53 protein-coding genes and 3 tRNA genes (2 of these 56 cut by a window edge) are annotated in these 57,671 nt (G+C 52.2%); 34 read left to right on the top strand and 22 right to left on the bottom strand.

What is annotated here, in order from left to right:
- The 4 genes in view from EHV15_RS00525 to EHV15_RS00510 are tightly spaced (at most 17 nt apart) and all read left to right on the top strand, a layout consistent with a single transcriptional unit that may run on beyond the window.
- Nucleotides 1-296 carry the final stretch of a glycosyltransferase family 2 protein gene (locus tag EHV15_RS00525; protein ID WP_246061229.1) on the top strand. Its footprint begins 505 nt before the window's first position, so 296 of the gene's 801 nt are visible here — the last part of the coding sequence; its start codon lies off the left edge, out of view; it ends in the stop codon at nucleotides 294-296.
- A 17-nt stretch (nucleotides 297-313) separates the two neighbouring features.
- Nucleotides 314-1,510, top strand: a complete 1,197-nt coding sequence (locus tag EHV15_RS00520; protein ID WP_128629557.1) for a glycosyltransferase family 2 protein — start codon at nucleotides 314-316, stop codon at nucleotides 1,508-1,510.
- Between the two features lie 12 nt (nucleotides 1,511-1,522).
- Complete coding sequence (locus tag EHV15_RS00515; RefSeq protein ID WP_128629556.1) at nucleotides 1,523-2,320, top strand: glycosyltransferase family 2 protein; 798 nt, start codon at nucleotides 1,523-1,525, stop codon at nucleotides 2,318-2,320.
- Nucleotides 2,321-2,325: 5 nt separating this feature from the next.
- Nucleotides 2,326-3,111, top strand: a complete 786-nt coding sequence (locus EHV15_RS00510; RefSeq protein WP_128629555.1) for a glycosyltransferase family 2 protein — start codon at nucleotides 2,326-2,328, stop codon at nucleotides 3,109-3,111.
- Between the two features lie 65 nt (nucleotides 3,112-3,176).
- On the opposite strand, the gene EHV15_RS00505 is transcribed toward EHV15_RS00510, so the two are convergent.
- Genes EHV15_RS00505 through EHV15_RS00495 form a run of 3 tightly spaced genes read right to left on the bottom strand, consistent with a single transcriptional unit; the run spans nucleotide 3,177 to nucleotide 6,378 of the window.
- Complete coding sequence (locus tag EHV15_RS00505; protein WP_128629554.1) at nucleotides 3,177-4,094, bottom strand: NAD-dependent epimerase/dehydratase family protein; 918 nt, start codon at nucleotides 4,092-4,094, stop codon at nucleotides 3,177-3,179.
- Nucleotides 4,091-5,071 (bottom strand): NAD-dependent epimerase/dehydratase family protein, encoded by a 981-nt coding sequence (locus EHV15_RS00500; protein WP_128629553.1) that lies wholly within the window; start codon nucleotides 5,069-5,071, stop codon nucleotides 4,091-4,093. Before EHV15_RS00500 ends, EHV15_RS00505 begins: the two co-directional genes overlap by 4 nt.
- 29 nt (nucleotides 5,072-5,100) lie before the next feature.
- Nucleotides 5,101-6,378 (bottom strand): nucleotide sugar dehydrogenase, encoded by a 1,278-nt coding sequence (locus EHV15_RS00495; protein ID WP_128629552.1) that lies wholly within the window; start codon nucleotides 6,376-6,378, stop codon nucleotides 5,101-5,103.
- Between the two features lie 230 nt (nucleotides 6,379-6,608).
- Here EHV15_RS00495 and EHV15_RS00490 point away from each other — a divergent pair, with 230 nt between their 5' ends.
- The 6 genes from EHV15_RS00490 to EHV15_RS00465 all read left to right on the top strand — a co-directional run bounded on the left by EHV15_RS00490 (nucleotide 6,609) and on the right by EHV15_RS00465 (nucleotide 13,770).
- The gene (locus EHV15_RS00490) at nucleotides 6,609-7,838 is read left to right on the top strand and encodes a glycosyltransferase family 4 protein (protein WP_128629551.1); all 1,230 of its coding nucleotides are present in this window, start codon (nucleotides 6,609-6,611) and stop codon (nucleotides 7,836-7,838) included.
- A gap of 3 nt (nucleotides 7,839-7,841) precedes the next feature.
- Nucleotides 7,842-9,086 (top strand): hypothetical protein, encoded by a 1,245-nt coding sequence (locus EHV15_RS00485; RefSeq protein ID WP_128629550.1) that lies wholly within the window; start codon nucleotides 7,842-7,844, stop codon nucleotides 9,084-9,086.
- 409 nt (nucleotides 9,087-9,495) lie between these two features.
- Nucleotides 9,496-9,996 (top strand): hypothetical protein, encoded by a 501-nt coding sequence (locus tag EHV15_RS00480; RefSeq protein WP_128629549.1) that lies wholly within the window; start codon nucleotides 9,496-9,498, stop codon nucleotides 9,994-9,996.
- An 81-nt stretch (nucleotides 9,997-10,077) separates the two neighbouring features.
- The gene (locus EHV15_RS00475; protein ID WP_128629548.1) at nucleotides 10,078-11,634 is read left to right on the top strand and encodes a glycosyltransferase; all 1,557 of its coding nucleotides are present in this window, start codon (nucleotides 10,078-10,080) and stop codon (nucleotides 11,632-11,634) included.
- A gap of 13 nt (nucleotides 11,635-11,647) precedes the next feature.
- On the top strand, nucleotides 11,648-12,610 hold the full coding sequence (locus EHV15_RS00470; protein ID WP_128629547.1) for an FG-GAP-like repeat-containing protein: 963 nt from the start codon (nucleotides 11,648-11,650) through the stop codon (nucleotides 12,608-12,610).
- A 23-nt stretch (nucleotides 12,611-12,633) separates the two neighbouring features.
- Entirely contained in the window at nucleotides 12,634-13,770 is a 1,137-nt protein-coding gene (locus EHV15_RS00465) for a YhcN/YlaJ family sporulation lipoprotein (RefSeq protein ID WP_128629546.1), read from the top strand.
- A gap of 577 nt (nucleotides 13,771-14,347) precedes the next feature.
- Here EHV15_RS00465 and nagA read toward each other — a convergent pair.
- From nagA to EHV15_RS00450, 3 genes are read right to left on the bottom strand one after another with little or no spacing between them, the layout of a single operon-like run.
- Nucleotides 14,348-15,529, bottom strand: a complete 1,182-nt coding sequence (nagA, locus tag EHV15_RS00460) for an N-acetylglucosamine-6-phosphate deacetylase (RefSeq protein ID WP_128629545.1) — start codon at nucleotides 15,527-15,529, stop codon at nucleotides 14,348-14,350.
- Entirely contained in the window at nucleotides 15,529-16,257 is a 729-nt protein-coding gene (nagB, locus tag EHV15_RS00455; protein WP_128629544.1) for a glucosamine-6-phosphate deaminase, read from the bottom strand. The genes nagA and nagB overlap by 1 nt, the downstream gene beginning before the upstream one ends.
- Nucleotides 16,251-17,120 carry a MurR/RpiR family transcriptional regulator gene (locus EHV15_RS00450; protein ID WP_128629543.1) on the bottom strand — a complete coding sequence of 290 codons (870 nt, stop codon included), beginning with the start codon at nucleotides 17,118-17,120 and terminating at the stop codon, nucleotides 16,251-16,253. Before EHV15_RS00450 ends, nagB begins: the two co-directional genes overlap by 7 nt.
- A 223-nt stretch (nucleotides 17,121-17,343) precedes the next feature.
- On the opposite strand from EHV15_RS00450, the gene EHV15_RS00445 reads away from it, so the two are divergent.
- Nucleotides 17,344-17,784: a MarR family winged helix-turn-helix transcriptional regulator gene (locus EHV15_RS00445; RefSeq protein ID WP_246061228.1), complete on the top strand. Its 441-nt coding sequence runs from the start codon at nucleotides 17,344-17,346 to the stop codon at nucleotides 17,782-17,784.
- Between the two features lie 289 nt (nucleotides 17,785-18,073).
- Entirely contained in the window at nucleotides 18,074-18,298 is a 225-nt protein-coding gene (locus EHV15_RS00440) for a helix-turn-helix domain-containing protein (RefSeq protein WP_009225122.1), read from the top strand.
- A gap of 105 nt (nucleotides 18,299-18,403) precedes the next feature.
- Here EHV15_RS00440 and EHV15_RS00435 read toward each other — a convergent pair whose 3' ends face one another.
- The 3 genes from EHV15_RS00435 to EHV15_RS00425 form a co-directional block, all read right to left on the bottom strand.
- Complete coding sequence (locus EHV15_RS00435; protein WP_128629542.1) at nucleotides 18,404-19,696, bottom strand: MFS transporter; 1,293 nt, start codon at nucleotides 19,694-19,696, stop codon at nucleotides 18,404-18,406.
- 12 nt (nucleotides 19,697-19,708) lie between these two features.
- Nucleotides 19,709-20,641, bottom strand: coding sequence for an ArsR/SmtB family transcription factor (locus EHV15_RS00430; RefSeq protein WP_128629541.1), 933 nt, complete (start codon nucleotides 20,639-20,641; stop codon nucleotides 19,709-19,711).
- A 167-nt stretch (nucleotides 20,642-20,808) separates the two neighbouring features.
- On the bottom strand, nucleotides 20,809-22,164 hold the full coding sequence (locus EHV15_RS00425) for a dipeptidase (RefSeq protein WP_128629540.1): 1,356 nt from the start codon (nucleotides 22,162-22,164) through the stop codon (nucleotides 20,809-20,811).
- 230 nt (nucleotides 22,165-22,394) lie between these two features.
- Here EHV15_RS00425 and EHV15_RS00420 point away from each other — a divergent pair, with 230 nt between their 5' ends.
- The 3 genes from EHV15_RS00420 (at nucleotide 22,395) to EHV15_RS00410 (ending at nucleotide 25,517) form a co-directional block, all read left to right on the top strand.
- Nucleotides 22,395-23,639 (top strand): foldase protein PrsA, encoded by a 1,245-nt coding sequence (locus EHV15_RS00420; RefSeq protein WP_128629539.1) that lies wholly within the window; start codon nucleotides 22,395-22,397, stop codon nucleotides 23,637-23,639.
- A 124-nt stretch (nucleotides 23,640-23,763) separates the two neighbouring features.
- On the top strand, nucleotides 23,764-24,519 hold the full coding sequence (locus tag EHV15_RS00415) for a class I SAM-dependent methyltransferase (RefSeq protein WP_128629538.1): 756 nt from the start codon (nucleotides 23,764-23,766) through the stop codon (nucleotides 24,517-24,519).
- Entirely contained in the window at nucleotides 24,516-25,517 is a 1,002-nt protein-coding gene (locus EHV15_RS00410) for an MBL fold metallo-hydrolase (RefSeq protein WP_128629537.1), read from the top strand. Before EHV15_RS00415 ends, EHV15_RS00410 begins: the two co-directional genes overlap by 4 nt.
- A gap of 384 nt (nucleotides 25,518-25,901) precedes the next feature.
- Here EHV15_RS00410 and EHV15_RS00405 read toward each other — a convergent pair whose 3' ends face one another.
- The gene (locus EHV15_RS00405) at nucleotides 25,902-26,468 is read right to left on the bottom strand and encodes a phosphatidylglycerophosphatase A family protein (protein ID WP_178075706.1); all 567 of its coding nucleotides are present in this window, start codon (nucleotides 26,466-26,468) and stop codon (nucleotides 25,902-25,904) included.
- A gap of 149 nt (nucleotides 26,469-26,617) precedes the next feature.
- Between EHV15_RS00405 and EHV15_RS00400 the strand changes: the two genes are divergently transcribed.
- The 5 genes from EHV15_RS00400 to EHV15_RS00380 all read left to right on the top strand — a co-directional run bounded on the left by EHV15_RS00400 (nucleotide 26,618) and on the right by EHV15_RS00380 (nucleotide 30,828).
- Entirely contained in the window at nucleotides 26,618-27,691 is a 1,074-nt protein-coding gene (locus tag EHV15_RS00400; RefSeq protein ID WP_128629535.1) for a GerMN domain-containing protein, read from the top strand.
- Between the two features lie 184 nt (nucleotides 27,692-27,875).
- Nucleotides 27,876-28,634 carry a ribonuclease PH gene (gene rph, locus EHV15_RS00395; protein ID WP_128629534.1) on the top strand — a complete coding sequence of 253 codons (759 nt, stop codon included), beginning with the start codon at nucleotides 27,876-27,878 and terminating at the stop codon, nucleotides 28,632-28,634.
- Between the two features lie 3 nt (nucleotides 28,635-28,637).
- The gene (locus EHV15_RS00390; protein ID WP_128629533.1) at nucleotides 28,638-29,258 is read left to right on the top strand and encodes an XTP/dITP diphosphatase; all 621 of its coding nucleotides are present in this window, start codon (nucleotides 28,638-28,640) and stop codon (nucleotides 29,256-29,258) included.
- Nucleotides 29,259-29,541: 283 nt separating this feature from the next.
- Nucleotides 29,542-29,769 carry an exonuclease/endonuclease/phosphatase family protein gene (locus EHV15_RS00385; RefSeq protein ID WP_128629532.1) on the top strand — a complete coding sequence of 76 codons (228 nt, stop codon included), beginning with the start codon at nucleotides 29,542-29,544 and terminating at the stop codon, nucleotides 29,767-29,769.
- A gap of 93 nt (nucleotides 29,770-29,862) precedes the next feature.
- Nucleotides 29,863-30,828 (top strand): LacI family DNA-binding transcriptional regulator, encoded by a 966-nt coding sequence (locus EHV15_RS00380; RefSeq protein WP_128629531.1) that lies wholly within the window; start codon nucleotides 29,863-29,865, stop codon nucleotides 30,826-30,828.
- A gap of 361 nt (nucleotides 30,829-31,189) precedes the next feature.
- Here the strand turns inward: EHV15_RS00380 and asnB are convergent, their stop codons facing one another.
- The gene (asnB, locus tag EHV15_RS00375) at nucleotides 31,190-33,034 is read right to left on the bottom strand and encodes an asparagine synthase (glutamine-hydrolyzing) (RefSeq protein ID WP_128629530.1); all 1,845 of its coding nucleotides are present in this window, start codon (nucleotides 33,032-33,034) and stop codon (nucleotides 31,190-31,192) included.
- Nucleotides 33,035-33,177: 143 nt separating this feature from the next.
- Here asnB and EHV15_RS00370 point away from each other — a divergent pair, with 143 nt between their 5' ends.
- The 3 genes from EHV15_RS00370 (at nucleotide 33,178) to EHV15_RS00360 (ending at nucleotide 34,059) form a co-directional block, all read left to right on the top strand.
- Nucleotides 33,178-33,507 carry a hypothetical protein gene (locus EHV15_RS00370; protein ID WP_342773941.1) on the top strand — a complete coding sequence of 110 codons (330 nt, stop codon included), beginning with the start codon at nucleotides 33,178-33,180 and terminating at the stop codon, nucleotides 33,505-33,507.
- A gap of 26 nt (nucleotides 33,508-33,533) precedes the next feature.
- A complete protein-coding gene (locus EHV15_RS00365) occupies nucleotides 33,534-33,884 on the top strand; it encodes a hypothetical protein (RefSeq protein WP_128629529.1) in 351 nt (116 codons plus the stop codon).
- Nucleotides 33,885-33,985: 101 nt separating this feature from the next.
- A tRNA-Arg gene (locus EHV15_RS00360) sits at nucleotides 33,986-34,059 on the top strand.
- 72 nt (nucleotides 34,060-34,131) lie between these two features.
- Here the strand turns inward: EHV15_RS00360 and EHV15_RS00355 are convergent.
- The 11 genes from EHV15_RS00355 to EHV15_RS00305 all read right to left on the bottom strand — a co-directional run bounded on the left by EHV15_RS00355 (nucleotide 34,132) and on the right by EHV15_RS00305 (nucleotide 46,527).
- Nucleotides 34,132-34,866, bottom strand: a complete 735-nt coding sequence (locus EHV15_RS00355) for an ABC transporter ATP-binding protein (protein ID WP_128635098.1) — start codon at nucleotides 34,864-34,866, stop codon at nucleotides 34,132-34,134.
- Nucleotides 34,867-34,892: 26 nt separating this feature from the next.
- Nucleotides 34,893-35,675, bottom strand: a complete 783-nt coding sequence (locus EHV15_RS00350) for an ABC transporter permease (protein ID WP_246061227.1) — start codon at nucleotides 35,673-35,675, stop codon at nucleotides 34,893-34,895.
- Entirely contained in the window at nucleotides 35,651-36,760 is a 1,110-nt protein-coding gene (locus tag EHV15_RS00345; protein WP_246061226.1) for an ABC transporter substrate-binding protein, read from the bottom strand. Before EHV15_RS00345 ends, EHV15_RS00350 begins: the two co-directional genes overlap by 25 nt.
- Complete coding sequence (locus EHV15_RS00340; protein ID WP_128629528.1) at nucleotides 36,757-37,836, bottom strand: glycoside hydrolase family 53 protein; 1,080 nt, start codon at nucleotides 37,834-37,836, stop codon at nucleotides 36,757-36,759. The genes EHV15_RS00345 and EHV15_RS00340 overlap by 4 nt, the downstream gene beginning before the upstream one ends.
- Before the next feature lie 69 nt (nucleotides 37,837-37,905).
- Nucleotides 37,906-39,195 (bottom strand): galactokinase, encoded by a 1,290-nt coding sequence (locus tag EHV15_RS00335; RefSeq protein ID WP_128629527.1) that lies wholly within the window; start codon nucleotides 39,193-39,195, stop codon nucleotides 37,906-37,908.
- Nucleotides 39,196-39,208: 13 nt separating this feature from the next.
- On the bottom strand, nucleotides 39,209-41,101 hold the full coding sequence (locus tag EHV15_RS00330; RefSeq protein WP_178075705.1) for an alpha-galactosidase: 1,893 nt from the start codon (nucleotides 41,099-41,101) through the stop codon (nucleotides 39,209-39,211).
- 32 nt (nucleotides 41,102-41,133) lie between these two features.
- The gene (locus EHV15_RS00325) at nucleotides 41,134-42,993 is read right to left on the bottom strand and encodes an ABC transporter ATP-binding protein (RefSeq protein ID WP_128629525.1); all 1,860 of its coding nucleotides are present in this window, start codon (nucleotides 42,991-42,993) and stop codon (nucleotides 41,134-41,136) included.
- Nucleotides 42,990-44,774 (bottom strand): ABC transporter ATP-binding protein, encoded by a 1,785-nt coding sequence (locus tag EHV15_RS00320; RefSeq protein ID WP_128629524.1) that lies wholly within the window; start codon nucleotides 44,772-44,774, stop codon nucleotides 42,990-42,992. Before EHV15_RS00320 ends, EHV15_RS00325 begins: the two co-directional genes overlap by 4 nt.
- A 584-nt stretch (nucleotides 44,775-45,358) precedes the next feature.
- Nucleotides 45,359-45,432, bottom strand: a tRNA-Gly gene (locus EHV15_RS00315).
- An 80-nt stretch (nucleotides 45,433-45,512) separates the two neighbouring features.
- Nucleotides 45,513-45,890 (bottom strand): hypothetical protein, encoded by a 378-nt coding sequence (locus EHV15_RS00310; protein WP_128629523.1) that lies wholly within the window; start codon nucleotides 45,888-45,890, stop codon nucleotides 45,513-45,515.
- A 142-nt stretch (nucleotides 45,891-46,032) separates the two neighbouring features.
- On the bottom strand, nucleotides 46,033-46,527 hold the full coding sequence (locus tag EHV15_RS00305; protein ID WP_128629522.1) for a glutathione peroxidase: 495 nt from the start codon (nucleotides 46,525-46,527) through the stop codon (nucleotides 46,033-46,035).
- A 484-nt stretch (nucleotides 46,528-47,011) separates the two neighbouring features.
- Between EHV15_RS00305 and EHV15_RS00300 the strand changes: the two genes are divergently transcribed.
- The 11 genes from EHV15_RS00300 to EHV15_RS00250 form a co-directional block, all read left to right on the top strand.
- Nucleotides 47,012-48,001 (top strand): ABC transporter ATP-binding protein, encoded by a 990-nt coding sequence (locus tag EHV15_RS00300; protein ID WP_128629521.1) that lies wholly within the window; start codon nucleotides 47,012-47,014, stop codon nucleotides 47,999-48,001.
- Nucleotides 47,998-48,978: an ABC transporter ATP-binding protein gene (locus EHV15_RS00295; protein ID WP_128629520.1), complete on the top strand. Its 981-nt coding sequence runs from the start codon at nucleotides 47,998-48,000 to the stop codon at nucleotides 48,976-48,978. Before EHV15_RS00300 ends, EHV15_RS00295 begins: the two co-directional genes overlap by 4 nt.
- 78 nt (nucleotides 48,979-49,056) lie before the next feature.
- Nucleotides 49,057-50,715 carry an ABC transporter substrate-binding protein gene (locus tag EHV15_RS00290; RefSeq protein ID WP_128629519.1) on the top strand — a complete coding sequence of 553 codons (1,659 nt, stop codon included), beginning with the start codon at nucleotides 49,057-49,059 and terminating at the stop codon, nucleotides 50,713-50,715.
- A gap of 40 nt (nucleotides 50,716-50,755) precedes the next feature.
- A complete protein-coding gene (locus EHV15_RS00285) occupies nucleotides 50,756-51,760 on the top strand; it encodes an ABC transporter permease (protein ID WP_128629518.1) in 1,005 nt (334 codons plus the stop codon).
- 12 nt (nucleotides 51,761-51,772) lie between these two features.
- Entirely contained in the window at nucleotides 51,773-52,669 is an 897-nt protein-coding gene (gene nikC / locus EHV15_RS00280; protein WP_128629517.1) for a nickel transporter permease, read from the top strand.
- Between the two features lie 513 nt (nucleotides 52,670-53,182).
- Nucleotides 53,183-54,136 (top strand): L-lactate dehydrogenase, encoded by a 954-nt coding sequence (locus EHV15_RS00275; RefSeq protein ID WP_128629516.1) that lies wholly within the window; start codon nucleotides 53,183-53,185, stop codon nucleotides 54,134-54,136.
- 193 nt (nucleotides 54,137-54,329) lie between these two features.
- Nucleotides 54,330-54,938 (top strand): GNAT family N-acetyltransferase, encoded by a 609-nt coding sequence (locus EHV15_RS00270; RefSeq protein ID WP_178075704.1) that lies wholly within the window; start codon nucleotides 54,330-54,332, stop codon nucleotides 54,936-54,938.
- 76 nt (nucleotides 54,939-55,014) lie between these two features.
- Nucleotides 55,015-55,833, top strand: coding sequence for an alpha/beta fold hydrolase (locus EHV15_RS00265; RefSeq protein WP_128629514.1), 819 nt, complete (start codon nucleotides 55,015-55,017; stop codon nucleotides 55,831-55,833).
- A 67-nt stretch (nucleotides 55,834-55,900) separates the two neighbouring features.
- Nucleotides 55,901-56,323, top strand: coding sequence for a DUF1801 domain-containing protein (locus EHV15_RS00260; protein WP_128629513.1), 423 nt, complete (start codon nucleotides 55,901-55,903; stop codon nucleotides 56,321-56,323).
- Nucleotides 56,324-56,801: 478 nt separating this feature from the next.
- Nucleotides 56,802-56,875 (top strand) — tRNA-Arg (locus EHV15_RS00255).
- 635 nt (nucleotides 56,876-57,510) lie between these two features.
- Nucleotides 57,511-57,671, top strand: the 5' portion of a protein-coding gene (locus EHV15_RS00250; RefSeq protein WP_128629512.1) for a hypothetical protein. 721 nt of this gene lie beyond the right edge of the window; 161 of the gene's 882 nt are visible here — the first part of the coding sequence; it begins with the start codon at nucleotides 57,511-57,513; its stop codon lies off the right edge, out of view.

The following is a 57,671-nucleotide window of genomic DNA, read 5'->3' as shown; positions in this document are numbered from 1 at the left end:
TCGGAGGGTGGCCGACGGACGACCCGTATGACGGTCGGGTAATGGAGGATAAGCAAGTATTGCTGCGGCTCATTGAACGTTACCGGTTCCATTGGGTCGATCAAATGCTGTATATCCACCGCCGGCATCCCAACAACCATACGAATCAGGTCGCCTTATACGCCGAGATGGTGGAATGGTCCATCCGTCAAGCTTTGATACGATGGGGCGGGACATACGAACCCGTGTTTGTTACTTACGGGATTGGGTGGAAAAGGCTGGAACGGTTGATTCCCGTCTCGCCCATAGAAGTATAGAAAGGTGGTTCTAATAAATGAGTACCTTGGTAACGGTCTTGATTCCATTTTATAATCCTGCCGGCTTCCTCAAGGATGCTGTGGAGAGTGTTTTTAAACAAATCGAGCAAGGCTGGAGGCTGATTCTGATCGATGACGCCTCCACGGAAAACTACCTGCCGCAAATCGAAAAATATTTATCGGATCCACGGGTTGATTTAATCCGTTTGCCCCGAAACGCCGGTCAGTCCCAAGCTCTGAATAAAGGCCTGGAACTGGTGAAAACGCCGTATATGATCCAACTGGACAGCGATGACTGGTTTTATCCGCACACGCTAACCGTGCTGCTGAATGCAGCTTCAAAGCTGCCGGAGGACATCGCGGTGGTATCCGGCAATATTCAATATGTTTATGAGGACGCTTCCGGAAACCGGATCAAAACAGCGGTTTACAAAGGCCGCGAGTTTAAGGATATATACGATTTTCTCCTGGCCAATACTTCCGTCTGGCCCCGGTTTTACCGGGTCAGCGCCGTCCGTTCCATCGGCGGGTGGCCGACCGACGATCCGTACGAAGGCAGGGTGATGGAGGATAGACGGATCCTGCTGCGGCTTATGGAAAAATACCGCTTCCATTGGTTGGATCAAATGCTTTATATTCATCGTAAACATAACAAAAACCATACCCATCAAACCGAATTGTACGCGGAAATGACGGAATGGACCACTCGTGACGCTTTGGAACGCCTGGGAGGAAAATACGAGCCGATGTTCGCCAAAAACGCTGCTACCGGATGGAAAACGGTCGAGCGGTTGATTCCCATATCCCCCGTTCCCCCCGTTGCTTCCGAGCCGCAGCCAAGCTCCGCGCCGCCGAAATTGGATTCATCCGTAAAAGCTCCCAAAGCGCCAGCAAAAACTCCTGAATCAACAGCCATAGCTTCTGCATCGCCCGTAAATTCTCCCGCAGCCCAACCGGTTTTGCCAACCCCATCCGCCGCACCTTCGATTCCGCCCGTCCCGGTGCCTCAAATCCAGGAACAACCTGCCGTCCCGGCTCCGCAGCCTGTATTCGCCCGGCCCGTTCGTTCTTTCGAGGCGGAACCTGCGGCCCAATATTCTTATATCTTGGCCGGCCCGGGAACGGGGCCGTATACAGGGCCCGGTACGGCACCATATACAGGTCCCGGCACCGCGCCGGGGACCGGCCCGGGAACAGGGCTGGCTACATTATAGGAGGGATGAGAAATGAGCCTTGTTACCGTTGTTGTACCCACCTACAATAAAGCCGCTTATATCGAGGAAGCGTTGAAATCCATCGAAAATCAGACCTATCGGGATTGGAGGTTGCTGGTTGTCGATGACGGCTCGACCGACAATACGGTCTCTATCGTGAAACGGGTCATGGACCCTTCCCGAACGCAAGTGATTGAACGCAAGCAGAATCAAGGCGTTTGTCATGTACTGAATCAAGCGCTGCAAACGATCCAGACGAAATATTTCATTCAGGTGGACGGCGACGATTGGATCGTCCCCGAAACGATTGAGGTTCTCCTGAACGAAATGGAACGGCAATCGGAGAACGTTGCCCTGGCTTATGCGAATACTTGCCATTGGCACGAGAAGAACGGAGTTCTCCATTATTTCAAAACCATGAAGCATCGGCCGTTTAAAGACCGTTATGATTTTGTGGTTTATAGCTCAATGGTGCAGCCTAGATTTTATAGAACGAGCTGCGTCAAAAACGTCGGCGGTTGGGAGGTCGATGAACTTACGGGCGGCAGAATGCTGGAGGATCGGCGAATGCTGCTTCGCCTGCTGGATCAGTACAATTTTGTCCATGTCGACCGTGACTTGTATCAGTTTCGCTATCATCACAATAATTTGAGTCAATTCCGCAACGCCGCAACGTATAACTTGTTAATCAAAATGTTTACGGACAAAGCGTTGATACGCTGGGGGGACCACTACCGGGCTGAAATGATCGGTCCTCCCCACCTTTGGCAAACCGTCGTCCTCACCCCTACAAACCAAAGAAAGGAGTAGACCTGATGGGAAAAGTGACCGTTGTCATCACATTGTATAATAAAGAACGCTACATTGATCAAGCGATCGGCAGCGTGCTGCAACAAACGTATTCGGACTTGGAACTTCTGATTATTGACGACGCATCCACTGACGGGTCTGTGGCGAAGGCACGGCAATTCAAGGACCCGCGGATCCGAATCGTCTCTCTGGCCGAGAATCTCGGACAATGCCATGTTTTGAACTACGCGCTTACGCTGATAACCTCTCCCTATTTCATGCAGCTTGACGCCGATGACTGGCTGGACAAAGAAACGCTCCGGCGAATGGTAGAAGTGGCTGAGGCGAAACCGGATGCTGCGCTTTTTTACGGCAATCATCTCACTTATTGGCTGGATGACCAGGAACGCGTCGTCAGGAAAGAACCGATTATCCTGGAACAATACCAAAACCGCTATGATTTGATGCTTAAAATGAGCAACGCGATGGTGCCGCGTTTTTACCGGACGGAAGCCGTTCGGGATGTCGGCGGCTGGATGGCGCAGGTATACGGTGACCGGATAGCCGATGATGTCCAAATCGCTTTAAGGCTTGCCCGAAAATACCGTTTGGTCTGGATCAATGAATTCTTATACCATCGGAGGAGAGACACGCAAAACTGGAAAAATTTCGAGCAATCACGGCCGCTCCGGCGCCAATACCGCTATGAATTGTATAACCAAATTTTGCGGGAATGGGGAGACGAATACAAAGCCGATTGGGTGCCGCAACCGGACGGCAGCTATTATTTGCGCGGGTTTATCCGAAAATAGTATATTTGCTATCCAATGAAAAAAGCCGGGCCAAGATATTATCTTAGCCCGGCTTTGTCTGGATTTCAGCTCCGGTTCATCACATACTGGTACGTCTCCTGCAATCCGCGGTACAGGTCGTACGTCGGCTTCCAGCCCAGCGATTCGAACGCCCGGATGTTGCTTAAGCAGCTGTGCCGGATATCGCCGGGCCGTTCGGGCTGGTGCACGGCCAGCAAAGGCTCGCCGTGAATATCCTGCAATATCGTGAGCAGTTCCTTAATCGAGGTGGGCAGGGACGTGCCGATCTGGATGATTTCACTGTCGCCTTGCCGGACGGCGGCAAGGTTGGCTCTGACGACATCCTTCACGTACACGAAATCCCGGGTTTGCTCGCCGTCTCCGAAAATGACGAGCGGCGTCCCTTTTTTGATCCGGTCCATATAGATGGAGATGACGCCGCCCTCGCCTTTCGGCGTTTGCCGCGGCCCGAATACATTGGCGTAACGGAGGATGGTGTAATTCAAGCCGTAAAGCTTGTGGAATACACGCAAATACAATTCGGGCGTGCGTTTGGAAATGCCGTAGAAGGAAATGGGGCGGGCCGGATCCTGCTCGAGAATCAACGCCGTTGTCAGCTCCCCGTAAACGGCGCAGGAGGAGGCGTAAACAACCTTTTTGACGGAGGCTTCACAGCAAGCCTGTAAAATATTTGCCGCTCCCACGATGTTTACGATCGCGTCATAGGCGGGAGCCTTGACGGAGCGCTGGACGTCGACCTGGGCCGCCTCATGGAAGACGATGTCCGGCTTCAGCCGTTTGATCAGCTCGGCGGCCTCCTCGCTTTGGATATCCAGGGTGTGCAAAGCCGCGTTTTTGGGCAAGTAATCCCGGTTTCCCGTCGAAAGGTTGTCGATCACGTGAACGTCGGCGCCCTGCGCAAGCAGAGCTTCGACCAAATGGGACCCGATAAATCCGGCGCCGCCGGTGACGAGCATTTTCATGACAAATTCCCGTCTTTCAGCTGCTCGCGGAACCAATCGATCGACAGCTTCAGCCCTTCGTCCAGGGAAACGGAAGGCTCGTAATTCAAGACGTTCCGGGAGCGGGCCAGATCGGGCATGCGCACGGGCATATCTTCATAGCCGGGACCGTACGCTTTAGCGTATGGCACGTAAACGATCGGTGAGGAAGACCCGCTCAAATCGCGGATTTTATAGGCCAGGTCGCGGATCGTAATCGCGTGTTCGGAGCCGACATTAAACGCCTGTCCATTGGCATGGCTGCCCATTGCGGCGAGCGTGCCCTCCACCGTATCGCGGATATACGTGAAGCAGCGGATTTGCGATCCGTCGTGGTACACCTCAATCGGCTGATTCCGCAGCGCGGCGCGGATGAACCGGGCGACCACGCCGCCGTACTGCGACGACGTCTGTCTCGGCCCGTAAGCGTTGAAGTACCGTACGACGGAGACCCGCAGCCCCCTCTCCGCATAGGCGAAACAGAGATGCTCGTCGATCGCTTTGGCTGTGGCGTAACTCCAGCGGTGGATGGACGGGGCCCCCAATACCCGGTCCGACTCCTCGTTGAACGGGAGTTTGTTGTTTTTGCCGTAGATTTCCGAGGTGGAGGCGAAAACGACCTTAACCCCGTTTTGATGGGCAAGCTCCAAAATATTGCGCGTGCCGTCGATATTGCCTTCGATCACCTTAAGCGGATTTTCCACCGTATTTTTGACCCCGAGCACGGCAGCCAGATGGAATACGACATCGCAGCGCTCCATCAGGCCGCGAAGCAAGTATTTGTCCGTTACCGATCCGTAGATCATCGAATGGCGGTTATTTTCCGTCGCTTCATTCAAAAAATGCAGCTTTCCGGTAGACATATCGTCCAGCGTCCAAACGTAATGTCCCTGCTCAAGCAGCCGCTCCACCAGATGGGATCCGATAAAACCGGCGCCGCCGGTTACTAATATATTCATCGTGGATATACACCTCGTTACCTCTGAATTTAGATTACAATGATATTTTTGCGGGCCTCGATATTTTTGGTGGCGTTCCGGGTGTCGAATACCAAATGGGAGAAAGATGCGAGAGTTTCATAGGAGATTGAAGAGTGGTCCGTTAGGATGAGCACACAGTCGTGCTGCTGAATGATCCGTTTGGTTAAGGAAACGCCGTTCAGGGAACGCCCGCCGATTTCGATCCGGTTGATATAAGGATCGTGGAAATTCACGGTCACGCCCGCTTCCATCAGCTTTTGAATAATCGGGAGCGCCGACGATTCGCGCAGATCGTTCACGTCTTTTTTGTAGGTCACCCCCAGCGCGAATACTTTGCATTCCGCGAGCGGTTTGTTGGCGGACAAGTGCTGGCTTACCTTTTGTACGACATAATCCGGCATCGACTCGTTAACATGGTGGGCCAGCTCGATAAATTTCGAATTTTTCCCGTACTGCTTCGCCTTCCACTGCAAATAAAGCGGGTCGACCGGAATGCAGTGGCCGCCGATTCCCGGCCCGGGATAATAAGGCGTAAATCCGTAAGGTTTCGTGCTGGCCGCCTCAATGGCCTCCCACAGGTTGATGTTCATTTTTTCACACAGGACGGCCAGTTCGTTCATAAAAGAGATGTTGATCAGTCTTTGGCAGTTCTCGAGCAGCTTGGTAAACTCGGCGACACGCGGGGAAGAGACGACGACGACGTGGTCAAAAATGCTTTCGTATACGGCTTTTGCGGTTTTCGTGCATTTTTCGGTAACTCCCCCGAGCACCTTAGGGATCAGATGCAGCTCCTTCTGATCGGGGCCGGGATCGATGCGTTCCGGCGAATAGGCGAGAAATACGGTTTGCCCGACGACGAGCCCCGTCGACTCTATCATCGGCAACAGCTCTTCCTCCGTCGTCCCGGGATAAGTGGAGCTTTCCAAAACGACCAGTTGGCCTTTTCTCAGATAGGGCAAGGCGTTTTTCATGGCACCCTGTACATAGGTCAAATCCGGCTCAAAGTTTCGGTCCAGCGGGGTAGGAACGCACAAAATGACCGCGTCCGCCTTGCTGATGTCGCTGAAAGAATCGCTAACATGGAACCGTCCCCCTGCGAACATGGCTCTTATCTCTTTGGATGTAAAATCGGATAGATAGCTTTGCAGGTTTCTCAATTTGGCAATTTTACTAGCATCCACGTCGATGCCGTAAACGGTATGGCCGTATTGCAGGAACAGAGAAGCTAACGGAAGTCCGACGTACCCGAGGCCGATGACGGCGATGCTGGCTTTTGCCTGATTCATAGGTTTTCACTCCTTTTCTGGTAGATGCTATATCCTACTCAGAGAGCCTTTCATTGGTATAGATAGAAGTACCCGTGATAGAAAAAATGGTAGAATATCCTGCCGGCTCAATAGATTCGTATAGAAGAAAATAAACGTGCTTGTCCTTCGGCAAATTGGTTGAATGTCCCTGACGGCGGATTAGGTGAGTACATAGGATATACAGAGTTCCACAAGGAAGGGCTGGGGACATGAATATTTTGTTAACCACTTATTTTTATTTGCCGCACGTCGGCGGGGTTTCGACGTACGTGGATACGCTGAAGCGCGAGCTGGAGCGGCTCGGCCACCGGGTGGATATTTTTGCCCACCATCCCGATATGCAGCATTACTACATGCCGAACAACGGGCGCACGCTGGTGAAATCGAAAGTGAAAGACCGCATCTATGAGCAGGTGTACGCCTATTACGAGCAGCAGATGCAGCATGTCGATCCGTGGATTCGGTGGCGGGATATCGAAAGGTACTGCTTCGAGGCTGCGGCATCGGTATTCGGGCTGCAAAAATACGACCTGATCCACACCCAGGACATTGTGTCGACCCGGGCGCTGTGGCGCGTCAAAAACAAAACGACGCCGCTTATCGCCACGATCCACGGTTGCTTGGCCACGGAATTCATCTATTCCGGCGAAATCACCGGGAAAGACACGCTGCCTTGGAAATACGCAGCGGCGGAGGAGTTTTACGGAGCGATTTCCAGCGATGCCACGATCGTTCCTACCGACTGGCTCAAAGCGCTCTCCATGTCCGAATTTGCCGTACCCGGCAAGCATTTGCAGGTTATTCCCTATGGAATGGACGTCGAGGCGTTCCAGAAGCGGCTGGCATCCGCTCCCGCAGCTCAGGCGCATTCCGAAAAAAGAATCCTGATCTGCCCGGCCAGACTCGTTCCGGTGAAGGGCCACAAGCATCTGATTGAAGCGCTGGCCCTGCTCAAAGGGGTTCGTGAGGATTGGGAATGCTGGCTGCTGGGCGACGGGCCGCTGGAGAGCGAACTAAGGGAGCAGGTCCGGAGTTTGGGATTGGAAGGGCATGTGCAATTTTGGGGCCCAAGGCAAGACGTTCCGGAGCTGCTGAGCCAAGCCGACGTGTTTGTGCTTCCGAGCCTTCAGGATAATCTCCCCTTTTCCATTATGGAGGCGCAAATCGCCGGGAAAGCCGCGGTCGTATCGGATGCGGGCGGCATTCCGGAAATGGTGAAGCACGGCAAAACCGGGCTTGTGTCGCCGGCCGGCCAGAGCGAGCCGCTGTTCCAAAACCTCCGCAGGGTGCTGGAGAGCGATAGGCTGCGCACCCGGCTTGGGGAGCAAGCCAAACGGTGGGGGCTGGAGCACTGGTCCATCGAGACGATGATGAAGAAAACGTTAAAGGTGTATGAAGCGGTTACGAAACGGCGGTTTGTGAATAGGGAGGGAGCATAAAGCATGGAGGCAAGCATAGCCCCTGCTCCGAGACGGGGAAGGGTTGGGCCGCAGCGGGCCCTTGCGGCGGGGCGAAGCGGTCGGGTAAGGTTGATTGAACTCGGCACGGTCAAACGGATCGCAACTAAAGAGGAAATTCAAGTGGAGAAGACGCGCCGAAAACCTGCGGCGCAGCGGCCCAAACGGAAATCGCTCAGGGCTCGTAAACTTGCGGCTTGGAGAAAAAGAAAGGCTAGACGGAAAAGATGGGCTAGAGGACAGCGGCGGAGAATCCACCGGAAATTAGCGCGTGTTGTCCGCCGGCGGGCAGGCCGCCGCCATGGCACACTAAGGAGCAGGGCGAAACCGGCTGCGGTGCCGAAACAGACGGCGGGGACTCCCTGGCAGACTCCGGCGAAACCTGCGGGAGATCACGAAGGGCCGGCGCCGGCAGGGGGGCGGGCCGCCGGGAATCAGCCCGTCGCCGTTCCGGCAGCCGGGAATATCGTGGCTGCCGGGGCGCCGCTGGCGGAACCTCCCGGTACGTTAAGACATCCTTTTACCGCCCAAGCTCATCGGGACTTGATTCAACTGCCGGAACCTTGGAGAATAGGGGAAGAGCCGGCAGCCGCAGCGGTTGCCGTGGACACGGCCATCTGGCAGGTCCTGCCGCCCGAACCGGAACCGGCGGAACCCGTGGTTGCGGCAGACCCGGCAGGGGCGGCGGTTCCGGAGGAAATGTTCGCCGCGGCCGAAGTTATTCCGGAGCCGGCGATCGAAGTTCCCAGCAACCCTGTTCCCTTAGCTGTGATCGATCCGGTCGAGCCGATCGCCCCGGTAGCTTTTATTGTGAATCCGGTCGAAAATACGGCAGTGCTGGCACCAGTACAGGGACCAATAGAGGCACCAGTACAGGGACCAATAGAGGCACCAGTACAGGGGCAGTTACCAGTGCAGGAGCAGTTACCAGTGCAGGAGCAGGTGCCAGCGCAGACTGCCCCGGCCGCGCCGGAGTTAAACATCGTGCTGGAAGAGACCATGATTCCCGATCCCGCTTTCATTCATATTTTGCAGTCCAGTACCGAGCCTGTTGAATTGGGCAATGAGTGGAGAAGGGTCGAATCGGATGAATCGATCGGCTCGGTTCTTCATCCGGAGACGGTTCAGGCGTTGGCTGCCGAGGTTTCGCCTCCGTCCATCCCCGAGCCTGCGGATGGGGGGAGTGAACCTTCAAATCCAGGCGGCAGCGCCGCGAACGAAGAATCGTAGAAGACTATTATTCTAAAACTATATATTTTCCCCTTGAGGCTGGTTCTTATATATAAGTTGAACTACTGAAAAAAGCGAGTTAGGCAAAAGTGTGAAATGATTCTGAAGAAACTGAAAGCTTTCTGGAAGAAAGCTGCTTCGGAAGCATATGCTTGGTCGCCTTTGTGAGCGGATTTCTACAGCATTCGAATTTAGTTGATCATAGAAATCCGCGAACAACAGCGATCGTAAGAACATTTCACACGGCTGCCCTGATCCGTTCTATCAACAGTTCAACTTATAGACTAATCGAACCGCCTCTTTTTTTGATTCGAACGGATGTCCATACCATTCTATTTTTCCCCGGAATATACTGACTACCGTAGCAAGCAAGATTTTGAAGTAGATTATAGCAGAGGAGTTGAATGTCGTGTTCAGAAGAAACGGAGGCGAAAATGCAAGTCAGATTCTCCAAACGATGCTGGCCAAAATTCCGCCTGTCTATCACGGGATGATTCCTTCCGACCTGTCGGATGAAGAAAAAGTAGCTTATCTCGAAGAACAGGAGAAGCGGGGGATTTTTAGAATGAAGCCGTTTTTTATGTGGCTGAATAAAGCTCCGGGTTCGGGGCTTTTCACCGGTCCGGGAACGGGTCCGGGGACAGGGCCCGGAACCGGGTTGCTGGGGGACAATATCACCCCGTATATTCCAGCCGGCCAGCACAAAGCGTACCAGGAGGAATACGCCGGCGTATATTTCCACGAACTTCCTGAGCCCGTGGTCATTAAGCCGGCCCCCGTGCAAATTCAGCCACCCGTCTATGAGGTAGAAGTGGATAAAGAACTCATTGAAGAGCTGGATGAGGAGATGGACCTCGAAGACCTGTTGGAGGAATACGATGATAACGAGGAAGATAGCCTGCAAAAATAAACGGGAGTCATTTCAAACCACCAGACATGACGTCTAGTGGTTTTTCTTTAAACTACCTCTTATAGAAGGAGGAGGTCTTGCTTGAACATATTGTTGGCCACCTATTGGCCGTTTCCGCATATCGGCGGCGTATCGACCTACTTGAACATCCTTCGTTCCCGGCTCACGGAAGCCGGACATGAGGTGGAAATCCTTGCCCAGCATCCCGGCCTTTCTCATTATTATCTTGTTCGCGGCGGGCTCCGCTTGCGGAAACAAGACTTTCTTCCGCAAGCGGAGGAGGCGGTGAAATCGCGGTTTCGGCGGCGGAAAATTCCGCTAAGCCCGTGGATGCTCTGGAGGGAAAGCGAAAAATACGCTTTTGAACTGGCCTGCCAGGAGATCTCTTTGCAAGACTATGATTTGATTCATACGCAAGATATTATCTCTACCTTTGTATTACGCAGGGCCAAGCCGGGGCGTGTTCCCCTGGTGGCGACGATTCACGGTTGTCTGGCTACCGAATGGGCGGCGAATAACGAGATTCAGGCTCGCTCGCCGCTGGAACAACATTATCTGTCTTTGGAAGAATACTATGGCTCCATGTCCCCGGATGGTTTGATTTTGCCCAGCCGCTGGTTGTCTGGCAAACTATCAACGTTCGGAATTCGGCATCCCCGTGCTTGCATCATTCCTTACGGCTTGAACCAGGAATTGTACCGGGACGGGCAAGGCATACAGCAGATGAACTTAAAGGTGTCTACCTCGGTCCGGCCAAACATGATCATTGCCTGCCCTGCCCGCCTCGTGGCCATTAAAGGGCAAACTTATTTGATCGACGCGATGAAGCTGCTCGTACAGCAGCGCAGCGACGTCGTCTGCTGGCTGATTGGGGACGGAGTGATGCGCCAGGATTTGGAGCGGCAAACGCAGGAGCTTGGTCTTGAGGAGCATGTTATCTTTTGGGGCAAGCGGCATGATGTTCCGGAATTGATTTCCCGCGCTGACATCGTGGTGCTTCCTTCGCTCCAGGATAACTTGCCGTTTACGATCATTGAAGCGCATAGCCTGGGCAAACCGGTTGTCGCTTCCCGAATCGGCGGGATCGAGGAAATGGTCGAGGATGGGATCAACGGGCTGCTGGCGAAACCGGGAAATGCCGTTGATTTATGCGAAAAGCTGCTAAGGCTGGTGGAGGATGACCGGCTCCGGGAAAAGCAGTCTGCCGAAGCGCGGAAGCATGCGTTAACCGTGTGGAACGATATAGCTATGCTCGGGCAAACGCTGGAGGTTTATGCGCAGGCAACCGCCAGCCGGCCGCTGCCGCTGTTAAGGCAGGACTTTGTTTCCAGGTTAAGCGATGATTACCGGACGAATGCGCGCCTGGCGGCCGGCCATATACGGAATTTTTCCATCTTAACCGGAACGGTGGCCGATGCGGAGACCGGGCACACGCTGCCGGACATCCCTGTTCACTTGCTGGATTTGGCCGGCGTCGTTCTTCGGAGTACAGTAAGCGGCACCCACGGACGGTTTGAAATCCGCGATCTTCAGCCGGGAAATTATGAACTTGCGCTGTCTCACCCTCAGGCTGGGGTGATGACGCGCAAAATCACCGTCCTTCAGGCCGAATCAGTACTGATCGATATTTCGCTATAGAGGAGGGAATGATGTGAGCAATCGGCTGCCTTTTTATTTAAGGAAGCGACTCGAGGGTGAACGGGAGCATGACCGCTTTGGCGATGTGGTGCTGGCCGGAGACGTCAACGGGGACGGAATGGACGAATGGATCATTTCCGCGAGCACGGCAACCTATGTTGAGGACGAAGACGGCGTGAATCCGATTCCGCATTATTACTGTGGAAAAGTTTACGTATACTCGCATGATCTGAAGCCGCTTTTCACGCTGCAGGGCGAACGCTACGGCGATTGTTTCGGAGCCGCGGTCGCTTTGGGGGATATCAACGGCGACGGGAACCTGGAAATTATCGTCGGAGCGCCGCGGGCAAGCGCAGGCTCTTTGCTGGAATGCGGAACCGTATCGATTTACTCCGGGCGTACCGGGAACCTGTTGGAAAAGTGGAACGGTGGAGAAGATTACGCGCGTATGGGAGCGGCGCTGGCCGTTATGGATTGGAACCAGGACGGGATCACGGATGTGGCGGCTTCTTCGCATAATTTGGACCCGAACGGGACTGACCGGGATGGACGGGTGACCGTTTTTTCCGGCCGCGATCACTCGATTCTGGAAAGCTGGGAAGGAAAAAACAGGGAAGGCTTAGGCCTTTCTCTCGCTTCCGGAGATTTGGACGGCGACGGCAAGCCGGAGCTTATCGTAAGCGCGCCGCTCTACTCAGACGCCGGCATGACGCATAACGGGCGCGTACTGGTGTTTCGCGGCGGGGCTGCCCCGATGTTCGAATCCAGAGGAAACCGAAGCTATGACGAACACGGACGCAAAGTGGCTGCGTTTGATCTCGACGGGGACGGCATCGCCGATCTGGTCATCGGCTCGCCCAAAGCGGGTGGAGAATTTACCCGCGGCGGGGCGGTTGCGGTATATAATCTGGTTTCAGGTAAGCTGGTGATGGAGAAGGAAGGCTGGTTTGGACTTCAGGAGCTGGGGACCGATTAAAATATTTGATGGGGGATGACTACATGCCTGGAGCCAAAAGTAAAATCGTGAGTTTGTCGTTGTCCGCTGCATTGCTGGCCGGTATGATCGGCATTGCGGGCTGCGGCGACGGCACAGCCAAGAACAATGTACGGACGCAAAGCGTTCGGAACAACACCAATCGGAACTATGATGTCAACTCCCTTACCGATGGGAACCGTCTGTTTTCGCGAAGCGCGGGGAACGGTCAGGATCAACGGATCCGCTCCTTGAGATACAGCCCCGCGCTGAGCAATAAAGTCGCCCAGTTGGGCGATGTGCAGACGGCTCATGTCGTCGTGACGGATCGCGATGCGTATGTGGCTGTTACGCTTCACGGTAACAATAACGCCGTTAGGGGTAACATGGCAGGCCAGACAAACGCTTACGGCATGCGCGCTACCGGCATCGGTGCGGGAACGACGAATGCCGGCGGCCCCTTTGGCGCTGGTTACGGAACTCGCGGCGCTGGGGACAACGGGCTTGCCCGAGGACTGACAGGGCCTAACGCAACCGGAGGTCTTTTCGGCCCCCGCAACAACAACTGGTTCGGCATGGGAACCAATACCACCGGAACCGGGACGACCGGGAATACAACTCCCGGATATGGGACAACCGGATACGGTACTGGAAATGGCACAACCGGAACGGTTCCCGGCACCATGTACAATGGCACCGGCAATATGGGTATGAACAGCGTAAACCGGGGTGGAGGAACGACTGCGATTTACGGTACCGGCCCACGCACCGGCGTTGGAACTTTTAACGGTACGGGTACAGGCCGCTACAATGTGAACGGCACGGTTACCGATAACGTTCCTCAAGACGTCAAGAACCGCATTGCCAATACCGTGAAGCAAACGGCTCCTCATATCCGCAACGTGTATGTTTCCGGGAACCCCGACTTCGTGACCAACATGGGGAACTATGCTACCCAATCGCGCGGAGGCGGGACGCTGAACAATGTCATCGGCGACTTCCAAGCGATGATCAACCGGATTTTTCCGGGACGCACCGGAACGATGACCGGCCCGAACGGATATACACCTACAGGTCCTAACACCGGAGCGGGCACGATGGGAACTCGCGGTGGTCTCCGCACCGGCACCAACGGCGGTTTTTCGGGCGGTACGACCCGTTAAAGGAGAAACCGGCTAATCACAATGCATGCAGCAGCCCCCTTCCTCGCCGAAGGGGGCTTACTAATGCTTATTCGAAGGCGCCATCTTGTGCAACGAATCACAATTTTGAATTGCATAACAAAGCGATTTGAACACAATCTCTGTCAGCGCGGCATGTAGGTCAAACCCATGTTCGACCTGCTTTTAAGTTGGTTTTCGTTATGCGAAAGTGGAGTTATAATATCCTAAATTGAAAAGAACTATATGCTACTCCCATCACGTTGCAATATAAGGAATGGGAAATCCCACGAAGTGCAAAAGTGCAGGCGATTATCGTCGAAATTCCTCGAAACAGGTGGTTCAAATGTAAAAGTGCAGTTCATTTCCGATCAAAAGTTACTTTTTTATGGGTAGCCCTAAATGAGATGTACTTTTGCATTTCAATCGCTCTAAAATGGTGATTTACGGAAAATAGAATGCACTTTTGCAGTTGATCCCATCGGGTTATTCTTTATATTTATTTATTCTCGAACTAATAATATTATTTCCTCCGCAATTGCGAATGGGCTGAAACGTTTATTTTATTTGCAGCTTCTAACTAATCAGCGTTCAGCAGCCGCCCTTTCACCCAGACCTGCTGCAGCTCCAGATCGCCGCTTACCAGCAGCAAATCGGCTTGCTTGCCGGTCTCCACGGACCCAGTCAAATGATCGATCCGGATCAGCTTGGCCGGATTGCCGCTGGCCAGTTCGGAGACCCGCTCCACGGACAAGCCGACTTCCTGCACCAAATAACGGAAGCCGCGGATCATCGTCAGCGTACTGCCGGCCAGCGTACCTTCGCTGTCTTTTAGCGTGCAAACCCGGTCCTTCACGACGACCGGCAGATCGCCGAGCATGTATTCGCCGTCGCCGAGGCCGGCTGCCGACATCGCGTCCGTGATCAGCATCAGGTTGCTGCCGGTTTTAACGCTGGTAAGCAAACGGATTGCCGCAGGGTGTACATGGATGCCGTCGGCGATGATTTCCGCGCTGATGCCAGGCGCGCTGAGTATAGCTCCTACGGTTCCGGGTTTCCGGTGATGGAGCGGCGTCATGGCGTTGAACATATGCACGGAGTGGTTTAATCCGACTTCATATGCGGCCATCATTTCCTCGTAGGTTGCGTCCGTATGTCCGGCGGCGGCCGCGATGCCTTTTTTGCGCAAATAGCGGATCAGCTCATGCGAGCCTTCCCGTTCCGGCGCGAACGTTACCTGTTTGATCAGTCCGGGATACTGCGTATCCCATGCTTCCACCCATTCCCGGTTCGGCGGCACGATGTGTTCCGGATTTTGCGCTCCCGGCCATTTCGGGCTGATAAACGGCCCTTCCAAATGAACGCCAACAAGCTGGGCGTAAGGCATATCGCCCTGCATATAACGATGCACCTCGTCCAGCACGTGTTCGATCACATGCTTCGGCATCGTCATGGTGGTAGCCAGCATCGATGTCGTACCTTGGCTGCAGTGAAGCTTTGTAATCGCATCAAAGCCGCGCTGGCTTGGTGTGGAAAAGTCTTCGAGCATGCCGCCGTGCACGTGAACGTCGATAAAGCCGGGCAGCACGTAATTGCCGCTCGCATCGATCGTTTCGCAGCCGGCCGGGAGCGATAGCGGCGCGCCGGACGCGGAACCGACATAAACGATGAGCCCGTTTTCAACGACAACCGCCCCGTCGTGAATGATTCCGCGAGGCGTTACGACTTCGCCATGGGTCAGGATGAAATTCCGGCCGCTCATTATAACCACTTCCCGGCAGCTTGATCTACGACGACAACAACGTTGGAGTGGGTTTGCAGGAACGAGGCCGGGCATTTTGTCGTAATCGGCCCTTTCAGCGCCCGGGCGATCACTTCCGCTTTATCTTCGCCTTTGGCCATCAGTAAAATTTGCTTGGCATGCAAAATGGAGCCGATCCCCATCGTAATCGCATGCGTCGGCACCTCGTCAATGGAGTTGAAAAACCGCGCATTAGCCAGACGGGTCCGCTCATCGAGCTTTACGATATGCGGCGGTCCCTGCAGCTCCTCGCCCGGCTCATTAAAGCCGATATGACCGTTGTGGCCCAGGCCGAGCAACTGCAAATCGATTTGGCCGGCCTCGTCCAGCAGGCGCGAGTAATCCTCGGCCGCTGTTTGCGGATCGGCTTCCACGCCGGATGGCACATGGGTGTTTTCGGGCAAAATATCGATATGGTTGAACAGTTTCTCATCCATGAACCGGCGGTAGCTTTCCGGATGATCGGCCGGAAGGCCGATGTATTCGTCGAGATTGTAGGTCGCGGCCTGCTTGAAGCTGACGCTGCCCTTCCGGTAAAGCTCGATCAATTTTCCGTAAACACCGACCGGAGTGCTCCCGGTCGCCAGGCCAAGAATCGCCCGCGGATTGGATTGCAGCAGGCTGGTGATGATGCCCGCGCCGGTTTCGTTAAAATGCTCCTCATTGTGCGTTTTGATAATGTTCAGCATAAGTTTTGCCCTCCCTGAGTTTTGCGGTAAATTTGCACGTTTTGATACGAACTTTCCAGCTTGGGAATGTAGTCTTCAAACTCCAGGCTGACCATTCCCGTAAATAAAATATCGATGACATGCAGCTGGGCGATCCGCGATGCCATGTCGCCCCGGCGCATACCTTCCTCCAAGGAGGAAGAAAATAACGCGATATCCGCCAAAGTCGCCAGACGGTTTTGGCCGTATTGCGTCAAGGACAGGGTAACCGCGCCGCTGTCCTTGGCGCAGCGCAGCGCATCGATCGTCTCCGGCGTTTCCCCGGAATAGGAAATCGCCAGGGCGACATCGCCCGCCCCCAGTGAGGAAGCGGAGGTGATCTGCATATGGGAATCGGCGAAAGCGGTGCAGTTTTTGCCGATGCGGATCAGTTTTTGATAAAAGTCCTGAGCCACCACCGACGAGGTGGCCACGCCGTACAAATCGATGCGTTTGGCGCCGCACAGCGCCTTTACCGCTTGGGCCAGCTGGTTCATGTCCAGCAAGCGGGTGGTGTCGGTAATGGAGGCGAGGTGGTTCGCTTCCATGGCTTCGACGATTTTTTGCAGATCGTTGCCGGCAATGATGTCCTGATATTGCGTGTCCGCCGGTTTATGCGCCAGCTCGCCGGCCAGCTTCATTTTAAAATCGGGGAACCCTTTAAAATGAAACGTTTTGCAAAAACGCGTGACGGTCGAAGGGCTGACTCCGCACGTATTGGCTAATTCCGTTATGCCCAAATGGAGAACAGCCGCGGGCGATTCCAAAATATATTCCCCGAGTTTGCGCTCCTGCGTCGGCAGCGTGTCCAAATGGCCGGAGAGTGCGTGCAGGATTGGTGTCAAAATGACCTCCCCCTCATCTTATAGAGCTCATATTATCGTTGTGAAAATTATTTTTATATAATATACAAATATCATGAAAATTATTTTGATTCCATCATAATGGATTTTTCCCCGGTTTTCAAGGCCGTCCGCTATCGAAAGCTAGAGAGTTTCCTTGAATTTTGCCTGGCCGCATAATACACTTACAATAGGTTGGACCCTGTGGGGGTGAGGAAAGATACCTGTGTCAAAAGATGATCTCGACGCGTACATCGAGCGTATGGAAGTCGCTTGGTCGAGCACGTTCCGCAAAATGAAAAGCGAGCTGATGCATCATCAGGAGCTGGGTTTGACCGGACCGCAGTTTCATATGTTGTCGCTGATCGCCCGGCAAAAGACGTGCAACGTCAGCTATTTGGCGGACAAGCTTGAGGTGAAGCCCAGCGCCATCACGGTCATGATCGACCGGCTCGTGCAAAGCGGATACGTCGAGCGCCGGCATGACGAAAAAGACCGGAGAGCGGTATTGCTGTCGGTGACAACGCGGGGCGCCGAGGTATGCGAAGAAGCCCGGAAGAAGTCCCGGGAAGTGCTGAAATCCCATTTATCCCTGCTGGAACGGCATGAATTGGACGTGCTGCTTGGGATTATAGAGAAATTAGGCAAAGCGGGCAAAAGCAAGTAAAGGGAGCAAAGAAGAGGAGATACAAAAGACCGTCGGACGGTTTATCCGGCGGTTTTTTGTATGCGCTGACAGGCGTGGTCTTTTTCGGTCAAATCGATTTCGGCTTTCAATTAAAATTTTAATTAACCAGGGCTGGATCAAAGCGGTTCACGCCGCCATGCCTTCAAGTAGGGCAGCGCCCATTTTACCGCCGCACCGCACCATTGCCTCCGTTTCTTCATAAGATGTGTTGACTGTATCCCTTAACCTTGTTAAACCATAAAACCCGAGCAAGGAGGGGTGACGCATTTTGAAGAGCAGCGATCGTAACAGCAAATTTCTGTTGACTCATCGTGAGCGGGAGGTTTTCGAGCTTCTCGTGCAGGATAAAACGACGCGCGACATCGCGGGACAGCTGTTTATCAGCGAGAAAACCGTACGCAACCACATTTCCAATGTCATGCAAAAATTGAATGTCAAAGGTCGCGCGCAGGCGGTTGTCGAGCTGATCAAGCTTGGGGAGCTAAAAATCTGACGGTATTCTATATGGATGAACAGAAAACCGTAAACCTTCTTTTTCATTCCGTCATTGAAGCGGGAGGGAGAGGAGGTTTTTTTGTTTTGCCGGGGCTGGTACCTGCTAGCCCTCCCCTTGAATCCGAACGTTCTCTTCCCCTATTGCCCCGTTTCCCCTTCCGGGAGCATCAATGTCCAGCTCCGCCAAATCTCCGTTCAGCGACTTCAACCCGGGAAGCAGCAGTGCGGCGCAGGAGGTGAGCATCGGGAGCAGGCCCGCGGCCAAAATCATAACCTGCAGGCCAAATTGCTGAGCCACTGCACTCCCGACAAAAGCGCCTAAAGGCTGCAAACCGCCTCCGATCAGAAACCGGATGGCGTTCACGCGTCCCTGCAGGCGGCCGGGCACGAGCTTGCCGTGCAGTGATGAGCTGAGCGAGCCGAAGAACGGGCCGGACAATCCGGCGGCAAACACCACGGCCAGCGCGACCGGGTAGCTGTTTGCCAGTGCGAGGATCGTATTGAACAGGCCGATCGCCATCAGACTGCAAATCATCGCCATCCGCCGCTGCTTGATTTCCCGAAGCAGGGAGATGATGGCGAGACCGGTTAAGGTGCCGAGGGCGGCGGCTGTTGTCATCGTGCCCATGGCGGCGGCATCCCGCTGCAATATTTCGCGGACATAAGGGACCATCATCGTCCAGATGGCGATGGAGCTCATATTGCTGACCGCGACCATTCCCATGACCGTTAACATCGCCGGAAATTGCCTGTAGAAGCTGAACCCTTCGGCGATTTCCCGCAAGTAACCGGCAATCCCGGCATTGGAAGCATTGGACGGAGAGTTACCGGAATGGCGGTTTTTCGGCAGAAACAGAAGCATGACAATGGCCGCCGTATAGCAAACGGCATTAATCCAAAGCGCTGCCAGCGTCCCTAAACCGGCCACTGTGGCTCCCGCCAAAGCGGGACCAACCAAGGCCGCCGCGTTTCGGGATCCATCGATGACGGCAAAGGCCCGCGTCAGTTTGCGGCTGTCCGCTACATCCGGCACAAGCGCCATCGCTGTAGGCTGAAACAGGGCTGCGCAGGAGCCGCTAAGCCCTGCCGCCAGGAACAACTGCCACAGCTGTAGCCCGCCCATGAGACCGGCGGCCAGGGGAAGCGCGATGGCGAGCAGGCGCGTGGCCGCAAGACCGGCCATCAAGCGGCCTCGCGGGAGCCGGTCGGTGAGCGGGGAACCGAAGAGGCGCAAAACCAGCTCAGGGATGCCGGAGCTAAGCGCCAGCGCACCCATCGTTAGCTTGGACCCGGTGATCTCGTAGGCCAGCCATTCCATGGCGAGCAGGCCGAAGGCATCGCCAAACCCGCTTAAAGCAATCGTGGACAGCAGCCCGTAATAACTGCGTTTTTTCACGCGACCATCCCCTTACTTGATTTCATCCGGCCCGAGATAGCCGCCGATGCGAAGAGGCAGATCGTCCAGCGCTTCACGGCGCAGGCTGTATTCCACGGATTTGTAATCATCGCCTTTGGCGCGAATATGCACGATGACGAGCCCCGCCGCCCGGAGCGCGATCAGGTGGTAATGAATCGTGCTTTTGGATAAAGCGATCTTGCGCACAATTTCGGTAAAAGTCATCTGCTTGCGCGTCAGCAGTCGCAAAATGCGCAGCCGCGTCTCATCCGACAGCGCCCGGGTGATCCGCAGCAGCCTAGGAGCCGGGTATCCTTCCGCCGGCGGAAAAATATCGCAGGAGTAGCTGGTGAAAATGATCGTCTCAAAAATGCTTGAAGTAACCAGCGGGCGGGAATGGTACTGGGGAATAAGAACGGCCCGCCGCAGGGTATCGTTGGGATACAGCCTCATCCCCCCTGTGGCCTGCTCGTAAACCCCCATGCCGTTCGTTTCGTTCACTCGGGGCTTCAGGGACAAGGCCGCTTGCTCCAAGCCTTCGACAATGGCCGGATCGGTGCGGCTAAAATAACGCAAATCCCATTCCCGCAGCATTTCCGAGGCCAGATTACGCAGCTCCGGCAGATTGGACGGTACCGTTTGCCCGCAATCGGCGGAAATGTCGAACAATTGGCCTGTCGACAAACCTTCGAACCAGTCGAGAAAGGCGGCGGACGTACGGGCACCGGGACAACTCCAGATGAACGGAGAAAGGCTGAAATCCCCGAGCAGTTTGTAGGTTTCCCGCATTTTATGCAAGGTCACGGGAGCAAACAGATCCTGAACCTCCCGGACCCACGTTTTCCCCCCATCTATGGCGCCATGGTTTTGCTTGGTAAAAAAAGCGGTTAGGCTGGACACACACTCATAAATCGGGGCGAAATCCACTTCGACCTGATAATCCATCGCGATATACGTTTCCTTCCTTTGATTTTGGTTCTATAAATATAGAACATGACATTTGTTTTATAATAATCGAATGCGGAGATTTTGTCAATATTTCCAATCAGGACGCGTATTGTCACAAATAAAAAAGCCGTCCGGGTTCGGACAGCTTCTTTTTAATATTCGGCTTACAGCGATTTCAGATAATGGACGATCGTCAGCAGCCCTTTGTCGAAGTTTTCCAAGTTGAAATGCTCGTTCGGGGCGTGCAGGTTTTCGTCCGGTAGCCCAAAGCCCATCATGACGGCCGGGGCGGACAACACGCGCGACAACGTTTCGACGATCGGAATCGAGCCGCCGTCTTTGGTGAACAATGCGCGGGTGCCGTATACGGCGGCGTAGGCGTCGGCCGCTTTTTGCAGCATCGGGTCCGACGGATCGATCGAGAAGGCGCGGGCTTTTTCGGTAGCCTTAACGCTCAAGGTCGCGCCAGGCTGCAAATGCGCGCGCAGATGGCGTTCGATCCGGTCGATTGTGGCCTGCGGGTCCTGATCCCCGACGAGCCGGCAGGTGATTTTGGCGTGGGCTTCCTTCGGCAGCACCGTTTTGGTGCCCTCTCCTTGGAATCCGCCCCACACTCCGTTGAGTTCCAGCGTTGGACGGGCGCCTGTCCGTTCCACGAAGGAATACCCTTCTTCTCCGTACAGCGTCTCCAAACCGAGGTCACGTTTCAACTTCTCTTCGTCAAACTGCTGCTTGGCGAATTCCTCCCGCAATTCCGGGGTCAGCTCGGGCACCCCTTCATAAAATCCTTCCACCGTAATGCGGCCCTTCTCGTCATGCAGGGAGGCGAGCAGAGAGACCATCGCATGCAGAGCGTTCGGCACACCGCCGCCAAACGTGCCCGAATGCAGATCGGTATTGGCCGTATGAAGGGAAATCTCCAGAGCGCACAATCCGCGCAGGCCGATGCAGATCGCCGGTTTGCCCGGGGCCAGCAGCGCGGTATCGGAAATCAGAATGCAATCGGCCGCCAGCTTCTCCTGATTCGCTTCCAGGAAGGAAGGCAAATTCGGGCTGGTGACCTCTTCTTCGCCCTCAACGCAAAACTTGATATTGACCGGCAGTTGCTTCTCCTGTTTGAGGAGCGCTTCGACCGCTTTGATGTGCATGAACACCTGCCCTTTATCATCGGTGGCGCCGCGGGCGTACAGCTTGCCGTTCCGGATCGAAGGCTCGAACGGAGGCGTCTCCCACAGATTCAGCGGGTCCACCGGTTGAACGTCGTAATGCCCGTAGACCAGGACAGTCGGCTTGCCCGGAGCGTGCAAATGCTCGGCGTAAACAACGGGATGTCCGGCGGTCGGGTGGATTTCCACGCCTTCCATACCGGCCCGGCGAAGCGCGTCGGCGATCCATTCGGCCGCTTTCAGCACATCGCCTTTATGTTCGGACAGCGCCGAAATGCTGGGGATTTTCAGCAATTCCCCCAGCTCGTTTAAATGTTGTTCTCGGTGCGTGCTAAAATAAGATTGATAGTCCATCGTTTTTTTTGTTCCTCCCGAACTGGATTTACCAGTATATTCTACACCTTTTTTGCCAAGAACACGAATGAAGGTAACAAGATTTTGGAGCAATTTGCGCGGTTAGCTTAAAAATAACTTAAAAATCGTTCCCGTTTTTTTATCCTTATTTAAGGTATTCCCCGATGATTTCTGTTAAAGTCAGAATATGGTTAAAAAAGTTCGCTATACGAAGAAGGGAGTCTAGACATATGGAAGACAAGGAGAAAAAGGAGCTTGAAGCTGCCGGCGGGACGGCGTCAAGGCCGGAGGACGAAGCGACAGAAACGGAGGGAACTGCGGAAACAGCGGAAACAGCCGGTAAGGCTGAGGGACAAGCCCGCGGCACGGATGAACCGGCAGTGCAGCCGGAACATGAAGGCGCGGACAAAACAACGGGCGGCGCCGTAGAGCTGACGAAAGCGGAATACGACCCGGCTCTCGACGCGCAGCATACCGCGCAGGATGCCGGCGAACATGGTGGCGGGGACGTTCCGGTGATGGAGGCCGAGGATCTTGCGGAGCAGGGAACGCCGGTGCAGACAGCAAGTGGGGGCAAGCTTTGGCCGATCATTTCGCTGGTGCTGGCCGTTCTGCTTATCGTTGTGCTGATCAAACCGCCGTTTGCGACGAAGAAGGCCGAAGCGGTCGCGACGGTCAACGGCGTGGAAATTACGAAAGACCAATTGTACAATGAATTGGTGACCCAAGGCGGCGAGCAGGTGCTCTCCAGCCTGATCGACCGGCAACTGATAAACCAGGAAGCCAAGAAACAGAATATTACGATCACCGACGCCGATATCGACGCGGAAATCAAAGATACCTATATAGCTCAGTTCGGGTCCGAGGAAGCGCTGAATCAGGCTCTTGTTCAATCCGGCATGACTATGGAAGATTTACGGAACCAGCTTGTTACGACACTGGAGCTGACCAAACTGCTTGAACCGCAAGTCAAAGTCACCGACGACCAAGTCAAGGAGATGTTTGAGACATATAAAGAATCCTTCAATACGCCGGAGCAGGTTCGCGCATCCATCATCCTTGTGAAGACCGAAGCCGAAGCGAAGGACATCATCAAACAGCTGAAGGAAGGCGCGGATTTCGCGGAACTGGCGAAGAGCAAATCGCTGGATACGGCGACGAAGGAGCAGGGCGGGGATACCGATTTCTTTGCCCGCGGGCAGAAGGAAACGGCCGTTGAGGACGCTGCCTTCAAGTTGGCTAAAGATCAAATCAGCGACCCGGTGAAAACGAGCGAGGGTTATCAGGTCATCAAGGTAACCGACCGCAAGGAAGCGCACACGGCTACGCTGGAAGAGAAGAAGGAAGAAGTCCGTAAAATGCTGGTAAACCAGCAGGTTTCGCAAATGTCGGCCACCTGGCTGCAGAACCTTCGCAGCAACTCGAAGATTACAAATACGCTCACGGACGCGAACAGCGCCCCTGCAGCGCAGTAATATGAAAATGTCGCAAGTTTGTTAGATGGAGCCGCCGAAGCGATAGCGTTTCGGCGGTTTTTTTCGAGTATAATAATGTTAGAGCAACGCAGCATCGGCTGGTGCTGTATGGGAGGCTAAAGAGATGTCGGATTGGTATGAACGCAGCTTCGGGGAAGATTATCTGCTCGTGTATAAACATCGGGATCAACGGGGAGCCCGGCGCGAGGTGGAAAAGCTGATCGCCTGGCTGAACCTGCCGTCCGGGGCAAAAGTGCTTGATTTATGCTGCGGCATGGGGCGGCATTCGCTCGCTTTCGCCGAAGCGGGTTATGAGGTCACCGGGGTCGATTTGTCGGAGGTGCTGCTGCGGGAGGCAAAACGGAACGATCCTAAAGGGCTCGTGCAATGGATGAAGGCCGATATGAGAAAACTGCCGCTCGCGGGCGGCTTTGATGCGGTTGTAAACCTGTTTACTTCCTTCGGTTATTTTCACGACGATCACGAGCATGTCCAGGTGCTGCGGGAGGTGGCGAGAATGTTGAAGCCGGGGGGCGGCTTTATCATCGATTATTTGAACCCGGCGTATACGGCGGCGCAACTCGTGCCCCGGTCCGAACGGGTGGACGGGGATCAGCTCATCACCGAACGGCGCGCCATCGAGGACGGGTATGTCAAAAAGCATATCACCATCACGAAGGCGGATGGCGCGGGAGAGGGTGCGGACGGAGGACGGTCAAGGGAATATATGGAGCGGATCAAGCTGTATTCGAAAGCGGATTTTGCCGTTATGCTGCAAGAGGCCGGATTGATTCTGGAGCAAGTCCATGGGGATTACGGCGAAGACGCTTATGATCCCGAAACGTCGCCGCGGATGATTTTGGCGGGTAGCTGCCCATGAAGACGATGCTTTCGGAAATTCAAACCTGGGAAAAAGAAGGTGTCGTCCGGGTTCCCATGCCGATGGCCCCTCCGCTGCGCCGGGTAAACAGCTATGTGCTGCGCGGTCCGGAGGGGATCACGATCATCGATCCGGGGCCGAGGACCGCGGAAACCGAGCGGGAATGGCCGCTCGCCCTGCGCCAGCTTGACATCGCTGCTGGCGATGTGGCGCAAATCGTGGTGACCCATCACCATCCCGACCATTACGGACTGGCGGGATATTTGCAATCGATAACCGGGGCGGCCGTCCGCATGTCCCGGCGCGCATACGAAGAAACGCGGCTGATGTGGGGGAAGAACAGCGTCATGAACGAGGAGTTGCCCCGTCTGTTCCGGCGTCACGGCATGCCGCCCGTTTGGAACGACCAACTGCTGCCGCATCTGCAGAGCTTTTTCCCGCAGGTGACGCCGGCACCCGAGGTCGATTTTATCCAGGAAGGGGAAGCGGTGATGATGGGCGGGCGATACTGGCTGCCGGTCGAAAGCGCGGGACATGCCCCGGGCCACCTGTCCTTCTACGACCAGGAGCGCCAGCTGATGTTTTGCGGAGACGCGGTGCTGCCGCAAATTTCCCCCAATATCAGCTGCCTCCCGGGCAGCGACCCGCAGCCGCTGCAATCGTTCCTCACATCGCTCGAACGGTTTGGGAGCTACGAGGTGCAGATCGCTTTTCCGGGGCATCGCCATCCGTTTGAGCACTTCGGGGAACGCGTGCGCATGCTGCTGGGACATCACGAGGAGCGGCTGGCGCGCATCGAAGGGCTGCTGCGGCAGCGGCCGCACACCGGGTTTGCGGTTTGCGCCGCGCTGTTCGGCACCGATCTCGGCATCCATCAAATGCGCTTTGCCATGGCCGAAACGCTGGCCCATCTGGTCGAGCTGGTTCGCCGCGGGCGCGCCGAGGAGCGGCGGACAAGCGGTGGAGCCGCGGTGGAGTTTCATCTTACCGTGCGATAATCATACAAAAAGCGGCCATAGGCCGCTTTTTAACATTAGTGGAAGAAACTATACGCCACTCCCGCCACATTTGCGATATAAGGAAGAGGGGGAAATCCCACGAAATGCAAAAGTGCAGGCGGTTTTTGTCGAAACCCTCGAAACCGGTGGCTCAACTGCAAATGTGCAGTTCATTTCCGGCCAAAAGTTACTTTTTTATCGGATAGCCCTAAAAGAGATGTACTTTTGCATTTCAATCGCTCCAAAATGGAGATTTGCGGAAAATAGAATGCACTTTTGCAGTTGATACATGTTTCCACCCAAAGCTTCCGCTCTGATTCAGTGTAAACTCCGCCGGTAAATCACGGCTTTCCCCAATTACATCAAGGCTTACGAATCCCCGAATCAACGCTCGTCATCAAGCGCTTCCTCGCCCTGTTCCCGCTCCCGTTCCGCCTGCTTGCGGTGGGCGATCCGGCTGCTCGCCGAAGCGGCGATGGCGCCGACGATGTCGTCCAGGAACGTGTTTATTGGCCCCAGGGTTTTATCGTTCAACTTTTCCAAAATGCCCGGCTTCAGCTTGTCCACGTAACCGTAGTTGGTAAAGCCGATGCTGCCGTAAACGTTGACGATCGAAAAAGCCAAAATTTCATCGACGCCGTACAAGCTTTCGTCGTTCGCGATCATCTCCTGAAGTTCGGGGATAAGCAGCCCCTGCTCGGCCAGGATATCGAGCTGAATGCCGGTCAATACCGCGTTTTGCACTTCCCTTTTGGTCAGCACCTGCTCCACGTTATGTACGCATTCTTCCATCGTCAGGTTCGGGTAATATTTCTGCTGCAGAAATAGCACCAGTTCCGCGATTTGTTCGATCGTGACGCCGCGTTTGTGCAGCCATACCTTGGTGGCGTCGGCGACTTTTTTGCTGTTCAGACTGTAAGGCACTTTATGTTTCGGTTGTTCCATCCCCATACACTATCCCTCGCTATTCAGGTTCTTCTTGGCACAGATATGAAGCAGTTTGTCCACTTCCCTGAAAAATATAGTTATTTTTCAAAGAAGGGCTCGTATATATAGTAATACAAACCTAAGAAAAATGTTAGGGAGGAGCCAAAAAGACGATGAATAGGAACCGCCGTTTTCGGAACACGGCCGCCGTCAGCGTGTTAGCGTTTCCGCTGCTGCTGTCGGGATGCAGTCTGTTTGGGGCTGGTTCATCCGCCCAAATCGATCCGCCGCCCGCGGACGTGGAGGCGCAAATGCTGGAGTCGATCGGCGCCGAAAAGACAAGCTCGGAACAGACAAGCTTCATGACGGAGGAGGCGCTTTCGACGGTATATTTGGAGAACGAGCACGGCCTGCTGGCCCCGGTGGCGCTGCATTTGCCGGAAGGCGACGCATCCTTGAAGCTGAATCGAATGCTGGAAACGATCGTGCAGGATGGGCCGTACGACAGCCTGATTCCGGCCGGGTTTGCCGGCGTGCTTCCGGCGGGCACCGAGGTCAAAGCCGTGACCGTCAAGCAAGACGAAAAGTTGGCCGTCGTCGAATTCAACGGGGCGTTTGCCGATTATGCCAAGGAGGATGAACGGAAAATCCTCGAAGCTTTGACCTGGACGCTTACCGGAACTCCCGGCGTCGAGAAGGTCCAGCTTTGGGTGGACGGGGAAAAGCTGAACGAAATGCCGGTCGGCGGAACGCCGCTGGACCGTCCGCTTAGCCGCAGCATCGGCATCAATTTGGAGCTACGCGATGGCTCCAGCTTATCGCAATCGAGCCCGGTGGTTGTGTATTTCTCCGCGGCGACGCCGGACGGGGTGCAGTATTTTGTGCCGGTGACGCGGTTTGTCCCTGCCGGGAACGATCCGGTGCAAGCGGCGCTTGGCGAACTGCTCCAAGGTCCGCAGCGGGGCGATGGCCTGGAAAGAGTCGTGACGGACAATACCAAGCTGGAAAGCGTGGAGAAATCCCAGGACGGCGTCGTGACGGTATCGCTGCAGGACGACATGTTTGAAGCCGGCGAGAAGCTTCCGGCGCAGATGATGCAGTCGCTCGTGCTGACCGTGGCGCAAAACGCCGACGACAGCAAAGTGCGTATTTGGGTCAACGGGCAAAAAGAGGTCATCGGCATGGACAACCAAAAATACAGCGAACCCGTTGTGCGGCCCGAAACGATCAATGCCATTCCGCTTTGAGCTCCAGCCGTATGATTTTGGAGCTGAAAACATGAACGAAAAACCCTGCGCCGCAGGGTTTTTTTGTATGGCCAAAGCATGCGAAAACCCTGTGTCCGGAGGAATGGAAAGATGCTTTTATGACCACACTTTGGTAGAATAGGAAAAGCATATGGACAGCAAGAAAATGTAGGAGGCCATCAGAATGAGAAGTAACGGACGCGAAGCAAATGAGCGCCGCCCAATGAAGTTGACCGTAAACGTCAATAAATATGCGGAGGGCTCCGTATATATTGAGGTTGGCGACACGAAGGTGATGTGTACGGCGACCGTGGAAGAGAAAGTACCGATGTTTATGAAGGGGCAGGGCAAAGGCTGGGTGACGGCTGAATATTCGATGCTCCCCCGGGCGACCCAGACCCGGAATCAACGCGAATCGGCAAGGGGAAAGCTGAGCGGACGAACGATGGAGATCCAGCGCCTGATCGGGCGTTCGCTCCGTTCGGTCGTCGATCTGCAGGCGCTGGGAGAGCGCTCCGTCACGATCGATTGCGACGTGATTCAGGCGGACGGCGGCACGCGGACGACGTCGATCACCGGGGCTTTTGTGGCGCTGGCGCTGGCGATGCACAAGATCGTCCAAAAGCATGCGCTGCCGGTCTTTCCGATCACCGACTATCTCGCTTCCGTCAGCGTGGGCATCGTTGGACAGGAGACGCTCCTCGATCTGAATTATGACGAGGATTCCAAGGCGATGGTCGACATGAACGTCGTAATGACGGGCCGCGGCCACTTTGTCGAAGTGCAGGGAACCGGGGAGGAGAACCCGTTCTCCCGCGAGGACCTGGACCGGATGCTGGCGCTGGCCGAGAAAGGAATCCGGGAGATGATCGAGCAGCAGCGCGAAGCGCTTGGCCCCGTCGCCCTGCACATTCAAAGCGGACAGTCCGGATCGGCGGTGTAACCGATGATCGAAGGACCGATTATCGTCGTGGCCACGCGGAATCAGGGCAAGGTCCGGGAATTCGCCCACGCTTTGGAGCCCCTAAGCAAGCAGGTGCAGAGCCTGGCCGATTATCCGGACATCCCGGACATCGTCGAGGACGGCGAAACGTTTGCCGAAAACGCCCGCAAAAAAGCCAAAACGGTTGGCGACCACCTGGGACGTCCGGTGTTGGCGGACGACTCGGGACTGTGCGTCGACCGGCTGGGTGGAGCGCCGGGAGTTTATTCGGCCCGTTATGCCGGCGAGGGCGCTTCCGACGAGGACAATAACGAAAAGCTGCTGGCGGAGCTGGAGAAGGAGCGGCTCGGGGAAGATACCGAGCAGCCGCTGCTCAGCCCGGCGCGGTTCGTCTGTCATCTGGCGCTGTACGACCCGGCCACCGGGCGGTTTGTGGAAGCCTCCGGCGAAGCGGAAGGCTGGATCACATCCGAGCCGGCCGGAGGCGGCGGATTCGGGTACGACCCGCTGTTTTACCTGCCCGCCTACGAGAAGACGTTCGCGGAGCTAAGCCTGGAGGAGAAGCAGGCCGCCAGCCACCGCGGGGCGGCGCTGCGCAACCTGGCGGCCAAGCTGGCCCCGTAACCAAGCAGGCATTTTAGAGGCACAGTAATCGGAAAACCCGATGCTGTGCTTTTTTCATTGGATCGTGGAGGGGAGGAACACACGGCTTGCGTCTATGTGGAGGCCCTGGGAATAGCGGTAAAAAAGGGCCTTATGTTCTTCCAAAAAGGAAGTATGGCTAAATATAGAGGAAATTTTTTCTTCTATATTAGAAAACTGGAGGAAAACGGGTGCTATTTCCGGCAACGATCATTCATCCCCCACTTTCGTTAAGTTATGGTAGAATGGCGGTGCAATCCACTTTATGGAACGGGGTGCCGCGAATGAGAGGTACGACCTTGAGGGCGAAAATATATGGAGCAGCCGCCGGGACATGGTTGCCGGCATCATCCGCTTTCACCGGCCCGATCTGGTCGGCATGCAGGAGGTGCTGCACCGGCAGCTGGAAGATTTGCAGGAGCGTCTGCCGGAGTACGGCTGGGTTGGCTCGGGGCGGGATGGCAATAACAATGTAGTTGAGATTTTTATGTAAACTATATAAGGTTAGGATAACGGAATTTTTTGGCACGAATCTACGAATCTGTGAGAGCAAGGCAGGGCGTGACAACGTAAGGAGCGAGGAGTATTGGTGAGCATTAAGGATATCGCTAAAAAAGCCGGGGTTTCCATTTCAACCGTATCATACGCCCTAAACGGCAGCAGCAAGGTGACGGATGAAACGCGCTCGAAAATTTTGGCGGTTGCCAAGGAACTGAACTATGTGCCGAATGCGGCGGCAAGAACGTTAAAGAAGCGGGAATCCGGAATTTTGGGCGTGTTTCTGACGGACTTCAAAGGGGACGTTTACGGCGACCTGTTGGACGGAATGAAAGAGGTGTGCAACGACCGGGGGTACGATCTAATCGTATGCAGCGGCAAAAGGGCGCACCGGATGCTTCCGGAGCGGATGATCGACGGGGCCGTCATTTTGGACCAGACGTTCATGAACGAAGAGCTGCTCAAATATGCGGATCGCAACCACAAGATCGTCGTGCTCGACCGGGAGCTGGACCACCCCAACATCAACCAGGTGCTGCTGGACAACAAGGCGGGCGCCGCGCTGGCGGCCGAATATTTGCTGGAACAAGGACACCGGAAGATATATGTGGTGACCGGGCCGGAGGGCTCGTTCGACTCGATTCAGCGGATGAAGGCCGTTAGAATGGTGGCGGACCGCGCGCGGGACGTGGAATGGATCGAAATCGCCGGCGATTTCAAAAAAAGCGGCGGGGAGCGGGCCGCCGAGCAGGTGATCCGGGAGTACTCCGGACCGGCTGCGGTTTTTTGCCTGAACGACGAAATGGCGATCGGCTTCTGGAACCGTTTGGAGGGGAGTGCCTACCGGGTCGGCGAGCATATTCATCTGATCGGCTTCGACAATATCGAGCTGACGAACTATATGCAGCCGCGCCTGGCCACGATCAATTACTACAAACGGAAATGGGGAGCGCTCGCCGCCGAGCAGTTAATCAAAATTTTGGCGGGTGAGCAGGTTGAGCACGAACGGATTTACGTCACTTTGATCAAAGGCGAATCCGTGGGAAAAGTTTGACTTGACGGCCCGCGCCGACAAAAGCGAAAGAACGGGTTGTGAAGGGAAAAGAACGGGATTCACAGGGGGATTGCCCTCGTGACCCGTTCTTTTTTGAGATTACCGGTTAATAGTTGTAAAAAGTACATTTATTCATCCGGATATCCAGCCAAGCGCATGTTTAATTGCAAATCCAGCATTTAAATCTGCACGATTTGAAGCACTGGTGTGGAACGCTTGGATGTAGTTGCAGGAAATGCAATTAAACCATATGAACCCGCTTCTTCGTTGAAATCTAATTGTACGTTTTGCAACTAAGATGGTTGAATCTGTAAGAAAGATGCCTGCGCCTGCAAAAGCTTTTACATTTCGTTTGGTTCCATTAGCGGAACTCGATGCCGTAAGTTTTTAACCAGTGGTTAACTTGAGACAAATAAGCGAACAGCTGCGGCCCGGACATGAGTTGGCCGAACCACGGCAGGTTCGAGGAGGATTCCTCGGAAGCGGCGATGGATCGGATTTTGTCGCTATTAATCAGCGGCAGGATCGGCGATGACGGATTATCCAAAATGGCCAGCATCTCATTGCGTACGGCGGTTAAATAGTTCGGATTATGGGTTTTGGGATAAGGGCTTTTTTTGCGGTACAGTACGTCTTCCGGCAGGATGCCTTCGAGCGCTTTGCGCAGGATGCCTTTTTCGCGGCCTCCGGTCGTCTTGATCTCCCAGGGGATATTCCATACGTATTGCACGAGCCGATGGTCGCAGTAAGGGACGCGAACCTCCAGGCCGGCGGCCATGCTCATCCGGTCCTTGCGGTCGAGCAGCGTCGGCATGAAGCGGGTGATGTTCAAATAGGACATGATGCGCATGCGGGCCCGTTCCCCGGATTCCCCCTCCAGCTTCGGCGCTTCGGCCACGGCTTCGCTGTACCGGTCCGCGAGATACTGTTCGGGTCTGATCCATTCGCGGATTTCCGGGGCCAGCAGCTCCACGCGCAGCCCGGTCGCAACCGACCAGGGGAACGTCCCGGAATTCAGCAGCTCCTCGCGGTGGAACCAGGGATAGCCGCCGAACACCTCATCCGCCGCTTCTCCGGAAATAGCCACCGTGGCGCCTTTTTTGATCTCCCGGCAAAACAGCAGCAGCGACGCGTCGACATCGGTCATGCCCGGCATGTCGCGGGCGACGGTCGAGTCGGGCAGGGCGGCGACAAGTTCGGGAGTGTCGAACGTTATCGCGTGGTGCTCCGTGCCCAGTTCCTCGACCATTCGTTTGATCCATGGGCCATCCGCGCCCGGCTGGTAGCTGTGGGCTTTAAAATGCTTATCGTTATCCACGTAATCGATCGAATAAGTGTGTACCCGGCCCTGACCGGTCCGTTTGTAGTAATCGACGGCAAGCGCGGTCAGCGCGCTGGAATCCAGGCCTCCCGACAGCAGCGTGCAGACCGGCACGTCGGAGATAAGCTGCCGCTCCAGCGTATCCTGCAGCAGCCGGCGGATGGTGGCGGCCGTCGTTTCCACGTCATCGGCATGGGGTTCCGCCTCCAGCTTCCAGTAAGCGTATTTCCGCAGACCCGAGCGGCTGTAAATCATAACGTGGCCGGGGCGCAGTTCCTTGAGATCCTTGTAGACGCCATGGCCGGGGGTCCGGGCCGGCCCGATGACGAAAATTTCGGCAAGCCCTTCCGGTCCGACGGCCGGTTTGACTTTGGGATGCTGCAAAATGGCTTTAGGTTCGGAGCCGAAAATCAACGTTCCGTCCACCTCGCTGTAGAACAGCGGCTTCACGCCGAGACGGTCCCGCGCGAAAAAAACATGCTGTCTGACGCTGTCCCAAACGGCAAAGGCGAAAATGCCGTTAAGCCGGTACACGCAATCCGGCCCCCATTCGATATACGATTGCAGCAGCACCTCCGTATCGCAGTTCGTTTGAAACCTGCGTCCTCTTCGCTGCAGCTCGGCTTTTAATTCCGGCGCGTTGTAAAGCTCCCCGTTATATACGATCGTAAACACCGCGTCTTCTTCATGGATGATCATCGGCTGGGCTCCGTTTTCGGGATCCATGACGCTAAGGCGCCGATGGCCAAAAGCGCAAGGGCCGGAAATCCAAGTTCCCTGCGCATCGGGGCCCCGCTTTTCCAGACAGGATGTCATGGACAGTACAAGGTCCGATTCTTTGGTCAAATCCCGGTTCCATTCGATAAAGCCGGTTATTCCGCACATTTTTGCAAATCTCCTCTCTGCATTGCTTTACGTCTCCCGCTTGCCGACCGGGTGAAAAGTATTAACAAAATATGCCGAACAAGGGCATAAAATGTCTGTCCATCATGGAAAACTATGACTGTCAGCCAGGAGAAAGGGGAGATATGGCCTTGGAAAAGAAACGGTATTACGTGTCCGTACAGGGGCGCTCGGTGCTCGACGATCCGGGGGCGGCGGCCTATGAATGGTCGGTTGAGGCAACCTCGGAGGAGGCCGATACGTTAAAGCACATACTTGATCAGCTTGGCGAGAAGGAAGAAAGCACTTTTTTGGCATACACCTATCCTTGGCCGGATACGCCGGAAGACGACGTCAACCGCAGCTATCAAAGCGTTGTGAGCGGCCTGTTTCGGGAAATTTACCGGCTGGGCACGGCGGAGACCAGGGAGCAGCTGGAACGGGCGGGGTATCCGGGCAAACTCTGGCCGGTTTGAAGCGTAAAGAAAGGAGCGACCTGCGCGTGTATTACATCAAAGACGCGGAATTCAGACGGATGGACGAGCATCGGGGACGTCCCTGCGCCGTCATCCAGGTGCGGCCGGGGGCGGTAGGCGACCCCGATCTGTTCGTCTATATCGCCCGTTCCGGGCAAGGCGAAGACTGGGAAATCGTCCGCATGATCCGAAGCGACGCCCAGCCGGAAATCGATTGGTACGACAATAACATGCATCAGGCTTACGCGGAAGTGCCGGAAGAGCATTTCGGGGATGCCGGATGGCCGGAGCCTGCTAAACAGCGGAGGCTGTTCTTGGAAAATTTGCTGGCGAACGAGGCGATTGCGGCGAAGCTTAAAGAGCTCCCTCCCCAATAACTTTTGATGGCGGGAGAACGGCTTTTTTTGTAAAAACCGCTTTGAAAAAATAAACAGGATGCGCTATAATAATTAACGCATCCTTTTTTATTCCTATTTGTGTCCCAGTAGCTCAGCTGGATAGAGCAACGGCCTTCTAAGCCGTCGGTCGAGCGTTCGAATCGTTCCTGGGACGTTTCCTTAGATATTGCTCGAGGCCCGTAGATACGGGCCTTTTTAGTATTAGGCGGCCCCCGGAATTAACGTGTTAAAAAAGCAAGTCCGATATTCGCTCCCTTATCTTTACAAACTCTAGGCTAGTTCGCACTCGCGGTCTAGCAATGGGGATAGATACCACTTCTTTAATTTGACTTGGACTTGGAGTCATAACAACAATTCGGTCGGATAAATAAATCGCTTCTTCAATATCGTGAGTCACCAGAATATAAGTCATTTTCTCCGTGCCCCAAACAGCCAATAGTTCATCCTGCAACTTGTATCTGTTCATCATATCAAGTGCGGAAAAAGGCTCGTCCAATAGCAACAAACCCGGTTTCATGCAAAGAGCTCTAGCAATGGCCGTTCTTTGCTTCATCCCTCCGGAAAGTTGGTGAGGGTATAAATTTTTCGCGCTGTTTAATCCGAATTTATCGACATATCCCTCTACCAGGAGCCGCTTATATCCCTTAGCGATACGTTGATTGCGTAATCCGAAACTTATGTTCTGCCTGACGGTCAGCCAAGGAAACAGGGCATAATCTTGGTATATATAACCCCTATTTGTTGAGAGTCCCGTGACGGGCCTGCCTTGAAACCGAACCAGTCCGCTATCAGGCTGCTCAATTCCTGCGATTATTTTTAATAGGGTGCTTTTTCCGCAGCCTGACTGCCCGATCAATGATACGATTTCATTTTCTTGTACCGCCAGAGAGATATCCGATAATACGTTCAGAAGCTCATTTCTTCTTGTCCGATATGATTTTCTAATCCCATTCAATTCCATGTACACTGGCTATCCCTCCGAGTTCACTACAGCCATCGCACCATCATGCTCTCGGTAAAGCGCACTATCCGCGAAAAGACAAATCCGAGCAGCCCGATAGTAAACATTCCTATTATGGATTGAGAATAATCCAGCAACTGATACGCTTGCCATGTGGAATATCCGATGCCCGTTTGTCCGGACATCATTTCCCCGGTAATTACCCCCATCCATGAAGCGCCGGTGCCTATCATTAAGCCGGTAAATACTTCCGGAGCAATGGCCGGCAGATAAACTCTAAAGATAGTTTGAACCGGTTTGCAGCCCAAATTTAAAGCTGTTTGAACCAATGGTTCAGGGACACGCTTCGTTGCTTGAATCACGTTAATCAAAATGGGGAAGAAGGCGCCGATAAAAGTTATAAAAATAATACTTGCCTCAATCGTACTGAAAAGCAGCATGGCTACGGGCAGATACGCAATTAAGGGGATTGGGCGGAATATTTCAAGATTCGTGAATATCATATTGCTAATTTTTTTCGATAGGCCGATACTTAATCCCAAAGGGACCGCCCCAATTAATCCCAATAGTATACCTGCCGATACCCTGATGGTGCTGACAATTATATCGACGTAATAATACGGCTCTGCCAATAAATTCAGCCATGCCGTAAACACCTCGATCGGGCCCGGCAAATTGCCGAATTGGAGGGGCTGCATCACATTCGCGGCTACAAGAATGTGCCAGAAGCAAATTAGCATAAGAACGGCTATTATTTTGATCAAAACAGATTTTATGGCCGCCGTTACAACGGTTTCTTTTCTACCCACTCCCCACTCAACTCCTCTGTTGTCAAATAAGGTTTGTCCAGCATTTTCATAGCTTCCCGCAGATAACTGTCGTCAATAAATTCCGACAGATTCAGCAGAGACTTGATTTTGCCGATGTCCGAAAGAAATAGTATGTCGTTCTTTAAAGTGAGGACGTCCCGTTCATATATGGCTGCGTCAAATCGTATCGAATCAACCATTTTTCGGCATACGTTCAGCGGAAACTCACTTTCCTTTGCGAATATTTCAGCCGTTTCGTCAGGATGGTCTAAAACAAATTGATGGGCTTCATAAAGGGCCATCAGAAAAGCTATGACATATGCTCGATTCTGTTCCGCCCAGCCGCGATTGGCAACAACCGCTGTCAAATAATCGGTTTTTGCCGCCTCTACGGTTTGAAGTGCTTTTCCGGCTTCGCGGAATTCAATGAAGCTGGGATAGGGTTCCCATGTGGCATGGGCATCAATTTTGTTTTGCTCAATACTCTGCATCCCGACAGTGACGGATTGATCAACTACAGTAACCTTATCGAGCAAGTGATGAGCTTCCAATGTTTCCAGCAACATACGGTGTGCGCTGCTTCCGACAGGAGTTGAAACGGTCTTGCCTTCCAAATCTTCAATTCGGTCAATATGACTTTCGGCCGGAACCAGAATTGCCTGGTTTGCTCCCGCTTTGCCCTTACCGTCCAAAGCGATCAATACAGACTTATAATTTGGTTGCTCAGTTCCTTGTATACCGTTTAGTAAAGCGGGCATATCGCCAAGAAACGAAAGCTGTATTTTACCGCCAATCATATTATTATTGAGAACTGACCCGGCGGAAGCATCAAACCATTCCACTTGAATATCAGCACTGGCATCGGGGCTGAGATTCCGTAAATTTTTTTCAAACAGCTGTTGATTTTTAATAATCAGGGCTCCCCAAGTTTGTGCGGTCGTTGACTGATAGCCAACTATGATTTTTAACGGAGGTGTTGTCGAGTCGCTCTTTTTGACGAAAATGCTGCTATCACAGGCCTGAAAAAAAACTAGAACAGCCGGCAGCAAAACACAACTCAACATTCTTTTGATGAAACTCTTCAAACGCCCGGGCCTCCTTCAGCTGTTGAAAATCCGCTTAACTCTCGAATAGCGGTCAACGCCGGAAGCGGCTTCCCCGAATCATTAAATAACGTCAAATTTGACCAATTGTTGAGATGTCCGACAGACCAATCCGTTTTGCAAGGGATCCAGCACGGCTCCCAATAATGAAAACCGATACATTTTTGGTGCGGTGTCCTTTGGATAAGTTGAATAAAATCCCGGACATATTCAGCTTGACCTTCTACGGTCGCCGCATAGCCCGGATGCAGTTGTTCTTTTGCCCGCACGATTGTAATATCATTGAGCGGATTGTGAATCGTCCAGGGATAAGCCATCTCAACAATAGCAATTTCTTTGCCGTATCGTAGTGCCAAGTCAGCCAGATTATACTCCAGGTCTTCTAACGTTCCATGCCACCAAGGATAAAAAGACAGACCGATCGAATCAAAATCGATTCCATGCTTATTGAAGCGGTCTAAAAAGAATCTACACACATCGTTTTTTCCGCCCTGGTCAATGTGAACCATGACATTAATTTCGGGATCGACTGATTTTACGGCCTGAACGCCTGTTCTGACGAGATCGGATAAATTTTGCCATTTTTCATCCGACTTGCGGAATTCCCCGCTTACGCAGCCATCCTCCCACAATATTCCCATCGTAATCTCATTTCCTATCTGTACCATATCCGGTTTAGTCCCTTGCATCACTAATGCCGAAACTACATGTTGAGTGAAGGAGTACAACGCCAGCTTTAATTCTTTAAAATTGAGGCTGGCCCATTCGATCGGCTTCGTCTGATGCTTAGGATCAGCCCATTCGTCGGAATAGTGAAAGCAAAGAAGAAGATGCATACCTTTTTCTTTTACACGCTTGGCCATTTGCAAAGTATGTTCCAAATTGCAGAATTCCCCCGCCGGATCATTCCATAGACGCAGCCGAATTGAGTTCACTCCGTTTCTTCTTAAAATTTCCAGGCAATCCTCCTCGTGCTCTCCCTCATAGAATTTACCGCCTGCTTGTTCAACCTCATCAAGAAATGAAATGTCCGCTCCGTATAGAAAAGAATGCTTCATTTGTCCGTCCTCCCAATACCAACATTAATAATGTGCAGTGTTAATTTCGCGATTCCTCGGACGGTTTAATCATATGATGTCATTTAAACAGATCGAGCCATGTTCCCGAACATTTATGATGTAAGTTGAGGTGCCGAGCGTATCCTTTATAAACCGGGTATACGATTGTGCAGCTTCATTCGGTATAATGGTGAGTATGACTCCCGCAAAGCCGCCGCCATGCACACGGCAAGCACCCGTGCCGATATCCTTGAGAAAAGATTCGGTAATAGCCAGTGCAACCGTAATCTCCTGATGCCGAATATCCGCATTACGATAGCAGTTTTGCAGCCATTTCCAGGATGAATTTCCCGAATCGGCAATCAGTTTGAGAAACTGTTCCATGTTTCCGTTTGTCAAAGATTCCGTCTGGGCATCAACCCTTTTATTCTCTGCGAAAAAATGCAGTGCCCTAAGTACGGCTCTGTCCCCGCATTGATTTCTAAGGGAATTTAAGTTTCCGTATATATCATTTGGCGTCAGGTCCCGGCAAACCTCAGCCCCCAATGCTTTCGCAACGGAGCGCATTTCCTTCGGCACGGCACCGTAATCATCCGTTAAATCAGCATGATTTCCGCCGGTATTTACGATTACAAGGGAGTAACCGTTCTGCTGAAAATCAAAGCGAACAGGGGTGATGACTGGTTTATACGGGTTTGCGAAATCGATCGAAATAAGTCCGCCATGTGCGCACGCCATTTGATCAAGCAACCCGGACGGCTTGTTCCAGTATTTATTTTCTGCATATTGTCCGATCTTTGCCATTGCAATCGAGTCCAAGGTTCCTTGATTGTAGAAGGTGTTTAATATACTGCAAATCAGCATTTCGAACGAAGCCGAAGAACTCAAACCGGAAGCAGATAATACATTGGTGGATATATAGGCATTGAAACCGCCGACAGAATAGCCGAATTCGCTAAAGCCCGCCACGATACCCCGTACAAGAGACAGCGTAGCCGGTTCGTTCGGATTTGGTTCTGACTGAGTAATGTCAACGATAAACTTGCCGGGGTAACCTTCGGAAATAAACGTAATAATAGGCTCGTCAACTTGGACGGCCGCTGCGATGGTATCCAAATTGATGCTTCCGGCGAGCACCTTCCCATGGTTATGGTCAGTATGATTTCCCACGATTTCACTTCGGCCGGGAGAAGAGAATAAAGCAAGCTTCCCGTCTTCGAAGTGCGCTTGAAACGACTTAACCAATGCGCTGTAGCGGTCAAGCTGATAGGAAAGCTGTTCTTGACCATATAAATGGGATAACAGTGTTCCGGCTTTACTTGTGTTTAGCATCTCAATGGTTTGTTCAATTGACAGCATAAGGATCTTCCTCCTAAATGTATTTGATCTGAACCATCCCGCCCGGGGACATCTCGCCTGTAAACCAGTGACTGGACCTCGAAAAGGGAGTATCTTCCGTGATTGTTCCGTAACAATCGGTGGCAATGAATCGGAATTGTTCTGACCTTGCGTTCGCATTTTGCGCGAAAAATTGCCGGTCATAGGTTCCGTTCAACAAGAGCGTGTCCCGCTCAATCCCGACCGTGCCTCCGTGATTGACCAGAAATACAATATCATACTCAAGACCGTCAATTTTGATCACATTGGCATCGGGGTCTTGAGGGACACGGTGATTTTTAAACAGGTCCAAGTGGTTGAGGTACCAGTGATTTAAATAACGAATGACGGCGAGTTGATCTTGCGTCAGTTTGCTGAAATTTATACTGTATGCCGGTATACCTGCCGCAAACATTTTAATTACGGCAATCGCGGTATCCTCCGGCGTTTCCGTCCCCGTAATGATTTGATAGTCATTTAGAGCGTATGGAGTATATCCTTGAATAAACATGGTTCTCAAAAAATTGCTTTCCGGATCAAAGGGGCCGTCTCCTGCCCGCATCATCGTTCCGTAACGCGAGAGGAACGGGGTACCGTAGTTTTGTTTTAGTTCCACGATATAGTCTTTTTTACGCTTGCGCGTACGTTCCTCGATCAGCGCAAGTGTCTTTTCCAATCCTTCCAGCATCGTGGACACATCATGATGATGCTCCGGATTGCGGCATGGAACATTCGGAACCCAGTTAAACAAGTCATACTTGGCTCCATCAAAATCCCATTTTTCAATAAATTTCAAACAAATATCGGCCATAACATCCCTAGCTTCACTGTTCATGAAACATAAAGAATAAAATTGCGTTGGATTAATAACGGGTTCGCCAAATTCATCGGCGATTAACAGCCTTTTACGCTCGGGAAAACATTTCGCCGCGGCGGCAACTGCATGCGGCGCACACCAAATCATCGGCTTGGCCCCATAGCTTTTTATCGTTTTTACCAGTTCATTCATATCGGGAATTTTGTCGGGATCCGGCTCCCAATCCCCGATATTTAATTGAACGCTGTAATCATTGTCCAGCCCCGGCCCGAACCAACCGTCGTCAATAATATAATTGAAAATCCCCAGTTCCACCCCCGTCTTGACATTCTCTAAAATCATATCGCTATTGATGTCATTACTGTGCCAATCGGCCCAAGTACACCAAGTCGGGAGTAATGAGGCCTTCACTACGGGGTCACGAAGGGAAAACAAGGTTCGTTGGTAATTTGTAAATTCACGAACCGTCATTACCCAAGGCTGCTTTTCATGTTCCCTCTCAGACGGACGTTTGTAATAAACGTATTCCGTGAGGGAATTATCGTCATTTTGCTGTGAAATGCGGGATGGAATTGGATACTTATCGGTTCCTCTCTTAATCTGAAATACCATATATCCGGTGTGTACATTCAACGCGCGATTCGATTCTGGTTCTACAAGCCTGTAGGCTGTCTCGTAATTTTCACCAATGATCCCCGCAGCCAAAGCGGTGTAACGATCCCTGCCGGTAAAAATAAACAACGAAAGCTTCGTATCGTCAACGCCTGTTTGCAACTCCCTGAAAGAACGCCAAAATGTCACCACTCTGGAGCTATTGAAAAACCACCGTCCGCTATCGGGAAGGATAACCGAATGATAATTGCGAATTTGCGTGAAAAACGTAAACTCAATGCTTTGGACGTAATCATTGCGGTCTAACGGCTTGGCACAAATGGAGAATGGCAGTTTATTTCCTACTATCAACTTAACGTTGTTATCCTCAAGCTCATACGATTTTCCCAAACAAATTGGATTAAATTCCGCTTTCTTGCCGGAGAACATTAAAACTTCAATTTTCAAAAAATCATTCACGATCCGATTCCTCCTAAGCCAATTTTGGCGCATTATTCTCCTGCCGCTAAAAATTTCTGCATTTCAATGAATTTGCGATATGTGCCTGCGTTCTCAATCAGTTCCTGGTGTCTGCCTTGCTCGATGAGTTCTCCGTGATCAAGCACATAAATTTGATCAGCATCCCTGATAGTAGAAAGGCGGTGAGCCACAATTACCGTCGTTCTGCCGGATTGAAGAGCATTAAGCGCTTGTTGAATATGTTTATCCGTCTCGGTGTCTATATTTGCAGTGGCTTCATCCAAAATGAGAATTCGCGGATTGGCGATAATCGCTCTGGCAAACGAAACGAGTTGCTTTTGCCCCGTTGAAAGCATGCCTCCTTGTTCTTGCAAAAGCGTGTCGTAACCCTGCGGAAGTCTCAGGATAAAGTCATGCGCAAATACGGATTTCGCCGCTTGTTCAACTTCTTCATCAGTCGCATCGAGATTGCCGTAACGGATATTCTCACGAACCGTGCCTAAAAAAATAAAGGTATCCTGTAGAACTATGCTTATCTGCGAACGAAGGCTATGTAAGGTAACCTCGCGAATATCCGTTCCGTCAATAAGCACCCGGCCTTCACTAGGGTCGTAAAACCGACAAAGCAGATTGACTAATGTACTTTTACCAGCCCCAGTGCTGCCGACTAAGGCCACCGTTTGGCCGGGATAAATGGTTAAGTCAATCCCTCGCAAAGCCACCAGGTTCTCGTCGTATTTAAAGACGACTTGCTCAAAACAAATTTCTCCTTTGATTGGCGCGAGATTTTTTGCATTCGGCGCTTCAGTTTCTCCCGGAGTCTCTTTGATGAACTCAAAAATTCTTTCCGAGGACGCCATTCCGACTAATAAATTTGAATACAACTGGCCGATTCTTTGTACGGGTTCCCAAAAATTAGACATGTAATTGGCATAACCAACGAAAAGGCCGACTGTCATTACTCCTGTTTCTACTAAATGCGACCCGTAAAGAAACAGGATGATAATATCGACAACAATGCTTAACTGGATGATCGGAATAAACAATTGATTCAGTGCAGAGGCCTTATCCCATATCCGAATATTGTCACCGTTAATGCGTTCGAAATATCGAATGTTATTCTTTTCCTGTTCATAAGCCTGCGTAACTTTAATTCCTTGAATTGCATCGTTGAGATGGGCGTTAATATATGCCTGTTTTAATCGCATCTCCTGAAAAGAAACGCGTATTTTCTTTCTAAGTATCGAGGAAACGGCAAAAATCAGCGGTACGGTTAACACGATAAGCAAGCCTAGTTTGAAGTTCCATATAAGCAGAATTGTTATAACGCCTATCAGCTGGAAGATGTCCATGATCAAGTTTACAGTACCGTTCGTAACCAGATCTTCTAATGCGGCGATATCCCCGGTTAAGCGTTGCAGAATCGAACCGGCGGGCATTTTGTCAAAAAAGCGAAGAGACATGGACTGGATACGCCGAAATAAAGTCAACCTTAGATCGCAAATGATTTGTTGGCCGATTTTATTAGTTTTCCTAATGCGATATTGACTAATGGCCATTTGGAGCACACACAAAAAAAACATAAGCGCCGCATAAATCAAAAGAAGACGGACACTCGAATCCCCGTTTTTTGGATTTATCGCTTGGTCAATTGCGATAGCTATGATGGCAGGTGCGGCGACTTGGGCAAGTGTTCCAAACAGCACGAAAGCAGCCGCAACGAGGATCTGTTTCATGTAGGGTTTTATGTAGTCAAACAGGTTGACAAAGCTTGCCCAATTGAAGGAATTTTTGACTGGCGAATCGCCAGTGTACACAAATCGGTCCGATTTATGATGTTGATTTGCCGAGGGCTTCGCGTTTATCGTTCGGGATTTTATGCCTGTGTTCATTGTTCGCCCCCCTCTACGGTAAGCGTCAAATGGTTATGCTTATGTATGCTATCATCGTACTGACTCAAATAAATACTCCGGTAAGGACCCTCTAATGAAACAAGGTCCTGATGTGTGCCGCGCTGCAAAATTTGCCCCTTATCCAAGACGATGATTTCATCGGCGTGTCTTATTGAAGAAATTCTGTTCGCCATAATAAAACATGTGGTTTGCGCTAATTCATCTTTTAACGCGTTTTGCAACTTATATTCCGTTTCCATGTCCAAAGCGCTTGTAGCGTCATCCAAGATCAAAATTTTCGGTTTACGAATCAACGCTCTGGCAATGGCGATTCGCTGCCTTTGTCCGCCTGACAAACCGATGCCGCGTTCCCCGATTACCGTATCGTAGCCCATGGGCAACATGGAGATAAATTCATGGGCTTGGGCTTTCATTGCTGCTTGCGTAATTTCTTCATCCGATGGGTTGTCCACGCCAAAAGCGATATTATCGCGTATAGTGGCTGCAAATAAATAGGTCTCTTGAAAAACGGGGGCAATACTTTGCTTTATGTCGCTCGAATGCCATTCGTCATAATTCTTGCCATCAATCGTGATCTCTCCTTTCTTAATTTTGTAAGCTCCGATCAGCAACTTTAAAATTGTCGATTTACCCGATCCGGTGGAGCCGATAATGCCAACCACCGAACCTGGGGAAGCCACTAATGAAAAGTGTAATAATGCGGGTGTTGATGAATTTTCTTTATAATAAAAGGATACGTCTTGAAAACGGATTTCCCCATTGATCGGTATAGCTGCATCTTCTCTCGTCCGCTCAGGCATACAGCGGCTTGTTTCTAACTGCAACAGCTCAAATATCCGCTCTCCCGATGCCTTCGCTTGACTATATTTATTGATATGAAAGGCTATCCACCACATAGGGGAAATGATTAGCCATGTCAGACTGAACAGGGCGGCCAGTTCCCCTAATGACAATGAGCCCCGAATGACATGCATCCCCCCGAAAATAAGTAGTAAGATAGGACAAATATTGGCCATCAGCTCGATCACGGGATAGTGTTTGGCAACTGTTTTTGCGGCTTCGTATTGTTTGTTCCTATATCGCTCGTTTTTATCCGAAAACTTATTAATTTCATGCCCCATGCCGTTAAAAGACTTAACCGTCCGTATACCGGCAATATTCTCTTGGGCCACAGAGGAAAGTTGACTCATTGCTGACCGTGTATCCCGATAAGCCGGCTGCGCTTTTCGATCCAACCGAAATGTCAGCCAGATCAATATAGGTGTTGTGATTAGGGTCAATAGCGCCAGCTTCCAACTTATCGTCAACATCATGACAGATCCGAAGATAATCGTTAGTCCCATATTAATAAATTGAGCGAAATCAAAACCGATAAAATTGCGTACAGCATCCATATCTACCGTCATTCGGGCGATCAAGTCGCCAGTTTTGGCGGTTTCATAGTAGGAGTAGGGGAGGTATTGCAATTTTTCATAGCATGCATTGCGCAAACGCAACACCATTTTATTGCCGACCCTTGCCCCTGTGAAACCGTATAAATACTGCATCCCGCTTTTGGCGATAATGACCCCGGCCGCAGTAAACGAAAAGGTTAATACTAACTCGTATTTTTCATTTACAATGACATCATCAATAAGAAACTGAAGCAGCTTCGTATACATTAAGTTCATTCCTGTGGCGCAAGTTAAGCTCAAGATTGAAATAATCAGTCGTTTTCGCTCATTCCAATAAAACGGTTTCATTTGTTTGAATATTTTCAAACGAATTCACCTTTCTTCTCCTTGAATTAGCCAATGAAGATGGTTTATGGAATTATTGTACTTTTTCAGGAATGGATTAAACATTGAGTAAGACAACGAAAAGTAATACTTATTCCACGTTAGCCAGTACATTAACAAAAAAAGCCGAGTCAAGGTAAACGGCGACCGTTCCGGGTCATCGTTTCCTTGACTCGACTTGTATATTAGTTATTTACACACTAGGTAAAAAATATCATGTATCATTGAAACCCACTTAATGAAATGCTAAAATGAAGACATTAAAGGGAGTCGTACATACGACACGACTCCCGAGAGTAGCAATAGCCGCTTTTAAGGGCGGAACGCTTTAGCAAAAGGAATTATTAGAATAGACCGCTTACCTTTGGCAAGGGCGGTCTATTTCTTTTTCATGTAGGTAAGAAGCGCCGACCGCCCTTGAAGCCTTTCTATTGCTTATATGATTATAGCATATTTTGCCATAGAAGCAGCGTCGCGCCTCCAACGGGTTTGACAAGCGCACCAAAAAAGCACACCTCCTAATAGTTGAATAACCATTAGTCAGTGTGCTTGTCTTTAGCGAATTATGGAGCGGGTGAAGGGAATCGAACCCTCGCCTCAAGCTTGGGAAGCTGGCATTCTACCATTGAACTACACCCGCATTTTGCTCAGCAATAGACATTATACACCCTTGCCGTGGGAAGATCAAGTGTATCCTCCCACAGCATCCGCTAGGCGTGTTTAGAGAACGACAATCCGTCCGGAAGCAGCCAGCGAGCGCAGTTCGATGTTCAACTGCTCTTTCTCATCAGGGCTAAGCTCCAGAGACAGTCCATAATGGAACATGGCCGGCTCGATCTCCTCCTGCCAGCGAATTTCGCCGTTGTACACGCATAGGTTCTCGTTCAGTTGAATGTGAACGGCCGCCCGGATATGGTAGGTGGAAGCGTGCAAATTAAGGCCGGTCCCGATTCGGCATCCCGATTTGTTGATGTCGATGAGATCGACCGTTGCCGGCTTGCTTTGAAGAGGCACATCGTCGATATGCGTAATCTCCATCTTACAGGCCAAAGGCGGCGTCAAGGTGTAGCGAAAAGGATCGGTTCTTTTTGTAGTCATCTAAATGATGGCCCCCAGCTCTGTCGATATTACTCAAATTATATCGAAATCCGGGCGGATTGTCTTCTTTAAATTTTAGAGGTTGTTCCAAAAGTCATCTTCTTATCATGAGGCAGGTCAAGAAGCGGATTCGACGCCGAAGTTACTCGGTCTCTGCGGCGCCCAGCAAGTCGCGGATATCCGGTTCAATGGCGGCCGGTTCGGTGCGTGCGCTGTATTGTTTGACGATTTGTCCCTTTTGGCCGACCAAAAATTTAACGAAATTCCATTCGATATCCCCGGTTTTATAGGGCTCCGGCGTATTTTCGACCAAATACCGGTACAGCGGGTGGGCATGCTCGCCCTTCACATCGATTTTGCTGAAAAGCGGAAAGGTGACCTGGTACCGTGTTTCACAGAAAGCTTTGATTTCTTCCTCCGTCCCCGGTTCCTGTTCGGCAAATTGATTGCAAGGAAAGCCGAGTACTGCAAGCCCCTGGTCTTTATACGTGTCATAGAGGCGCTGCAAGCCTTCATAATGCGGAGTCAAGCCGCAGGCGCTGGCCGTGTTCACGATCAGCATCACTTTCCCTTCGAAAGTATTAAGGGTCGTGGTTTTGCCGTCAATAGTCCGAACTTCAAAATCATAAATGTTCATCTTCTCACCTTCCTTTATAGAATATGGCGAAAAATAAGCCAGCACTGCATTCTTCCCTATTCTACCTAAATGGAGCGGACAACTCAATTTACGGCACTGCCGGCAATAGCTTGATAGAAAAAACCTTCCACAGACTTGACATCTTATAAATTTTCTATTGTCTATCATGTAAAAATACTGTAAAGTTACTAAACAAGCCGTTTTTTGTGCGTTTAGCGGGAGCTTTTAACCCTACAATTGACCATAGTTCGATTTTTTGTCACAATTTGGCTTTACTTTAATGCAGCGAAGAAGCATTCGTAAACGTTTGTCCACAAATAGAGGACATGCAATGGCGATTGTCCTGTTGCTTTAGCGAATTGCAGCAAGTGAGGGTACATAAACACTGGTCCTTTGTATGCGGACATTATGAAAAATATTCATGAAGATTCGCAAATTTTTTCAAGTTAGTCGCAAACTTTATTTCATGAAAAGAGGCTGTCACATGATTCAACCCATTTTGCAAATTGAGGATTTGCATACTCACTTTTTCACCGACCGCGGCGAAATTCCCGCTGTGGACGGCGTTAATTTGTATGTGAATCCCGGCGAAGTGCTGGGCGTCGTCGGCGAATCGGGCTGCGGAAAAAGCGTGACTTCGCTGTCCGTGTTGAAACTGATTCCGCAACCTCCGGGCAAAATCGTCGGAGGGTCGATCTTTTTCAAAGGCCAGGATATCGTTCCGCTGAAGGAGCGCGAAATGCGTTCGATTCGCGGCAACGCGATCTCCATGATCTTTCAGGAGCCGATGACGTCCCTGAATCCGCTGTATACGATCGGGCAGCAAATCGGGGAAGCGGTTCGCCTGCACAAGGGCCTCAGCAAAAAGGAAGCCCGGGCGCATACGGTCGATATGCTGAAAAAAGTCGGTATTCCAAGGCCGGAAGCGATTATCGACGAGTACCCCCATCAGCTGTCCGGGGGGATGCGCCAGCGGGTCATGATCGCCATGGCGATTTCCTGCAGCCCGGAGTTGCTGATCGCCGATGAACCGACAACGGCGCTGGATGTGACGATCCAAGCGCAGATTCTGGACTTGATCCGGCGTTTGAACGAGGAAAACGGGACGGCTGTGATGATGATTACCCACGACCTCGGCGTCGTGGCCGAGATGTGCCATCGCGTGGCCGTCATGTACGCGGGGAAGGTCGTCGAAGAGGGCAGCGTACGCGATATTTTCAAAAACCCGCTGCACCCGTACACCCAAGGGCTCATCAAATCGGTGCCGCGGATGGATGAGCAGCGGAAACGGCTGTTTTCGATTCCCGGCAACGTTCCTGTGCTTAGCACGCAAATGCAAGGCTGCCGCTTCGCCGATCGCTGCCCGCATGCGATGCCGGTATGCCTCACGCAGCTTCCGGAGCTTCGGGAATACGAAACGGCCCACAGCTGCCGGTGCTGGCTGCATGAAACGCCACAGGAGGATGTCGTATGAGCGAACCATTACTGCAAGTGGAGCATCTGAAAAAATATTACCCGATCGGCGGAGGAATGTTCGGCAAGTCCAAACAGCAGTTCGTCAAGGCGGTCGACGATATTTCGTTTACGGTTCAAAAAGGCGAGACGTTTGGGCTCGTCGGCGAAAGCGGCTGCGGCAAATCGACCACCGGCCGCTCGCTGCTGCGGCTGATTGAACCGACGGACGGGCGCGTTGTTTTTAACGGTGATGACATCACGTCGCTTTCCCCGGAGGAGCTGCGCAAAAAACGCAAAGATATGCAAATCGTGTTCCAGGATCCGTTTTCGTCGCTGGATCCCCGCCACACCGTGCAGCGCATTTTGGAGGAGCCGCTCATTGTGCACGGGGCCTATGACGCGAAAGAACGCCGGAAAATCATCGACCGGCTGATCGATGTCGTCGGTTTGACGCAAGGCCATCTGCAGCGTTATCCGCACCAATTTTCCGGCGGACAGCGGCAGCGGATCGGCATCGCCCGGGCGCTGTCGCTCCAGCCGAAGCTGATCGTCGCGGACGAACCGGTCTCGGCGCTGGACGTTTCGATCCAGTCGCAGGTCATCAATCTGCTGCAGGATTTGCAGGAGGAATTTGGCCTGACCTATATTTTTATCGCTCACGATCTCAGCGTTGTGAAGCATATCTGCGATCGGGTCGCGGTGATGTATCTCGGACGGATCGTGGAGATCGCCGAGAAAAACAAGCTGTACTCCGCGCCGCAGCATCCGTATACCCAGGCGCTGTTGTCCGCGGTGCCGGAACCGGATCCGGACAAAAAGCCGGAGCGGATTATTTTGCAGGGAGAAGTGCCAAGCCCGGCGAATGCGCCGGTCGGCTGCGCCTTCCATACGCGCTGTCCGATGGCGCTGGACATTTGCCGTTCGAAACGGCCCGAACTCGCGGAGACGGAAGCCGGTCATCTGACGGCCTGTCACCTGTTCACCCAAGAGGCATAGATGGTTTATAGCCGGGTACAAACGTCCGGCTTCATATAAACAAACCTATATATTCAATGTCAAGAAGGGAGCCAGAATATGAAAGCAAAGAGATGGAGCAGTATCATTTTGCTATTGATGCTGAGCATGGCCGTTGCCTTGACGGGCTGCGGCGGCAATGGCGGCGGTAACAGCGCCGCAGGCACAAATAAGGGGACGAACACGGGGACGGAAGCTCCGTCAGGTTCCGCGCAGGATACGTTGATCGTTGGACGCGGCGGCGATTCCTCTTCCCTGGATCCGGCGATCGTCACCGACGGCGAATCGCTCAAAATTACGCATCAGGTGTTTGATTCCTTGCTGGAATACAAAGAAGGAACAACGGAAGTTCAGCCTTCCCTCGCAGAGGATTGGACGGTTTCCGAAGACGGTCTCAAATACACGTTTAAGCTGCGCCAAGGCGTAAAATTCCAGGATGGAACCGACTTTAACGCCGAGGCTGTCGTCTTTAACTTCACGCGTTGGTCCGATCCGAAAAGCGAATACAAGTTTGAAGGGGACTCTTTCGATTATTACGACTCGATGTTTGGTCCGGACGGCAAACGCGTCATTAAAGAGGTCAAAGCTGTCGATGACTATACGGTAGAATTCACGCTGAATCAGCCGCAGGCGCCTTTCCTGCAAAACCTGGCTATGACCTCGTTCGGGATTGCCAGCCCGACGGCGATTCAAGAGAAGAAAGAAAACTTTAAAAACGAACCGGTCGGCACGGGTCCATTTGTGTTCAAAGAGTGGAAACGCAACGATTCGATCACCTTGGAAAAGAACCCGAACTACTGGAAGGAAGGGCTTCCGAAGCTGAACAAAGTCATCGTTCGTTCGATACCGGACAACTCCGCGCGCTTTAACGCGCTGCAAAGCGGTGAGATCGATTTGATGGAAGACTTGAGCCCGGACGATCTGGCCACGTTGGAAAGCAACCCGGAACTGCAAAAAATCACACGTCCGTCCAACAACGTTGGTTACGTCGGTTTTAACTTGAAGAAAGAACCGTTTAACGACGTGAAAGTAAGAACAGCGCTTAGCTATGCCGTAAATAAGCAAGGCATCATCGACGCCTTCTTCGCGGGCCAGGCCGAGCCGGCCAAAAACCCGATGCCGCCGTCCCTGTGGGGCTACAACGACAGCATTCAGGATTACGAATACGATTTGGAAAAAGCGAAGCAGCTCTTGGCTGAAGCCGGTTACCCGAACGGTCTGCCGGGCGAGTATACCTTCTATGCGATGCCGGTATCCCGTCCTTACATGCCTGACGGCAAAAAGGTAGCTGAAGTTATTCAAGCGGATTTTGAAAAAATCGGCGTTAAAGTGAACATCGAATCTCCGGAATGGGCAACGTATTTGGATGACGCGCAAGCCGGCGAAAAAGACGATCTGTTCATGCTTGGCTGGCAAGGCGACAACGGCGACCCGGACAACTTCCTGTACACGCTGCTGGACAAAGACGCTATTCCGTCCAACAACTACAGCTATTATTCCAATGATGAGCTGCATGAGATTTTGAAGCAGGCGCAAGTTGAAACCGAGCAATCGAAACGCGAAGAGTTGTACAAAAAGGCGCAGGAAATCATCAAAGCCGACGCTCCGTGGATTCCGCTCGTGCATACGACGCCGCTGCTTGCAGCCAAAGCTAACGTAAAAGGATACGTTGCGTCTCCGACAGGGACAGAGTACTACAGCAACATTTATTTCGAATAACGGGCGTTTTTGTTAACGCCTCTGGCAGGTGAACCTTAACTTGAAAGCCTATATTTTTAAACGAATATTAATCATGGTTCCTGTCCTGATCGGAATGACGATTATCGTATTCTCCATTATCCATGCGATTCCCGGTGATCCAGCAGAAACCATTCTGGGACAGAAAGCGACGGAGCAGTCCAAAGAGGCGCTTCGGGAACAACTGGGCTTAAACAATCCTTGGTATCAGCAGTACTTTACGTATATGGGAGATTTGCTGCAGGGAGATCTGGGGCAATCGATCCGCACGAGAGTGCCGATTTCCCAAGAGATCATGCCGTATCTGGCCGCTACGGCGGAGCTGACGATTGCGGCGATGCTGTTCGCCATCATTGTTGGGGTGAACGCCGGGATCATCAGCGCTTGGCGGCAAAACTCCTGGTTTGATTACATTTGCATGCTGATTGCGCTCATCGGGGTGTCGATGCCGATTTTCTGGCTTGGTCTGATGGAACAGTGGATCTTCTCCTTGAAGCTCCACTGGCTCCCTTCGATCGGCCGCATGAATCAGCGGGATCCGGTGGAAACCGTGACAAATCTGTATGTGCTGGACACGATTATAGCCGGCCGTTGGGATCAGCTGTGGACGGTGATCAAACACCTGGTTTTGCCAAGCGTGGCGCTGGGTACGATTCCGATGGCGGTCATAGCCCGGATGACGCGCTCGAGCATGCTGGAGGTCATGAATTCGGATTTTGTCCGCACGGCGAAAGCCAAGGGGTTATCGCAATTCGTTGTCGTCTACAAGCATGCGCTTAAAAATGCGTTTATTCCGGTGCTGACGGTCATCGGCCTGCAAACCGGGGCGCTGCTCGGCGGCGCGGTGTTGACGGAAACGATTTTCGCCTGGCCGGGCGTAGGACGTTATATCTACGATGCGATCAGCTCGCGCGATTATCCGGTCATTCAATCCGGCATTCTGATCATCGCTTTTATTTTCGTCTTCATCAATTTGATTGTGGATTTGCTGTACGCCGCGGTCGATCCACGCATTCGCTATCGGTAAAGGAGGGGAACCATGGCTCAAATTACTGCAAGCACAGGCGGCAACACCGCCATTCAGGGGGAGAAGGTTTCCGGCCCTTGGCGTGATGCGTGGAGAACGTTCCGCAAAAATAAAATCGCCATGATCGGTCTGATCATGATTGTGCTGTTTGTCATCATCGCGCTGCTGGCCCCCGTGATCGCGCCTTATGATTTTAAGGCCCAGGAGTTGGGGGACCGCTTGAAACCGCCGTCCTCCGAGCATTGGTTCGGAACGGACGACCTGGGGCGGGATCTGTTTACCCGGGTGCTGTACGGGGCGCGGATTTCCCTGTGGGTCGGCACGTTTTCCGTTATCGGCTCGATTATCCTCGGCACGATTCTCGGGATTCTCGCCGGGTTTTACGGGAAATGGATCGATATGATCATCTCGCGCTTGTTTGATATCCTGCTCGCGTTTCCGAGCATTCTGCTGGCGATCGCCATCGTCGCCATCCTCGGCCCGTCGCTGCAAAACGCATTGTACGCGATAGCGATCGTCAACATTCCGACGTACGGCCGCTTGGTCCGCGCCAAGGTGCTCAGCTTGAAAAACGAGGAGTACATTACGGCCGCGCGGGCGATCGGGATGAAAAACAGCGGTATTCTGCTGCGGCACATCCTGCCGAACAGCTTGACGCCGATCATCGTACAGGGCACGCTCGGCATCGCCACGGCGATTATCGAAGCCGCCGCGCTTGGCTTCCTTGGCCTCGGCGCGCAGCCGCCCGCACCGGAATGGGGCAAAATGCTGTCCGATTCGCGGCAATTTATCGCCACGGCTCCGTGGACGGTTGTTTTCCCGGGGATATCGATCATGCTCACCGTGCTCGCCTTCAATTTGATGGGCGACGGTTTGCGCGACGCTTTAGACCCGCGGATGAAAAATTAATAAGAATCTTGATCTTTAGCTTAACTGCCGGGAGGGTTCCCGGCAGTTTTTTTTGACATTATAGTTATAAAATTTCGGCTATGGAAGACGGCGATGCGCAGGTAGAGAGGGGAGGAGAAGAGGAAACTGGGGGCTAAGGGACACCAGAGCCGTTATTTTCGAAAAAACGGAGGTCTGCAAAATGTAACGGACACAGAAGACCTTGTTTACCTCAAATCGGCCTGGATGAACGGGTTTAGAGCGAAATAGGGTCGCCTGTGTCCGTTAGGCTGGGAAATGCCCGGGAAATGGGCGGATAAGGCCGCTGGTGTCCGTTAGAGTAGCGTTCAAACGCCGTCAGGCCTTTTTCTTATACTCTCCTGATGATTAGCACTTTACGTCAACTTTCCTTTCGTCATCGTGATGACTTATTTGGGGAATAGAATATGATGTTAATTATTGTCACATATAGTGGGCTTCCGGTTATAATTTAAAGAATAAGATATAGCAAAGATAAGGGCAGGAGGCGGCGAGATGGCAAACAAGTCTAGAAAAGTGACCATTGTCGGTTCCGGATTGGTGGGTACGGCTTGCGCCTACTCCATGATTAACCAATCCATCAGCGAGGAAATTATGATGATCGACCGGACCTATGACCGTGCAGTGGCGCACGCGCTCGATTTATCTCATTGCATGGATTTTACCTCGACACGCACGAAAGTCGTTGCCGGCCGTTTGGAGGACTGCCGTGATGTCGATGTCGTGGTGCTTACGGCCGGGGCCAATCCGAAGCCGGGACAAACGAGGCTGGACGTGCTTGGGGACGCGGAAAAAATCACGAGGGATATCGTCAGCCGGCTTGTGGACGGAGGGTTTGATGGTGTTTTTGTCGTCGCAGCCAACCCGGTGGATATTGTTACGTATATTGTACGCGAAGTGTCAGGTTTTCCGCGCAACCGGGTGATCGGCACCGGCACTTCGATCGACTCGGCCCGGCTTAAAACGCTGCTGTCGGAGGTGTTTTCCATCGATCCGCGCAGTGTTAACGGCTATGCGATGGGCGAGCACGGCGATTCGCAGTTTGTCGCCTGGTCGCATGTGACGATCGGGGGCAAACCGCTGCTGCACATTCTCGACCAGCACAAGGAGCGTTTTCGCCACGTCGATTTGGACGAAATCGCCAAGAAAACGAAGGATGCCGGCTGGGAGATTTTTACCCGGAAAGGCAATACGCAATTTGGTATCGGCAACGCGCTCGCTTACATCGTCCGTTCGATTCTGAACGACGAGCACAAAATTATCGCCGTGTCCGCGGTCCTTGATGGCGAATACGGGCAATCCGGGGTATGCGCCGGGGTGCCGGCCATCATCGGCGGTGGCGGTATTGAGGAGATTTTGGAGCTGAATTTGGCGGAGGAGGAGCGGCATAAATTCGAGCATTCCTGCAGCATACTTAAATCCGCGATCCAAAGTCTGCAGCAGCGCTAATCGCTTAAAAGCCGGTTTAACTTTTGGGACATCCGCCTTAGTTTAGGGGCGGGTGTTTTTTTGACTCAGCAAGTGTTCAATTCAGCCGGTTGGCGTAAGTCCTGCAGTGGATGTCCGGCTCCTTCCGCAGGCTGTTCTACCTTTTTGCTCCCTGTTATATAGTTTATAAAAAATGAACGGGAGCGATGGGATCATGAACGGAATTGCCATTCGGAATTTGGCCGAGCTTGGACAGGATGGGTTAAGGCAGGCTACGGAAGTTTTCGTGGATGGATTTTTTCAATCGTTAAGTTATTTTTCCAAGGATCGGGCGAGGTTGGTTAGGGCGCTGGAGCACGCTTTGGTCAAGGAGCATTTTTTCGTGGCGTTGGTGGATGGGCGGGTGCTGGGCATCTTTGCGTTTTCCGCGGGCCGGCAGCGGGCGTTTCGGTTGAATCGGGACATTTTGCGAAAAGAATTGGGCTGGCTGAAAGGAAGCTTGTTTTATGCTTTCGTCCGGCAGGAGCTGGAAAAGCCGCTGGGCCTAAAGGACCGGCAGTGCTATTTCGAAGCGGTGGCAACTGCGGATGAAGCCAAAGGCAAGGGGATCGCCACCCGATTGCACGACCATCTCCTCTCTGTTTTGGATTATGATGAATATATTTTGGAGGTTGTCGACACCAACACGGCTGCGGTACGTTTGTATGAGAAATTGGGATATGCCGAATTTAATAGAAAGCCGCAAAGATGGTTTCGGAAGCAGGCGGGCTTCAATGCCAGAATATATATGAAGAAACACGCGGACAATTCCTCATTACGGTAATATGATCAGTAGGACTGGACAGGAACATACATTCGTATTATGATTATGAAATCAATGCAAGGGAAGTGAAGGTTATATGCCATATTGCAAAGTGAACCGGGCGGAGCTCTATTATGAGGAGATCGGGACAGGACGGCCGATCCTGATGATCCACGGATTTACGCCGGACCACCGGCTGATGAGCGGCTGTATGGAGCCTATTTTTTCCGGGAGACCGGGGTGGAGACGGATTTATGTCGATCTGCCGGGCATGGGGCGGAGCAGGAATTATGAAGAAATTTGCCATACCGACGAGATGCTGCAAGCTGTATTGGAATTTATCGATAAGGTCATTCCTGAATCCCGTTTTCTTATCGCCGGGGAGTCGTACGGGGGTTATTTGACGAGGGGAATTATTGCCCGGCTGCCCGAACGGGTTGAGGGGGCGGCTTTGATTTGTCCGCTGATCGTGCCGGAGATGGAAGCCCGGATTTTGCCCGTACATACGATTTTCCATGAGGATCCGGAATTGGCGTCTGCGCTTGGCCGAGAAGAATACGAGGATTTCAGGTCGATGGGAGTCGTATTGGATCGGTACACTTGGACAAGATATGCAGATGAAATCGCTGCGGGCTGCAAAATCGCGGATGTGGCTTTTTTGACCAAAATCAAGGAGAATTACGGATTCTCTTTTCCGGTCGATCGGGAATTTATGGGGCCGGCGTTATTCCTGCTTGGAAGGCAGGATACGTCGGTAGGGTATGCGGATGCGCTTCGCCTGCTGGATTTATTTCCGCGCGGCACGTTTGCCGTTCTGGATCGGGCGGGGCATAACCTGCAAATCGAGCAGAAGCATGTTTTCGATGCGCTGGTTAACGAATGGCTGGACAGGGTGGAAGAGGTGTCGAACAAGTAGAGTCTATCCTTTCGGCGTCGGCGGATAACACAGGCGTATTATACAGGGAGCAAAGAGGGGATCAGGCATGTATGAACTGAAAACGAAAGAAAACGAGAATAGCGTGATCGAATTCATTGAAAACGTGGGCCATCCTCAAAAAAAGGAAGACGCTTACCGGCTGCTGGATATTTTTACGGAAACGACTGGGTTTCAGGCAAAAATGTGGGGCTCCAGCATCATTGGGTTTGGTTCGTATCATTATAAATATGCTTCCGGTCACGAAGGAGATGCGCCGCTGGTCGGTTTTTCGCCGCGGAAAGCCAAAATCAGCTTGTACATGGCCACAGGGGATGGCGCGCGTGAAGAATTGCTTGCGTCTTTCGGGAAGCACACAGCGGGCAAAGGCTGCGTCTATATCAATAAGGTTGACGATATCGATATCAACGTGCTCCGTGCGCTGATCAAGCAGTCCGTGGAGTTCCTTCGGAAGACTTATCGGGAGGAGTAAAATAAAAATTAGGAGTGCCCCTCCTCTGAAACATGTCCATAAGAGCCCAAAACCGGTCTGCCAGCCCGATGGGATCAACTGCAAAAGTACATTTGAAATTCCGCAAATTTCTGCTTTTGAGCGGTTGAAGTGCAAAAGTACATCTCTTTTAGGGCTATCCGATAAAAAAGCAGCTTTTGACCCGAAATGAACTGCATTTTTGCATTTGACGAGCCATTTTATAGGCATTTGGGTGAAAATCGCCTGCACTTTTGCATTTTCTGGGATTTCCGCCCCTCTTCCTTATATCGCAACGTGGCGGGAGTAGCATATAATTACAAAATCAAAACCTATGTGCTGAGGATTATGATTTTTTATCCAAAAAAGGGGGGCTCATCCCGGGGGGAACCAAAAAACTGCTATTAAGCGCAAAATTGATATTGCTAACTCAAATATTCTGTGATAGAATATTTTTTGCTTGTAAATTTCATTCCTTGATGTCTCAGTAGCTCAGCTGGATAGAGCAACGGCCTTCTAAGCCGTCGGTCGGGGGTTCGAATCCCTCCTGGGACGTGTGAAAAAAGCTCTCTTCGGAGGGCTTTTTTGCTGTCTGGGAAATCGGCGCTTAATCACAAGATCAGGTGGTCAATCCATTCGTTTGAAGTCAACAGTTCAGCTCCCGGGTTTTCAGTCTTACGCTAACGGTTGCAAACGCGCTTATTTAGCCGAAAAGGCGCAGATTCAATTTTTAACGGTTGTAGTTGAGCTTAATAGAATGAGAAAGGCTTGAATCCGCAAAAAAAGGGCAATTAAGCTCTGTTACAACCGTTAAAATTCGTTCCTCCTTGATTTAACCGAAATAACGGCGAATACAACTGTTAGAATAACGGTTCGTTTGAGATGGTCGCTTAGATTGCTTGAAGAGGCCGCTTGAGAAACCCCGCCTTCACGTATCATCCAACCGCCGTTTTGGACCCAACTTTTCCAGAATCAATTTATTTATCACTCTCCGGTTTACCCGATGAATTTGTTGAACGCAAGGCGGCGGTAAGTCTAACTCCGAGGCTTACTCCGAGGTTTACTCCGGGTTTAACTCCGGAATTTTTGCCTTGGACGGGGTCTATGCTATAATCTCAATTAATGCAGTGCGGAAGAAAGGAGGTGCCCTTATCAGCCATTTTCGACCCGATGAGAAAGACAACATCGTATTGTTTCCGAAAACGCTCGATTATTACCAGATTGAACTGACCCGGATGCTGGAAACCGAGAGATACGGGGAGGCTGCGGATCTCTTGAGGTTTTTGCTGCAGTGCCAGGGGGAAGACCCGCGCCATTACGAAGAATGGCGGGCATTGCTGGACTGGCTCAC

This window comes from Paenibacillus oralis, assembly GCF_003863965.1.
GTDB lineage: Bacteria > Bacillota > Bacilli > Paenibacillales > Paenibacillaceae > Fontibacillus > Fontibacillus oralis.
This window is presented reverse-complemented; position numbering and strand designations above follow the sequence as displayed.

Excerpts from the sequence above, each read along its gene's own strand:
- rph (WP_128629534.1), top strand. The coding sequence starts at position 27,876 with ATGAGAAGTAACGGACGCGAAGCAAATGAGCGCCGCCCAATGAAGTTG.
- EHV15_RS00300 (WP_128629521.1), top strand. The coding sequence starts at position 47,012 with ATGATTCAACCCATTTTGCAAATTGAGGATTTGCATACTCACTTTTTC.
- EHV15_RS00500 (WP_128629553.1), bottom strand. The coding sequence starts at position 5,071 with ATGAATATATTAGTAACCGGCGGCGCCGGTTTTATCGGATCCCATCTG.
- EHV15_RS00515 (WP_128629556.1), top strand. The coding sequence starts at position 1,523 with ATGAGCCTTGTTACCGTTGTTGTACCCACCTACAATAAAGCCGCTTAT.
- EHV15_RS00265 (WP_128629514.1), top strand. The coding sequence starts at position 55,015 with ATGCCATATTGCAAAGTGAACCGGGCGGAGCTCTATTATGAGGAGATC.
- EHV15_RS00290 (WP_128629519.1), top strand. The coding sequence starts at position 49,057 with ATGAAAGCAAAGAGATGGAGCAGTATCATTTTGCTATTGATGCTGAGC.
- EHV15_RS00335 (WP_128629527.1), bottom strand. The coding sequence starts at position 39,195 with ATGCTGTCAATTGAACAAACCATTGAGATGCTAAACACAAGTAAAGCC.
- EHV15_RS00510 (WP_128629555.1), top strand. The coding sequence starts at position 2,326 with ATGGGAAAAGTGACCGTTGTCATCACATTGTATAATAAAGAACGCTAC.
- EHV15_RS00355 (WP_128635098.1), bottom strand. The coding sequence starts at position 34,866 with ATGGAATTGAATGGGATTAGAAAATCATATCGGACAAGAAGAAATGAG.
- EHV15_RS00485 (WP_128629550.1), top strand. The coding sequence starts at position 7,842 with ATGGAGGCAAGCATAGCCCCTGCTCCGAGACGGGGAAGGGTTGGGCCG.
- EHV15_RS00275 (WP_128629516.1), top strand. The coding sequence starts at position 53,183 with ATGGCAAACAAGTCTAGAAAAGTGACCATTGTCGGTTCCGGATTGGTG.
- nagB (WP_128629544.1), bottom strand. The coding sequence starts at position 16,257 with ATGCTGAACATTATCAAAACGCACAATGAGGAGCATTTTAACGAAACC.
- EHV15_RS00270 (WP_178075704.1), top strand. The coding sequence starts at position 54,330 with ATGAACGGAATTGCCATTCGGAATTTGGCCGAGCTTGGACAGGATGGG.
- EHV15_RS00495 (WP_128629552.1), bottom strand. The coding sequence starts at position 6,378 with ATGAATCAGGCAAAAGCCAGCATCGCCGTCATCGGCCTCGGGTACGTC.
- EHV15_RS00325 (WP_128629525.1), bottom strand. The coding sequence starts at position 42,993 with ATGAACACAGGCATAAAATCCCGAACGATAAACGCGAAGCCCTCGGCA.
- EHV15_RS00405 (WP_178075706.1), bottom strand. The coding sequence starts at position 26,468 with ATGGGGATGGAACAACCGAAACATAAAGTGCCTTACAGTCTGAACAGC.
- EHV15_RS00390 (WP_128629533.1), top strand. The coding sequence starts at position 28,638 with ATGATCGAAGGACCGATTATCGTCGTGGCCACGCGGAATCAGGGCAAG.
- EHV15_RS00520 (WP_128629557.1), top strand. The coding sequence starts at position 314 with ATGAGTACCTTGGTAACGGTCTTGATTCCATTTTATAATCCTGCCGGC.
- EHV15_RS00400 (WP_128629535.1), top strand. The coding sequence starts at position 26,618 with ATGAATAGGAACCGCCGTTTTCGGAACACGGCCGCCGTCAGCGTGTTA.
- EHV15_RS00370 (WP_342773941.1), top strand. The coding sequence starts at position 33,178 with ATGGCCTTGGAAAAGAAACGGTATTACGTGTCCGTACAGGGGCGCTCG.
- EHV15_RS00465 (WP_128629546.1), top strand. The coding sequence starts at position 12,634 with ATGCCTGGAGCCAAAAGTAAAATCGTGAGTTTGTCGTTGTCCGCTGCA.
- EHV15_RS00425 (WP_128629540.1), bottom strand. The coding sequence starts at position 22,164 with ATGGACTATCAATCTTATTTTAGCACGCACCGAGAACAACATTTAAAC.
- EHV15_RS00490 (WP_128629551.1), top strand. The coding sequence starts at position 6,609 with ATGAATATTTTGTTAACCACTTATTTTTATTTGCCGCACGTCGGCGGG.
- EHV15_RS00295 (WP_128629520.1), top strand. The coding sequence starts at position 47,998 with ATGAGCGAACCATTACTGCAAGTGGAGCATCTGAAAAAATATTACCCG.
- EHV15_RS00385 (WP_128629532.1), top strand. The coding sequence starts at position 29,542 with ATGGAACGGGGTGCCGCGAATGAGAGGTACGACCTTGAGGGCGAAAAT.
- EHV15_RS00260 (WP_128629513.1), top strand. The coding sequence starts at position 55,901 with ATGTATGAACTGAAAACGAAAGAAAACGAGAATAGCGTGATCGAATTC.
- EHV15_RS00415 (WP_128629538.1), top strand. The coding sequence starts at position 23,764 with ATGTCGGATTGGTATGAACGCAGCTTCGGGGAAGATTATCTGCTCGTG.
- EHV15_RS00505 (WP_128629554.1), bottom strand. The coding sequence starts at position 4,094 with ATGAAAATGCTCGTCACCGGCGGCGCCGGATTTATCGGGTCCCATTTG.
- EHV15_RS00340 (WP_128629528.1), bottom strand. The coding sequence starts at position 37,836 with ATGAAGCATTCTTTTCTATACGGAGCGGACATTTCATTTCTTGATGAG.
- EHV15_RS00305 (WP_128629522.1), bottom strand. The coding sequence starts at position 46,527 with ATGAACATTTATGATTTTGAAGTTCGGACTATTGACGGCAAAACCACG.
- asnB (WP_128629530.1), bottom strand. The coding sequence starts at position 33,034 with ATGTGCGGAATAACCGGCTTTATCGAATGGAACCGGGATTTGACCAAA.
- EHV15_RS00420 (WP_128629539.1), top strand. The coding sequence starts at position 22,395 with ATGGAAGACAAGGAGAAAAAGGAGCTTGAAGCTGCCGGCGGGACGGCG.
- nagA (WP_128629545.1), bottom strand. The coding sequence starts at position 15,529 with ATGAGCGGCCGGAATTTCATCCTGACCCATGGCGAAGTCGTAACGCCT.
- EHV15_RS00410 (WP_128629537.1), top strand. The coding sequence starts at position 24,516 with ATGAAGACGATGCTTTCGGAAATTCAAACCTGGGAAAAAGAAGGTGTC.
- nikC (WP_128629517.1), top strand. The coding sequence starts at position 51,773 with ATGGCTCAAATTACTGCAAGCACAGGCGGCAACACCGCCATTCAGGGG.
- EHV15_RS00430 (WP_128629541.1), bottom strand. The coding sequence starts at position 20,641 with ATGGATTATCAGGTCGAAGTGGATTTCGCCCCGATTTATGAGTGTGTG.
- EHV15_RS00310 (WP_128629523.1), bottom strand. The coding sequence starts at position 45,890 with ATGACTACAAAAAGAACCGATCCTTTTCGCTACACCTTGACGCCGCCT.